Origin of the sequence: Sphingomonas sp. (assembly GCF_036402235.1) — a bacterium.
GTDB lineage: Bacteria > Pseudomonadota > Alphaproteobacteria > Sphingomonadales > Sphingomonadaceae > Sphingomonas.
Genome location: NZ_DASWTG010000076.1, coordinates 1 through 57671, shown reverse-complemented (window position 1 = coordinate 57671; position 57671 = coordinate 1). Strand labels below are relative to the sequence as shown.

The following is a 57671-nucleotide window of genomic DNA, read 5'->3' as shown; positions in this document are numbered from 1 at the left end:
AGCCCGTGCCGGCGACGATGAAGGTCGCCCTGACCGTGAACGGCACGAAGCGCCAGCTCGACCTCGATCCGCGCACCACCCTGCTCGATGCGCTGCGCGAGCACCTGCACCTCACCGGCACCAAGAAGGGCTGCGACCACGGCCAGTGCGGCGCTTGCACGGTGATCGTTGACGGGCGCCGCATCAATTCGTGCCTGAGCCTTGCGGTGATGCACGAGGGCGACGCGGTCACGACGATCGAGGGGCTGGGCCAGCCCGGCAAGCTGCATCCGATGCAGGCCGCCTTCGTCAAGCATGACGGCTATCAGTGCGGCTATTGCACGCCGGGCCAGATCTGCTCGGCGGTGGCGGTGCTCGAGGAGATCCGCGCGGGCATCCCCAGCCATGCGACCGCGGACCTCAACGCCCGCCCGCGCGCCACCAATGACGAGATGCGCGAGCGGATGAGCGGCAATATCTGCCGCTGCGGGGCCTATTCCAACATCCTCGACGCGATGACCGAAGTCGCCGGGAGGCGCGCATGAAGCCCTTCACCTATGAGCGCGTGACCAGCCCGGCCGAGGCCGCAGCCGCCGCGGCGCGGACGCAGGGCGCGCGGTTCATCGCGGGCGGGACCAATCTGCTCGATCTGATGAAGCTGCAGATCGAGACGCCGGCGCACCTGATCGACGTCAACGGCATCGGACTCGACCGGATCGAGCCGACGGCAGAGGGCGGGCTGCGCATCGGCGCGCTGGTCCGCAACACCGACCTCGCCGCCGACAAGCGGGTGCGCAAGGATTACGCGCTCCTCAGCCGCGCATTGCTGGCGGGCGCGTCGGGCCAGCTGCGCAACCGGGCGACGACCGCGGGCAATTTGCTCCAGCGGACGCGCTGCCCCTATTTCTACGACACGCATCAGCCGTGCAACAAGCGCAAGCCCGGCACCGGCTGCGCCGCGATCGGCGGGTTCAGCCGCCAGCTCGGCGTGATCGGGACGAGCGAGGCGTGCATCGCCACGCACCCGAGCGACATGGCAGTGGCGATGCGCGCGCTCGATGCGGTGGTGGAGACGGTCAAGCCCGGCGGCGAGGGGCGGTCGGTGCCGCTCGCCAACTTCCACGTGCTGCCCGGCGACACGCCGCATGTCGAGACGGTGCTCGAACCGGGCGAGCTGATCACCGCGGTGACCTTGCCCGCGCCGGTCGGCGGCACGCACATCTATCACAAGGTGCGCGACCGGGCGTCCTATGCCTTCGCGCTCGTGTCGGTCGGGGCGATCGTCCAGCGCGACGGCAGCGGGCGAGTCGCGGTGGGTGGCGTCGCGCCCAAGCCGTGGCGGGTCGAGGCCGCCGAGCGCGCGCTGGCGCAAGGCGCGAAGGCGGTGACCGAGATCATGATGGCCGGCGCGCGGCCCAGGCCGGACAATGCGTTCAAGGTCACGCTGGTCGAGCGCACGCTCGGCGCGGTGCTGGCGGAAGCGGGAGCAAGGTCATGAAGTTCGACACGCCCGCAGGCACCAATCCGATCGATCAGCTCAAGATCGTCGGCAAGTCCACCGACCGCATCGAGGGCCCGCTAAAGACCACGGGCACTGCGCCCTATGCCTATGAGCATCCCGCGCCGGGCGCCGCTTATGGCTTCGTCGTCGGATCGGCGATCGCCAAGGGGCGGATCGAGCGCATCGATCTGAGCGAGGCCAAGGCATCGCCGGGCGTGCTGGCGATCGTCACCGCCGACAATGCCGGCAAGCTCGAAAAGGGCAATTTCAACACCGCCAGGCTGCTCGGCGGGCCGGAGATCCAGCATTATCATCAGGCGGTCGCGCTGGTCGTCGCCGAGACGTTCGAGCAGGCACGCGCCGCCGCCGCGCTGGTGCGGGTCGATTATGCGCGGGCGAAGGGTGCGTTCGACCTGCATGACGAGAAGGCGCGCGCGCAGCCGAGCCGCGAGCAGGCGGACATCAAGCTGGGCGATTTCGACGCGGCCTTCGCCTCGGCGCCGGTGACGATCGACGCGACCTATCACACGCCCGACCAGGCGCATGCGATGATGGAGCCGCACGCGACGATCGCGGCGTGGGAGGGCGACCAGCTGACGCTATGGACGTCGAACCAGATGATCAACTGGGGCCGCGGCGATGTCGCGCGCACTCTCGGCATCCCACGCGAGAAGGTGCGGCTGGTCTCGCCCTATATCGGCGGGGGTTTCGGCGGGAAGCTGTTCGTCCGCGCCGACGCGATCCTTGCCGCGCTGGGCGCGAAGCAGGCGGGGCGGCCGGTCAAGGTCGCGCTGCAACGCCCGCTGATGTTCAACAACACGCCGCACCGCCCCGCGACGATCCAGCGCATCCGCATCGGCGCGACGCGCGAGGGCAAGATCACCGCGATCGGGCATGAAAGCTGGTCGGGCGACCTGCCTGGCGGCGGGATCGAGAATGGCGTGCAGCAGACGCGCTTCCTCTATGCCGGCGAGAACCGCATGCTGCAGTGCCGCCTTGCGGTGCTCGATCTGCCCGAGGGCAATGCGATGCGCGCGCCGGGCGAGGCGCCGGGGATGATGGCGCTGGAGGTCGCAATCGACGAGATCGCCGAGAAGCTGGGCATGGATCCGGTCGAGTTCCGCATCCTCAACGACACGCAGGTGGTGCCCGAGAACCCGCCCAAGCCCTTCTCGCAGCGCCGTCTGATCGAGTGCCTTCGGCTGGGCGCGGAGAAATTCGGCTGGGCCAACCGGCCGCTCAAGCCTGCGAGCCGGCGCGAGGGTCAATGGCTGGTCGGGATGGGCGTCGCGGCGGGCTTCCGCAACGCGCCGACGATGAAGTCGGGCGCGCGCGTGCGGCTAAGCGCGGACGGGCGCATCACGGTCGAGACCGACATGACCGACATCGGCACCGGCAGCTACACGATCATCGCGCAGACCGCTGCCGAGATGATGGGCGTGCCGCTCGATCGGGTCGAGGTGCGGCTGGGCGATTCGAGCTTCCCGGTCTCGGCCGGATCGGGCGGGCAATGGGGCGCGGCGAGCTCGACCTCCGGCGTCTATGCCGCGTGCAATAAATTGCGCGAGACGATTGCGCAGAAGCTGGGTCTCGATCCCGCGACGGCGACCTTCGCCGGCGGCAAGGTCCGCGCGGGCAAGCGCAGCATAGCGCTGGGCGAGGCGGCGCGCGAAGGCGAGCTGGTGGTCGAGGACGCGATCGAGTTCGGCGACCTTGGCCGCCGCTACCAGCAATCGACCTTTGCCGGGCATTTCGCCGAGGCGGCGGTGCACGCCTATACCGGCGAAATTCGCATCCGCCGCATGCTCGCGGTGTGCGCCGCGGGGCGCATCCTCAACCCCAAATCGGCGCGCAGCCAGGTGATCGGCGCGATGACCATGGCCGCGGGCGGCGCGCTGATGGAGGAGCTGGCGGTCGACAAGCGCTTCGGCTTCTTCGTCAACCACGACTTGGCCGGCTACGAGGTGCCGGTCCATGCCGACATCCCGCATCAGGAATGCATCTTCCTCGACGAGGTCGATCCGCTCGCCTCGCCGATGAAGGCGAAGGGGGTGGGCGAGCTGGGCATCTGCGGGGTCGCGGCGGCGGTGGCCAATGCGGTCTACAACGCGACCGGCGTGCGCGTGCGCGAATATCCGGTCACGCTCGACAAGTTCCTCGACCGGCTGCCGACGGTGGCCTGAGTCGGATCGGCCCCCGCCAAATCCTCCCCTGCCAGGGAGAGGTGGCGCGCACAGTGCGTCGGAGGGGGAGGAAGCGAACCGCTGCCGTTCTGGCATCCGCCCCCTCCGTCAGCTTCGCTGACACCTCCCCCTGGCGGGGGAGGATTGGAATGCCGGCCCGTTCTGGGCCTACGTCAGCGCCTCGAACTTGAAGTTGGTGAACCTCGCCTCGCCTTCTCCCGCCGAATAGAGGCCGGGGCGCAGCATCAGAAAGCCGCCGCGGACATTGTGGTGGTAGCCCGACACCTCCATGCCGCGGTCGAACCGCGTCCACGTCTTCCCGCCGTCACTCGACATATCGTAGGTGACGATGTGGCGGTCATTGGTGACGCGCATCCGCATTTTCCGGCCATGCGGATTTGCGGGGCGCCCGCGTTCGATGCCGTATTGGTGCGTGACGAAGCGCTTCTCGTCGAAGCCGAGGCCGCAATAGAGCTTCTCGTCATAGAACAGGATCAGCCCAGCGACCCCGCCCGGCGCGATCTCGATATCGCATTCGAAGCGATAGGCGATGTCGCCGGCGATCAGCAGCAGCGGGGAGGATGAGGAGGGCGCGACGCCGCGCGCCTTGAGCACCAGCGATCCGTTCTCGACCCGGGCGCGCGTGCGCTCGTCGGCGGCGGGCTTGAAGAAATTCCATTTGGTGCCGAGCGCAAGGCTGCTGAAATCGTCCGACAGCGCCATGCCGTGCGGCCCGGCCTTCTCGCCACCCTTGGGCTTGGCGATCGGCTGGGAGAGGTCGCCGCCCTTCATTCGGAACCAGCCGTCGGCGGTCCATTCGACCGGGTCGAGCAGCGCCTGCCGTCCCAGCGTCCAATAGCCGTTCTCGAAGCCGTGATAGACCGCCCACCAGCCGCCGTCCGGCCCCTCGACCAGCGTGGCATGGCCGCGCGACCACCATTTCTCTTGCGAAGATGTAGTGCGCACCAGCGGGTTGTGCGGGCAATTCTCCCACGGCCCGTTGATCGATTTCGAGCGCGCGGCGATGACCATATGGCCGGTCGGCGGGCCCGCGGTACCGCCGACCGCGGTGATCATGTAGAACCAGCCATTGTGGCGGGTGATCTTCGGCCCCTCGGGCGCGAACCCCTCGACGATCCAGTCGCTGGGATAGCGCCACGGATCATAGACATGCTCGGGCTCGCCGATGCGGCTGAGGCCGTCGTCCGACAGGCGCACCCGGTCGCCGCCCGACAGGAACAGCCAGCGCGATCCGTCCTCGCCCACGGCATGGCCGGGATCGATATGGGCGGGGAGCTTGAGGTCGATCGGATCGCTCCACGGTCCCTCGATCTTGTCGGCCCAGATCACCCAGCTGGTCGTCGGGTTCTTGGTCGGGATGTAGAGATAATAGCGGCCCTTGTGCTTGCATAACTCGGGCGCCCAGACCGATCCGATGAACTTGGTCAGCGCCGCGGTGATCGGGCGCCAGTTGATCAGGTCGCGCGAGTGCCAGATGACCAGCCCGGGATAGGAATCGAAGGTCGAGAAGGTCATGTAATAGTCCTTCCCGTCCTTGAGGATCGTCGGATCGGGATGGTCGCCCGCCATCAGCGGGTTGAGGAAGCGCCCGTCGCCGAGATCGGGGATGCGCTGATTGTCGAAGCCGCGCTTCCAGTCGGGCGCGGGCTCCTTCACCGTAACGGCGCGTGCGGCGGCGGCGGCCGGGGTCAGAAGCGTGCCGCCGCCGGCAAGCGCGGCGCTCATGATGTCGCGTCGGTTCAGATGCATCGCGTGATCCTGATGAGTGAGCGTTAGACGATGAGCCCCTTGGCCCAGCCGGCGAACAGCTCGGGCCAGATCGCGACCGGCTTGCCGGCGGTGTTGCGCAGGCCGAAGCCATGGCCGCCTTGCGCGAAGAGATGGGTCTCGACCGGAATGTTCTTCGCGCGCAGCGCGGCGCGGAGCAGCAGCGCATTCTCGACCGGGACCGAGGCGTCGTCCTCGGCATGGACGAGGAAGACGGGCGGCGCGTCGGCGGGGACGTTGAGATGCGGCGAATGCGCGCGCTCCAGCGCGGGGCTGGCGTCCTTGCCGATCAGCAGCTCGCGCGATCCGGCATGCGCCACGGGTGCGGTCATGCTGATCACCGGGTAGATCGGTGCCGCCGCCGCCGGGCGCGCGGCCAGGCTGTCGGCAGCGTCCACAGGATCATAGGTGCGCGTGGCGAAGCGGGTGAGCAGGTCGGCGCACAGATGCCCGCCCGCGGAAAAGCCCATTGCGGCGATGCGCTCGGGGTCGATGCCATAGTCGCGTGCGCGATGGCGGATCAGCCGCATGGCGCGCTGCGCATCGGACAGGGCGACGTTCGGCCCTGCGGCCCAGCCCTCGCCCGGCAGGCGATAGAAGAGGACGAAGACGGTGAAGCCGCGCGCCGACAGCCAGCGGCCGAGCTCATAGCCTTCCTTGTCGACCACCACCCAGCGATAGCCGCCGCCGGGGGTGATCATCACTGCGGCGCCATTGGGGTTGGCCGGACGGAACACCGCAAGCCGCGGGCGGGTGATGCCGAAGACCGAGCGGTCGTGGAACGACGCGTCCTTGCTGCGCTCGTTGACCGTCTCGACCGGGGGCGTGGCGGGCATGCCCGGCGCGCCCTTCGGCCACAGCTCGATCGTCTCGGCGGGATCGGGCATGCGCGCCGGCCCCGGCGTTCCGGTGGCCGGCGGCGCGGTCTGGCCGAAGGCGGCGGAGGCGAACACCGCCCCGCCGCCCGCAGCAGTCAGAAAAGCACGGCGGCCGGGCCGAAAAAGCGTCTCGTTCCGGTCCGCCATACTCCCCCTCTCGGTCACATCTTCACGCGCGCGCCGACCAGGATGGTGCGGCCGAAGTGATTGTTCTCGTAATTGCGGCGCACATCGACGTCGACCCAACGCTCGCGATAGGCGTCGGTCAGGTTGGTGCCTTCGACCGACAGCTCGAGATAGTCGGTCACCTTGTAGCGGATGGACGCATCGACATTGGTGATCGGCGCGTAGCCCTCGAAGATATTGCCCGTTGCCGAGCCCGCGTCGTTGAAGCCGTCGCGATAGCTGACCGACGCGCGTGCGCTGAACCTACTGTCCTCATAATAGAGTGTGGCGTTGAACTGTTTCTTGGACAGGCCGTACAGCGTGTCCTCGCGCGTCACGTTGGGCAGCGCGCCGCCGGGCGTGGTGGCCGGACCCTGCTGGGTATAGACCGCCGAGGAGTCGACGAAGGTCGCATTCACGATGCCGCCGAAGTTCGACAGGAAGCCCGGCAGGAACTTGAAGGGCGCCTGCAGCGCGATCTCGGCGCCCTTGAGCGACGCACCGGTGCCGTTGCCCGTGGTCGAGATCGTCCAGATCGGTTGCGACTGCTGCGCCGGGTTGAGCGCTGCGGGCGACGACGGGTTGAGCAGCGACGGCGACAAACCGGTTTCGGTGAAGGTGCCCGAGACCGACGTTGCAACCGGGAAGCTCTCGACATTCTTCTTGAACAGCGCGACCGAGAAGATCGACTGCGGCGCGAAATACCATTCCACCGCGACGTCGAAATTGGTCGCGCGGAACGGCAGCAGGTCGGGGTTGCCGCGCGTGATGCGATAGTTGAAGCCGTCCGCCGAACCACCGGGCGTGAGGTTGCCCAGCGAGGGGCGCGTCATCACCTTGGCGATCGCGCCGCGGACGATGACGTCCTTGTGCGGATAGAAGGCGACGTTGAGTGCCGGCAGCCAGTCCTCATAGTCGCGCTCGACCGGCGCGACGTTGGTGATCGCATAGGAAGTCTGGTCGGTACGCACATAGCGGATGCCCGCATTGAGCGCATATTCGAGCCCCAGCAGTTCGCCCTTCGCATCGAACTGGAGGTAACCGCCCGCCGTCTCCTCCCGCACGCCGCGATTGTTGCCAAGATCCGGCGTCGCGGTACGGCTATAGAGCCGGGTGTAGTCAGTCGCCGCGGCTAGGTTCGGGATCAGCCACTGGGTGGTCGTGCCGCTCGGCGCGTCGGCGCCACGCAGCGTGAACAGCTCCGACAGGGCAGACGTCACCGGGAAGCCATAGATGGCAGTCGGGCCGAAGGCGGAGCTGGGCGAGCAGGTGATCGTGCCCAGCACGCGATCGACGCCGCCATTGCCGCACACCGCGGTGTCGCGGGTAAAGGCGGTGACGTCGAAGTCATAGCGCCGCCAGACCGCGCCGGCCTTGACCGTGAATCCTTCCGTGACGTCCCATTCCGTGCGCAGCTGCGCGGTCTTGAACTTGTTGACCACGCTCGACGGACGGTCGCGGATCTCGGCGAGCTGGAAGTTGCCGGGGGTGGTGACGCTGGTGCCGAAGGTCAGCGTCGGGAAGTCCATGTTGCGATAGTCGTAGCTGTAGCCCTGCGCATCGCGGTCGTCGAACACGATCGTCGTCTCGACCGGCACCTGCGCATCCGACTTCGAGAAGCCGCCGAGCAGCGTGAAGCGGAAATTGTCGGTGACGTCCTGGTCCCAGCTCGCGCCGATCTGATAGAATTCGGTTTCGGTCTTCTTGAGGAAATGCTCGGTGCGGACCCATGCGTCGTTGAGCGTGGCGGCGATCATGTTGCCATTGTCGTCATAGACTGGATTGACAACGTCGATCGAGCGTTCGTTCGACCGCAGCAGCACCTCGCCCCATTTCTCGCGACGGTCCGCCTTGAATTTGGAATAGAGGCCGTCGATCGAGATTTTGGTGGCATCGGACGGCGACCACTGGATGCTGCCGGTGAGGCCGAGACGCTCGCGATAATGCGTCACCTCGCCATAGCGGGGAATACGCGGGTGAAAGGCCAATGCGGCCCGATCGCATGCCGCGACACGGCCGTTGGTGTAGACGCCGCCCGAATTGGGAACGCCGATGCCGCTGGTGGCGGTGGTCGTCCAGCAGGGTACGCCGTCCACCGAATCGAAGCGCGCTTGCGCCCAGCGCACGGTGTTGTTGCCGATCTCCTTGGTACGGGTCTTCTGGTACGCGGCCGAGATCGAGGCGCCGAGCGTGCCGTCGGGCGATTTCCAGGCGAGCAGGCCGGCGACGCGCGGCCCCCAGGTATCGGACAGGTCGTTATAGCTGCCCTGTGCCGAAGCCGCGAAGGTGAGGCCTTCCTTGCCCTTGAGCGGGTTGCCGGTGTTGAGGTCGACCACCGCGCCGAGCGAGCCTTCGTCGAGATCGGCCGACGCGGTCTTGTGGACGACGATCGAGCTGAACAGCTCCGAGGCGAAGACGTTGAAGTCGAACGCACGGTCGCGGTTCGATGCGGCGCCGTCATGGCTGGTGGTGATCGTTTCAAGCCCGTTCACGCGGACGCGCGTGAATTGCGAGCCGAGGCCGCGCACGGTGATCGCACGCCCTTCGCCGCCGTCGCGCTGGATCGCGATGCCCGGAATGCGCTGAAGCGATTCGGCGAGGTTCTGGTCGGGGAATTTGGCGATGTCCTCCGCGACGATCGCGTCGACGGCCGCGACCGAATCGCGCTTCACGTTGAGCGCGGCGTCGAGCGAGGCGCGGAAGCCGGAGACAACCACTTCCTCCGTTTCCTCGGCGGCCGGCTCGGCGGTCTGCGCGTCCTGCGCCTGGGCGGCGGTAGCGATAACAAGGGCCGAGGTGGCGGCGAGCAGCCGCGCGCCCCGGCGGCATAGAGTAACACGCATCGAACTTCCCCTCTCAATCGGTGTCAGATGACACCGGTGGCTATTCAACACCTGCTGCCACCGGGGCAGCGGGCAAAATGACTTTCGGGAGGGGGTGCCTGCCGCGATTCGCGGCGAAATCAGCGCGATCCTCCCGTTTTCGCCGCGTTGTCGCGGTCTCGCACCGGCAATTTTCCGCTTGAGAAACCGGTGTCATTGGCACATTGTTCGCTAACGGCGCCCGTGTCAAGAAGGTGCTTCAGAAGCGCGAGGACGGGGCATCGCCCCTGGTCATGAAGAGAGGGATGCCGGAATGCGTACGATCCTGCTGGTCCTGGGGGCCTTGCTGCTCGGCGCCGCCGCGCCGTCCCCGCCATCGCCCGCACCCCAGCCCGCCGTGCTGATCTTCAGCCACACCACCGGCTTTCGCCACGCCTCGATCGAGCCGGCGATCGCCGCGATCAGCGCGGCGGCGAAGGCGAAGGGCTATGCCGTCACCGCGAGCGAGGACCCGGCGCTGTTCGACGATGCGGCGACGCTCAAGCGTTTCAAGGCGATCGTGCTGCTGAACACGACGACGCGGCCGAAGGAGAGCGCGTCGGGCGAATGGCTGACCGGCGCGCGGCGCGATGCGCTGCAGGCCTTCGTGCGTGGCGGCGGCGGGATCGTCGGCATTCATGGCGCTGCCGATTCGCACTATAACTGGGACTGGTACGGCCGGATGATCGGCGGGCGCTTCGCGCGGCACCCGGGGGGCGCGCCCAAGGGCAAGATCACCCGGGCCGATCTCGATCACCCCGCGATCCGCGGCCTGCCTGCGACGTTCGAGCTGGTCGACGAATGGTATTGGTTCGACGATCTTGATCCGCGGTTGCGCCCGCTGCTGATGCTCGACCCGGCCTCGATCGGCGAGAAGGGGGCGAACCCGCGCCCGCTCGCCTGGGCGCACGGCTTCGAGGGCGGGCGGGTGTTCTACACCGCGCTCGGCCACACCGCAGAGGCATGGTCCGATCCCCGCATCGTCGGCCATGTCATGGGCGGGATCGACTGGGCGATCGGGCGCGGCGCTCGGCCGATGGTGGTGATCGACGAGGCCGCGAAGCAGCGCGACGAGCCGACCCCCCACGGCAAGATCGGCATGAGCACCGCTTGGCGCATCACCGACGGCGTGCCCGGGCGGATGATGGAGTACCGCAAGCGCTCGCTTCACCCCGGCTCGGCGATCGGCGTCCATCCGATCGAGCATGACGAGGTCTATGCGGTCGTCTCCGGCGAAGGCGAGGTCGTCTCGGACGGCGCCACCGCCAGGCTCAGGCCCGGCATGACCGCCTATCTCTACACCGGCGCGCAGGTCGGCATCCGCCAGACCGGCACGGCGCCGCTCGTCCTCATCATCAGCTATCCGCTCGAAAAGGTGCCCCAGAAATGATCTCACGCCGCTCCCTGCTCGCCGCGTCGGCGACGCTCGCGCTCACCCCCGGCACCGCGCTGTCGCAGACCGTGTCGAAGGCGCAGATCGCCGAGACGATGAAGCGGGCGACGCGCTTCATGGTCGAGAAGCTGGCCTATCGCGGCGGCTATCTCTGGTCGTACCTGCCGGACCGGTCGCGCGTGTGGGGCGAGCTCGAGGCATACAACACCATGGTGTGGGTACAGCCGCCGGGCACCGCGACGATGGGGCATCTCTATCTCGACGCGTACAGCGCCACCGGCGACGACTATTATTACGAAGCTGCAGCCAAGGCGGCGGAATCGCTGATCGCGGGGCAGCTGCCCAAAGGCGGCTGGGGCTATTTCATCGACTTTGGCGGGCCGGAATCGACCCGGCGCTGGTACGACACGATCGGCAAGAACGCCTGGCGCATGGAGGAATTCCAGCACAATTGGGGCAATGCCACCTTCGACGATCAGGGCACGGGCGAGGCGATCCGGCTGCTGATCCGCATCTATGCCGAAAAGCGCGAGAAGCGCTTCAAGGCCGGCCTCGACAAGGCGATCGACTTCATCTTCGCGAGCCAGCTCCCGAACGGCGGCTGGCCGCAGCGCTGGCCGCGCGTCCCCAATGGCGGGCTGCACGGCAAGCCTGACTATACCGGCCTGATCACCTTCAACGACGGGGTGATCCACGACAATATCGACGTGCTGCTGACCTATCACCAGGCGATCGGCGACAAGCGCATCCTGCCCGCGATCGAACGCGCGATGGACATTTATCTCAAGACCCAGCAGCCCGCGCCGCAGGCGGGCTGGGGCCTGCAGCACACGATGGATCTGAAGCCCGCGGGCGCCCGCACCTATGAACCCAAGGCCCTGGTCGCCCACACCACCGCGTCGAACATCGAGCAACTGCTCAACTTCTACAAGCTGACCGGCGACGCCAGATATCTCGCACCGGTCCCGGCCGCGCTCGACTGGCTGGAGAGCGTGCGGCTGCCCGCAGAGCTGCGCGAGGGCGGGCGGCAATTCCCGACCTTCGTCGAAATCGGCACCAACAGGCCGCTCTGGGTCCACCGCCGCGGATCGAACGTCGTGAACGGCGAATATTATGCCGATCACGACCCCGCGCACACGATCGGCCACTACAACGCCCGCCGCTCGATCGACACCGCCAAGCTGCGCCGCGCATATGACAAGCTCAAGGCGACGCCGGGCGGGGTGGCGTCGAAGGATTCGCCGCTGCTGAAAGGGCGCCAGCCGCTCGCCAAATACTGGCTGGCCGCGGTCGAGCCGGGGTCGGACAAGAATGTCGCCGGCGGCAAGGACGCCGGGACGCTGGTCGCCTCGCTCAATGCGGAGGGCTGGTGGCCGACCCAGCTCAAGGCGATGAGCCATCCCTATACCGGTCCCGGCTCGAAGGCCGTGGCGCCGGGCGACTTCCGTTCGACCGATGTCGGCGACATCACTGACACCTCGCCCTTCGAGGTCGAGAACGGGCCGGTCGGCATCTCGACTGGCACTTATATAGATCATATGATAACATTAATTCGTGCGCTACGAAGCGTCGGAAGCTGATATAGGAACAGGAGGTGGCATGCCCGGGCGGGTCGTTTGCGTATCGTTGCTGGCACTGGCCGGCGCCCTTCCAGCCCAGGCAGAAGCCGCCCGGTCCAGCGATCCCTGGTATGTCCGCGAGGACTTCAAGCCGGTCCGCCGCATCGCGATCCGCATCGCCAACGATCTCGACCAGCCGGTGCGCGCGACGCCGGTGGTCATCACGCCGGCGCAGATTCCCGAGCTGGCCGGGATGCACGAGCTGACGGTGACGCTGGTCGATCCCGGGGGCATCCCGCGCCCGGTGCCGACCAGGGAGCAGCTCGCCGTGATGGGGCCGCACGGGATTCGCGAGGAAAGAAACGGCCGCCAGCTCGACCTGCAGATGGACGATCTCGACAAGGACGGCGTGTGGGACGAGCTGTTCTTCCAGGCTGACCTCAAGCCGCGCGAGACGCGCACCTATTATCTCTATCTCGGCTTCCACCAGCGCGGCTGGAACCCGCACGGCGCGGCGGCGGCGATCGGCAACTATTCGCGGCACATGGTGCCCTTCTGGGAATCGGGCAATGTCGGGTGGAAGCTGTGGTTCCCTGACAGCGCCGACGTCTATGGCAAGCGGAAGAACATCCTGATCGCGCCGCAGATCCTGTCGAACAATTGGGACGGCTATGCGGTGTCGTACATTGATCCGGCTTATGGCTCGGACATCATGTCGGTCGACGACAGCTTCGGCGGTGGCGGGATCGGGCTGTTCGAGACGCCGGGCAGCGACCATGTCTCGCGCCCTCGCTTCTCGCCATATGCCGATGCGGCGGAGAGGTGGAACACCAGCCAGCTCAAGGACACGCGCTACGCGTTCGAGGTGATCGTCAACGGCCCGCTGCGTGCGATGGTGCGTGTGAAGACGATGAACTGGAGCACCGGCAAGGGCAGCTACGCGCTCGAGCAGGTCTACACCGCCTATGCGGGCCACAATTACGCGACGGCGAAGGTGCGGTTCAGCGAGTGGAGGCCAGGGGCGAAGGGCGTCGAGTTCGCCGCCGGCATCCGCAAGAAGGCGGGCGAGACTTTGGGCTATCGCCAGGGCAGCGTGGTGGTGACCACCGCGCCGGAGGCTATCCGCAACCCCGACGACACGGATTCGACGCAGAATGCGCTCACGGTCGCCTATGCAGGGTCCGCGCTGGTGGTGAAGGACAGCTATGGCGCCAAGCATGTGTCGGTCGCGCAGCAGCAGGGCAACGAGGTCTTCCGCTTCCCCGAGCGTGCGGACGGCAGGTACGAGTATATGATCGCCGCCGGATGGAGCGAGGGCGAGGTGCTCAAGACTGCCGCCGAGTTCCGCGATTATGTGATCGGCGTGGCGAAGGAGTATAATTCGCCCGCGCGGCTGGCGGGGTTTGAGGTGCAGGCGCGGGACTAGCGCGAAGGGCCGCGGCGCGCGAAGGGCGTGGGTGGGGTAGAAGCGAGCCCGCATCCGACAGGGTAGAGCAAGCGAAATCCAACATTGCCAGTGTTTGGAATCCACTCCTATCGTCGCCCCGGCCTCGAGCCGGGGCCCAGCTTCTTTCAGGCCAGGTGATCGAACAGACCGCGCCACTCCGGACTGGCGCGTTCGATCAAGGCGAACTTCCACTCGCGCCGCCAGCGCTTCACGCGCTTTTCATGCGCGATGCAAGCGGTGATGTCGTCGCCGAACTCCGCCCAGACGAGGCGGGTGAGGCCATGCTGCGCACAGAAATCTGATCCGATGCCTGCGCGATGCTGGTGAACGCGCTGCGCGAGATGCGCTGTCACCCCGACATACATCGTCCCGCGATAGCGGTTGGCCATGATGTAAACCCAGCCGCCTCGTCGCTCGCGCTCCATCTGCGGAGCGTGAGAAGAAGCGGGGCCCCGGGTCAAGCCCGGGGCGACGGGAAAGGGGGTTTCGTTACATCGTCATCCCGGCTTTGAGCCGGGATCCAACTGTCTTCCCTCAAGTCCCCGGCTGGATGTACGGTATCCGCGCGAACAGTTCGCGCTGCCATTTGCGGGGGTCGTTCACCACCCGGCTCTTCGCGTCTATCAGCATCGTCTGCCGCTGCGGCAGCGTGTGCTTCGGCCATGACGGCACACCCGCGCTATTGGGGTCGCCCTTCGCCGCGAGGTTGACGAAGGCGCGCATCATCGTCGCGGAGGCTGCCTGCGTCGCCGGGCCAGTGCCGGAGACCGTGCCTTCCGCGCCGATCGTGCCGAACACCAGCGGGATGTCGTGGGTGTGCGCCGCGCCGCGCTCGGGTTCGACCGGCGAGGTGAAGTCGAGCTGATAGACCCAGGCGGGGACGCCGGCCTTCGCGCGCTCCTCCGCCTCGATCACCTGTCCGCGCCAGCTGCGGCCGGCGGTGGTGGCGGCATAGAAGATTTCGGTCGGCGACCATGCCGGGAACTGCTTGCGATATTCGGCGACAACCCATTCGGGATGTGCGTCGATGCGCAAACGGGGTGCGATGCGCTCGGCCAGGTTGGCCCAGTCGAGCGTGCGCACGACCTCCGACTTGGGATCGTCGAAGGCGCGGGTCTCGTCGCGCGTATTGCCGAGGATCAGCGGAATGCCATTCCCCAGCGGGTTGGCGTCGGGCCAGAAGGGGTGGCGGGTCAGCCACTTCATGTCGAGCACCGGCCCCATATAGACCCCGCCGCCGAGGATCGGATCCTCGGCGCGCAGGCCCTCGATCAGCTTCTCGACGGGCATGTCGGTGAGGTCGCCGGGTTTCGCCTTGAGCCGCTCGAGCAGTGCCTGCGCACGGCGGGTGGCGTTGAGCGGTCCGCTCGCCGTCACCTGCTGGCCGGACATGGTTGCGGCGCGGTGGAACAGGCCCTTGGCCGCGGGCATGCCCATCAGCGTCGCGATCTTGGCGCCGCCGCCCGACTGGCCGAACAGCATCACGCGGTTCGGGTCGCCGCCGAACCCTGCGATATTGTCGCGCACCCATTGCAGCGCGAGGATCAGGTCGAGCTGGCCGTTATTGCCGCTGTCCGGGAAGCGCGGGTCGAGCCGGGCGAGATAAAGATAGCCGAGCGCATTGAGGCGGTGGTTGACAGTGACGACGACGACATCGCCTTTCTCCGCCAGCATGCTCCCGAACACCTGCGGCTCGATCACCGTGCCGTTCGAGTAAGCGCCGCCGTGGAAGTAGACCATCACCGGACGGCGCGCCTTCGCGTTCGCCTCGGGTGTCCAGACGTTGAGGAACAGGCAGTCCTCACGCTGGTTGGCGATGCGGCTCGATTGCGGGCAGCTCGCGGCGAACTCGGTAGCGGTCAGCGCGTCGCGGGATGCTTCGGGCGCGGTCGCTGGCCGGAAGCGCGCGCGGCTGGTGTCCCTGCCGTAGCGGATGCCGAGAAAGGCGTGGACGCTGCCGTCGCGCTTGCCCCGCCAGCGGCCGGACTTGCCGATCGCCACCGGATCGCTCTGGGCGAAGGCGCTGGAGGGCAGGGCGCTCAGCACGGCCCCGGCCCCCAGCAGCGTCCGCCGGTGCATCACCGGCGGACGTCCAGTCCGCCTTCGAGGAAGGCGTCGATATCGGCCTGGCGGAACAGGCTGGCATCGCCCGGCAGCGAATGCTTGAGGCAGGTGAGCGCTAGGCCCGAGGCGACGGTCGCCTCAAGCTCCTGACCCGACAGCACGCCGTGCAGGATACCCGCGGCATAGGCGTCGCCGCCGCCGATCCGGTCGATGATCCCTGCGACCACGACTTCCTCGGTCTGGTAGCCGCGCTCGGGCGTGTCGACGCGCGCGGCGATGCGGTGGCGGTCGGCATCGTCGACATGGCGCGCGGTCGAGGCGATGCGCTTCAAGTTGGGGAAGGCGGCGAAGGCGGCCTCGGCGGCCTCGCGGCGGCGGTCGGCGCCGTCGCCCGAGAAGCTCTTGCCGAGCAGCAGCGAGACGTCGCGATGGTTGCCGAACATCGTGTCGGCGAGGCTCACCAGCTCGGTGAGGACGGCGCGCGGATCGCTGTCCCATGCTTCCCACAACCGCGCGCGGTAATTGCCGTCGAAGCTGATCGCGACGCCGAGCTCCTTCGCGGCCCGCGCGGCCTGAAGCGCGGCCTGCGCGGTCGCAGGCCCGAGGGCAGGGGTGATGCCCGACAGGTGCAGCATCGCCGCGCCGTCGAGCAAAATCTTCCAGTCGAACGCATCGGCCGGGGCCTTGGCGAAGGCCGAATCCGCGCGATCATAGACGATGTCCGACGCGCGCAGGCCCGCGCCTTGGGTCAGGAAATAGAGGCCCATCCGACCGTCGCGATATTGCACGCCGCTCGTGTCGGCGCCCTGCGAGCGCACGAACTGCACCGCGGCTCGGCCCAGCGCATTGTCGGGGACCGCGCTGACCATCGACACCTGATGGCCGAGATTGGCCAGGCCGATGCCGACATTGGCCTCCGCGCCGCCCACGACCACGTCGAGCCGGGGCGTCTGCATCAGCAGCTCGCGCCCCGGAGCGGTCAGGCGGAGCAGCAATTCCCCGAAACAGACGATGCGGCCGTTGGTCATTCGTAACTTTCCCCGTTCGGGCTGAGCTTGTCGAAGCCCTGCTCTTTCCTTGGACGCTCTAGGAAGAAGAGCGGCCCTTCGACAAGCTCAGGGCGAACGGATTTTGGATCGGCGCTCAGCGCGCCAGCCAGCCGCCGTCTACCGCGAGGATATGGCCCTGCACATAGTCGGATGCGCGCGACGCGAGGAAAACCGCCGCGCCGCCCAGATCCGCAGGGTCGCCCCAGCGGCCCGCGGGGATGCGCTCCATGATCTGGCGATTGCGCGTCTCGTCCTTTTGCAACGCATCGGTGTTGTTGGTCGCGATATAGCCCGGCGCGATGGCGTTGACGGTGATGCCCTTGCTCGCCCATTCGTTCGCCAGCAGCTTGGTGAGGCCGCCGACGCCGCTCTTCGACGCGGTGTAGCTCGGCACGCGGATGCCGCCCTGGAAGGTCAGCATCGAGGCGATGTTGATGATCTTGCCGCCGCCATTCGGGATCATGTGGCGCGCCGCCGCCTGGCACAGGAAGAACACCGACTTCAAATTGGTGTCCATCACCGCGTCCCAGTCCTCCTCGGTGAAGTCGACCGAGTCGGCGCGACGGATGATGCCGGCATTGTTGACGAGGATGTGAAGCCCGCCGAGCCTTTCCACAGTCTCATCCACAACTCTCTGCACAGGCTCGATCGTTGAGAGATCGGCGCTGACGATCTCAGCCTTGCGGCCGAGCGCGCGGACCTTTTCGACCGTCTCGGTCGCAGCCGAGCGGCCGACCGCGGCGATGTCCGCGCCCGCCGCGGCAAGGGCCAGAGCGATGCCCTGGCCGATGCCGGTGTTGGCGCCCGTGACGACGGCAACCTTGCCGCTGAGATCGAAGGGGTTGGTCATATCGCTTACGCCAGCTGGCAGATGTCGAGGACGTTCATGTCGGTATAGTCCTGGTTCTCGCCGGCCATCGCCCAGATGAAGGCATAGGCCTTGGTGCCCGCGCCCATATGGATCGACCAGGGCGGGCTGATCACCGCTTCCTCATTCTGCATCACGATGTGGCGGGTCGCCTCGCCCTCGCCCATGAAGTGCATCACGCGATCGGTGTCGGTGTTGTCGAGCTCGAAGTAGAAATAGATCTCGCTGCGGCGCTCATGGATGTGCGGGGGCATGGTGTTCCACACGCTGCCGGGCTTGAGCACCGTCAGGCCCATCACCAGCTGCGCGCTGTCGCACACGCCGGGGATGACGAGCTGGAAGATGGTGCGCTCGTTCGATTCGGCGAGGCTGCCGCGCTCCAGAGCATTGGCGTCGGCGATGCCGAGCTTGCGCGTGGTGAAGCCCTTATGCGCCGGGCACGAGGCGATGTAGAAGCGCGCGCCCTGGCCGGAGAACTCGACGTCCTTCGCGCCCATGGTGACGTAGAGGCAGTCCTTGTTGCCGAGCGTGAAGCTCTCGCCGTCGACCGTGATCGTGCCCTCGACGCTGCCCACATTGACCACCGCCATCTCGCGGCGCTCGAGGAAGGGGTGGCCCTTGGCCGAGGCCGGCTCTTCCTGTGCGGGGAGCTTGACGGGGGCGCCGTCCACCGCCACGCCGCCGATCACGAAGCGGTCGGCATGGGTGTAGTTGAGCACGACCTCGCCCTCACGGAACAGGCCCTGGATCAGGTAGCGGTCCCGCAGCTCCTCGTTGGAGACGCACTCCATCATGTCGGGGTGGGTGGCGTAATAGGTGCGGTCGAACATCAATGTAGCTCCGGATGAAATAGGGTTCAGGCCGCTTCGGCCACGGGAAGGGTTTCGTCGAGCTTATAGGCCTTGCGGACGAGGCCGTTGGTCAGCTCATAGGCGAGTTCGGCGGCCTCCCAGTCCTGCATCCGCCCCTCGGCGACGAGGCGGGCGAGGAACGCGCAGTCGACGCGGCGCGCGACATCGTGGCGCGCCGGGATCGAGAAGAAGGCGCGCGTGTCGTCGTTGAAGCCGACGGTGTTGTAGAAGCCTGCCGTCTCGGTGGTCATCTCGCGGAAGCGGCGCATGCCCTCCGGCGAATCGTGGAACCACCAGCTCGGCCCGAGCCGCAGGCACGGATAATGCCCGGCCAAGGGGGCCAGTTCCCGCGCGTACGTGCTCTCGTCCAGGGTGAAGAGGATCACCGTCAGGTCCGGCTCGTTGCCGACCACGTCGAGCATCGGCTTCAACGCCTGGACATAATCGGTGCGAGTCGGGATGTCCGCGCCCTTGTCGCGGCCGTGGCTCGCGAACAGCCTGGCATTGTGGTTGCGGCACGCGCCTGGATGGATCTGCATCGTCATGCCATCCTCGACGCTCATTTTCGCCATCTCGGTGAGCATCTGCGCGCGGAAGAGCTCGGCGTCCGCCGCGTCCCACTTGCCGGAGATGATGCGCCCGAACAGCGCCTCGCTCTCTTGCGGAGAGAGGTTGGCGGTCTGCGCGGTCGCGAAGCCATGGTCGGTGGCGGTAGCGCCCGCCACGCGGAAATCGGCGCGGCGCTTGCGGTGCGCGGCGAGATAGCCCTGCCAGCTGTGCACGTCCTCGCCGGTCAGGTTGGCGAACGCCTCGAGCGCGCCCTTGAACGCCTCATGCTCGACGTCGATCACCGAATCCGGGCGATAGGTGGTGACGACCCGGCCGCCCCAGCCCGACTTGCGGATCGCGGCATGATGCTCGAGCGGATCGTCGGCGCCCTCGGTCGTGGCCAGGAAGTCGATGCGGAACCGCTCGAACAGCGCGCGCGGGCGATAGCCCGGAGTCGCCAGCGCGGCGTTGATCGTGTCGTAATAATGATCGGCGGTCGAGGCATCGAGCAGCCGGTCGATGCCGAACACCTCGGCAAAGACATGGTCGAGCCACATGCGCGAAGGCGTGCCGCGGAACAGGTGATAGTTGCTCGCGAACAGTAGCCACGCCGCGCGCGGATCGGTCGCCGGCACCCCGTCGAGCCGTGGCACGCGCAGCGCGTCGAGGTCGACGCCCTGGCTGTAGAGCATGCGGAAGACATAGTGGTCGGGCGCGAGGAACAGCTCGGTCGCGTTCTCCCACGCGTCATCGGTCGCGAACCATGCCGGATCGGTATGGCCGTGGGGCGACACGATCGGCAGGCCGGCGATCTCCTTGTAGAGGTCACGCGCAATGCCGCGGGTGGTGGGATCGGCGGGGAACAGCCGGTCGGGATCGAGTGCCAGGGGACGCACTTTCACATTTCCTCTCACATGACGGGTCCGAACCCGGTAACCGGTGTCAGATTACATTTCAACCAAAGTCTCGGCAGGCCGGCCCCGCATGGCGAATCCGGTGCACGCTCGCGTAGCCGCTAGCACATTCCCTGCCCCGAAAGGGAGGGGGATGAAGCGCGGCGATCGGCTTGCAAGCGATCGTGGATGTCGTTACATCACGGCCCCGTTCCAACGCGAGGAAAGGAGGGCGTACATGTCAGATACCATCGCACGCCCTTCCGGTGCGTTCCGCACCATCGGGCGCTTCCGCCACTAGGTCCTGAAGCCGCCCTGATCCGGGTTCCCGCCCGCATCGCCCCAAATTGACATCGCATTGGAGACGGCGCCCCGGCGCCGGTTCACGACATGACTCAAGAGACTGACCGCCCGGATTCGATCCGTCGCGTCCTGCGCTTCGCCTTCCGCCACTGGGCGCGGCAGCGCGGGCGCGCGGCCTGTATCGCCCTGTTCATCACCGCCGCGACGGTGACGGAGATCTTCTTGCCGCTGTTCGCCGGCCGGCTGATCGATGCACTCGCCGCCGACCTGCGCAGCCAGGCGCTGTCGCTGTTCGCGGCGATGGCGGCGCTCGGCCTCGCCATGGTGGCGTTGCGCCACTTCGCCTGGGCCGGCGTCGTCCCGTTCACGCTGCGCATGATGCGTGACGTGACGCAGGACGGCTTTCACCGCGTGCAGCGCTTCTCGACCGACTGGCACGCCAACAGCTTCGCCGGCTCGACAGTGCGCAAGATCACGCGTGGCATGTGGGCGTTCGATACGCTGAACGACGTGCTGCTGCTCCAGCTGCTGCCCTCGCTCGCGGTGCTGATCGGCACGATGGCGCTGCTCGGCTGGCACTGGCCGGTGCTGGGGATCGTGATGGCCGTGGGCGCCGCCGCCTATGTGGCGATGACGGTGGTGCTGGCGACGCGCTGGGCCTCGCCCGCCGCGACCTTGTCCAACGCCTGGGATACCAGGCTCGGCGGCCTGCTTTCCGACGCCATCGGCTCGAACGCGGTGGTCAAGGCGTTCGGCGCGGAGCTGCGCGAGGAAGCCCGCGTCGGCGCGTTGCTCGCCAAATGGGCCAGGCGCACGCGGCGCACCTGGATGCGCTACACCTGGTCGGGCAGCGCGCAGATCGCGGTGCTGTGGGCGATCCGCAGCGCGATCACCGGCACGGCCTTGTGGCTATGGTGGCGGGGCGCGGCGAGCCCGGGCGACGTCACCTTCGTGCTCGCGAGCTATTTCGTCGTGCACGGCTATCTGATCGATGTCGGCTTCCACATCCATCACATGCAGCGCGCGGTGAACGAGATGGAGGAGCTGGTCGACCTGCATGACCAGCCGCTGGGGATCGAGGACCGGGCGGGCGCGGAGCCGATCCGCATCGCCGCGGGCGAGGTGCGCTTCGACGACGTCACCTTCCGCTATGGCGGGCACGAGACGCCGCTCTACGAGCATCTCGACCTTGTCATCCGCGGCGGCGAGCGCGTCGGCCTGGTCGGTCATTCGGGTTCGGGCAAGACGACTTTCGTCAAGCTGATCCAGCGTCTCTACGATGTGAACCAGGGCCGGGTGACGATCGACGGGCAGGACGTGTCGCACGCGACCCAGCAGTCGCTGCGCGCGCAGATCGCGATCGTCCAGCAGGAGCCGATCCTGTTCCACCGCAGCCTCGCCGACAACATCGCCTATGCCCGTCCCGGGGTGAGCCGGGCGGAAGTCGAGGCGGCGGCGCGGCTGGCCAATGCGCACGACTTCATCGCGAGGCTGCCGCGCGGCTATGCGACGCTGGTGGGCGAGCGCGGGGTCAAGCTCTCGGGCGGCGAGCGCCAGCGCGTGGCGCTTGCCCGCGCTTTCCTGGCCGATGCGCCGATCCTGATCCTCGACGAGGCGACCTCGAGCCTCGATTCGGAGAGCGAGGCGCTGATCCAGCAGGCGATGGACCGGCTGATGAAGGGCCGCACCGCGATCGTCATCGCGCACCGGCTGTCGACCGTGCGCACGCTCGACCGCATCCTGGTGTTCGATCAGGGCCGGATCGTCGAGGACGGCGATCACGATACGCTGCTCGCCGATCCGGACGGCCGGTATCGCCGGCTGTTCGACCGGCAGTCGGGCAATATCGTGGACGACGAGCCGGCACTCACCGATTAGGCGAGTGCCGGTTTGGGCGCCTGACGTGTGGTGTTCGTCACTCCCCCGGCGGCGCCACCGAAGCCCGGCGGATCAGCGTCGAGACGAACAGCGATTCCCCGCTCTCCTCGTCCTCGCCGTCGCCGATCAGCTTCAGCGCCGCGGCGCGCGCCATCGTCGCGATCGGCCAGCGCACCGTGGTGAGTGGCGGCCACAGATAGGAGGCGATCGAGGTGTCGTCGAAGCCGACGATGGAGAGGTCGCGCGGCACGTCGAGCCCGCGCTGGCGCGCGGTGTGCAGCACGCCCGCGGCCATCGCGTCGTTCGAGCAGAACACCGCGGTCGGGCGCGGCGACAGGTCGAGCAGGCGCTCGGCGGCGCGCATCCCTGATTCGAACGTATAGTCGCCTTGCGCGATCAGGGTGCGCTGGATCGGGATGTCGGCATCGTCCAGCGCAGCCTCATAGCCCTGGCTGCGCTCGAATGCCGAGCGGAAGCCGTGCGGGCCGAGGACGAGGCCGATGCGCTTGTGCCCGTTCTCGATCAGATGCGCGACCGCGCCGCGCACCACCTCGCGGTCGTTCGACGCGACCATATGCTCGGCATCGTCGAACGAGGCGGAGCCCATGCGCACGTAGCGCGCGCCGATCTCCTGGCACAGCGCGGCGAGCGAATCATTCTCGCTGATCGGCGGCAGGATCATCACGCCATAGGGGCGCTGTCGCTCGAGGAAGCGGCGGATCTCGTCGAGCATCGTCGCCGACCCGCGGTCGACCGGATGGACGATCAGCTCGAACTCGGTGTCGCGCAGCACCTCCAGCAGGCCCTGCTGGACGTTGAGCACCATGTGCGGGTTGGGGTTGTCGTGGATCAGCCCGATCAGGAAGTTGCGGCGCAGCGCCAGCGCGCGCGCCTGTGGGTTGGGGACATAGCCGATCTCGGCGATCACCTTCTCCACCCGCTCGCGCGTCTCCTCGTTGAGAAGGGGGGAGCGGTTGATCACGCGGCTGACGGTCTTCTTGGATACCCCCGCCAGTCGCGCTACATCGTTGATCGTCGCCTGCGCGCTTTTCTTCATATGCGAGTGCATAGCGCGCATCCGGCCCCTAGCCAATCGGGGCGCAAGGGCGTAGTGACACCGGTAGTCGTATGATGAATCCTGCTGCTCTCCAGATCCATGGCGCCGATAGCGTCGCCACCGCGCTACGCGATCTCGCCGCGGGCGAGGTGGTGCTTGGCGTGACCCTCAACGCCGAAATCCCGCGCGCGCATAAATTCGCGCTGGTGGCGCATGCGCCGGGCGATCCGGTGCTCAAGTTCGGCTTCCCGATCGGCAAGGCGACCGCGGCGATCGCCCCAGGCGACCATGTCCATGTCCATAATGTCGCGACCGCGCTGGCGGGCGAGGCGGTCTATGGCGGCGGGGCGGGGGCCGAGCGCGCACAGACGGCGGCGTCGGCCATCACATGGCGCGGCTATCCGCGCGCCGACGGCCGGGCGGGGACTCGCAACGAGATCTGGGTGCTGCCCACGGTCGGCTGCGTCGGCCGCACCGCACAGAAGATCGCGGCGAAGGCCGAGGCGTCGCTGCCTCCCGGCGTCGACGGCGTCCACGCCTTCGCGCATCCCTTCGGCTGCTCGCAGCTCAGCGACGATCTCGACGGTACGCGCAACATCCTCTCGGCGCTGGCGCAGCACCCCAATGCGGGCGGCGTGCTGCTGGTCGGCCTCGGCTGCGAATCGAACCAGCTTTCGGCGCTGCTCGAAACGTTGCCCCAGGAAACGCGGTCGCGCGTCCGCACCGTCGGCGCGCAGGCCGCATCGGACGAGATCGCCGAGGGTGTCGAAAAGGTGCTCGAGCTGGCCGAGCTGGCTGCGACCGCACAGCGCGAGGAGATGGGCCTCGACCGGCTGGTGATCGGATTGAAGTGCGGCGGCTCGGACGGCCTGTCCGGCCTCACCGCCAATCCGCTGGTCGGCCGCATGGCCGATTGCGTGACCGATGCCGGCGGCACCGCGATCCTGACCGAGCTGCCCGAGATCTTCGGCGCCGAGCAGTTGCTGATGGCGCGCGCCGCCGACGCCGATACGTTCGACGCGATCGGCGCGCTGGTGAACCGCTTCAAGCGCTATTTCCTCGACCATGGCGAGCCGGTGTCGGAGAACCCGTCGCCCGGCAACATCGCCGGCGGCATCACCACGCTGGAGGAAAAGAGCCTCGGCGCGGTGCAGAAGGGCGGGCAGGCGATCGTCACCGATGTGATCGACTATGGCCGCCAGGTGAAGCGCAAGGGGCTTACTTTGCTCGAGGCGCCGGGCAATGATGCGGTCTCCTCGACCGCGCTGTCGGCGGCGGGGGCGACGGTGATCCTGTTCACCACCGGCCGCGGCACGCCGCTGGGCTTCCCGGCGCCGACGCTCAAGATCGCGTCCAACTCGGACCTCGCCGCGCGCAAGCCGGGCTGGATCGACTTCGACGCGGGGCAGGTGCTGACCGAGGGCATGGACGTCGCCGCCGATGCCCTGCTCGCCCGCATCGCCGCGATCGCATCGGGCGAGCAAGCCGCCGCCGAACGCAATGGCGAGCGCGAGATTGCCATCTGGAAACGGGGTGTGACGCTTTGAGCCGATTGTCGCTGGAGACGCTTGGGGGACTGCCCGGAGCGATCGCGAAGCCTGCCTATGATCCTGCGAGGGTCGCGACCGGCGTGGTCCATTTCGGCCCGGGCGCGTTCCACCGCGCGCATCAGGCGAGCTATTTCGACAGCGTGCTGGCGGAGGATCCGCGCTGGGGCATCGCCGCGGTCTCGTTGCGCTCGGGCGGCACGGTCGAGGCGCTCGCCGCGCAGGACGGGCTCTACACGCTCGCGGTGCTCGATCGCGAGCCGTCGATGCGCGTGATCGGCGCGCACCGGACATGGATCGGGCCGGGTGGCGGCGCGCAGGTCGCCGCGCTGCTGGCGAACCCGCAGGTGCGCATCGTCACCTCGACCGTGACCGAGAAGGGCTATTGCCTGGCCGGCGACGGCACGCTCGACATGAGCCATCCCGATATCGTCGCCGACTTGCAGGGCGGCGAGCCGCGCAGCTTCGTCGGCTGGCTGGTGCAGGGCCTCGCGGCGCGGCGCGCGGCGGGCGCCGCCCCGTTCATGGTGCTGTGTTGCGACAACCTCTCGGGCAATGGCGGCAAGCTGCGCGCGGCGACGATCGCGCTGGCCGCCCAGCGCGATCCCGATCTGGCGAAGTGGATCGCCGGCACCGCGGCCTTCCCTGACACGATGGTCGATTCGATCACGCCCGCCAGCGACGACGCGCTCTACGCCAAGGTCGCCGCCGAGCTCGGCGTCGAGGATCGCGCGACCGTGCAGCGCGAGGCCTTCACCCAATGGGTGATCGGGCCGTACACGCTGGCAGACGGGCCGGATCTAGCCGGGGCGGGCGCGACGCTGACCAGCGATGTCGGCGGCTATGAGCGCGCCAAGTTGCGCATCCTCAACGGCCTGCACTCCAGCCTCGCCTATCTCGGCCTTGCCATGGGGCTGGAAACGGTTGCCGACGCGATGGGCGAGCCGGCGCTCGCGGCCTTCGCCGAGCGGCTGGCGTTGCAGGACATCGTGCCCGTGCTCGATCCCGTCGCGGGCCTCGATCACGCCGCCTATACCCAGGCCGTGCTCACCCGCTTCCGCAACCCCGCGATCCGCCATCTGCTCTCGCAGATCGCCTGGGACGGCTCGCAGAAGCTTCCCTATCGCCTTTTGGACACGACCGCGGCGGCAATCCGGTCGGGGCGTCCGGTCGACCGCCTCGCGGTGCCGGTGGCCGCGTGGATGCACTTCGTCGCGCGCCGCGCCGCTGCTGGCGAGAAGATCACCGATCCGCTCGCCGGCCAGCTGGCCGACGCCGCGGCGGGTACGTCGCCCGATCAGCTCGCCGGGCGGCTGCTGGCGTTCGAATCGGTGTTCCGTCCCGAGATCGCCGGTCATGCCGGGTTCCGCGCCGCCGTGGCGGGTGCGGTTCGCGCGCTTGCGGAGGGGCGCGTGGGGGCGCTGCTCGCGCGCTGATTGCGCCTCTTGTCACTGACACCGGTTTCCACTACCCCGTCGCATCGAGAACGATGTGAGGGGTGGATGAGTAGTTTGGACGCGATCGCGCAGGCCTTCGTCACGGCGCGCCGCACGGCAACCGGGTTGCCCGATTATCCCGGCACGCCGCCCGCTTCGCTGGACGACGCCTATGCGATCCAGGATCGCGCGCGCGCGCTGACCGGCGGCCGGGTCGCGGGCTGGAAGGTCGGCCGGATCAATCCGCCGCTCGACGGCCAGCTCGGCACCAACCGCCTCGCCGGCCCGATCTTCGCGGACAGCGTGCGCGACGGCGTCGGCGAGAGTCCGGCGATGCCGGTGTTCGCCGACGGCTTCGCCGCGGGCGAGGCCGAATTCCTGCTGCGCATCGCCCGCGCGCCCGATCCGGCCAAGACCGGCTACACGATGGAAGAGGCCGCGGAGCTGATCGACGCGGTGCATGTCGGTATCGAGGTCGCCAGCTCGCCCTTTCCGGGGATCAACGCGCTCGGGCCGCTCGTCACCATCTCGGATTTCGGCAACAATTACGGGCTGGTGATCGGCGAGGCGATCGCGGACTGGCGGAACCTCGAGTTCGTCGACTGGCCGGTCACGCTGCTGATCGATGGCGCGCAGGCTGGCGCCGCCACGGCACGCACCATGCTCGACGGGCCGATCGGCGCAGCGCGCTTCCTGTTCGAGAGCATGGCCGCGCGCGGCGTCGCGCTCGAAGCGGGGCAATGGATTTCGTCAGGCGCGGTAACCGGTGTACACGAGGTGCCGGTCGGCGCCACGGTGACGGCGACCTTCAACGGCATGCAGGTGAGCTGCTCGATCGAGGCAGCCACGCCCCGCTGACCGGGGCGGTAAGAGGAGAGACTGAATGGACCCGAGCCAGGCTGAGGGCATCCGCACGGCGGCCGCCGCCAATGCGGGACGCTACCGCTGGATGATCGTGGCGCTGCTGTTCGCGGCGACGGTGATCAACTATATCGATCGCCAGATGATCGGCGTGCTCAAGCCCACGCTGATGGAGGACCTCAAATGGTCCGAGCGCGATTTCGCGGGCGTCATCATCTGGTTCCAGATCGCCTATGCGATCGGCTATATCGGCTTCGGCAAGTTCGTCGACATGGTCGGCGCGCGCGCCGGCTATGCGGTCGCCTTTGTCATCTGGCAGCTCGCGCACATCGCGCATGGCGGCGCCTATTCAATGACCCAGTTCGCGATGGCACGCTTTGGCCTCGGCATCGGCGAATCGGGCAACTTCCCGGCGGGCATCAAGGCGGTGACCGAATGGTTCCCCGCCAAGGAGCGCGCCTTCGCGATCGGCGTGTTCAACGCGGGGGCGAATATCGGCGCCGTCATCACGCCGCTGGTGGTGCCGCTGATGGTCGTCGCCTGGGGCTGGCGCGTGGCGTTCGTCGTCACCGGCCTGGTCAGCTTCGTGTGGCTGATCGCCTGGTGGGCGATGTACCGCTCGCCGCGTGCGCATCCCAAGGTGAGCGCGGGCGAGCTCGCCTGGATCGAGCAGGATCCCGCCGACCCGGTCAAGCCGATCGGCTACGCCACCGTGCTGACGCGCAAGGAGACCTGGGCCTATTCGCTGGGCAAGTTCTTCATCGACCCGATCTGGTGGTTCTTCCTGTTCTGGCTGCCGGGCTATCTGTTCAAGCAATATGATCTCAACCTGCTGACCTTCGGTCTGCCGCTCGCGGCGATCTACCTCATCTCCGATGTGGGCAGCGTGTTCGGCGGCTGGATGTCGTCGCGGCTGATGAAGGCGGGCAAGTCGGCCAACTACGCACGCAAGCTGACGATGTTCGTCTGCGCCTGCCTCGTCCTGCCCGTGGTGTTCGCCGAATCGATCACCAGCGTGTGGGTGGCGGTGCTGGTGATCGGCGTGGCGACCGCGGGGCATCAGGCCTTCTCCGCCAATCTCTATGCACTTCCCTCCGACCTCTTCCCGCGCGGCGCGGTCGGGTCGGTGGTCGGCATCGGCGGCACGCTCGGCGCGGTCGGCGGCATCCTGATGGCCTTCTATGCGGGCGAGATCCTCGACCGGCTGGGGGTCTATTGGCCGCTCTTCTGGGTCGCGGGCGGTGCCTATTTCCTCGCGCTATTGGTGGTCCACCTGCTCTCGCCGCGGCTGGAGCCGGTGAAGGTTGACGACGCCGCCTGATATTTTCTGTCTCAAGTCCCGCTTTGGGCGCAATGAAGCAATGCTCTCATTGCGCCCGGCGCAGGATCGGGGCATTCACTGTCCTATGACGGCAACACTCAAGCTCGACGCGTTCCTGCCCTATCGCCTCTCGGTGGCGTCCAACCGCGTGTCCGGCGCCATCGCCGGCGCCTATCAGGCGCTGTTCGGCCTGCGCATTCCCGAATGGCGGCTGGTGACCGTGCTTGCCGAGTTCGGCGCGATGAGCCAGCAGGCGCTGTGCGGCCGCACCCAGATGGACAAGGTGACGGTGAGCCGCGCGGCGATCTCGCTCTATGAGCGCGGGCTGGTCACGCGCACCCCCAATCCCGACGACCAGCGCTCGCACCTGCTCGAGCTCAGCATCGACGGCTGGGCGCTCTATCGCCAGGTCGCGCCCAAGGCGCTCGAGCTCGAGCGCCGCATCTTCGAGAACCTCTCCGACACCGAGCAGGCGCAACTGCGCACGATGCTGGAGCGGGTCGAGAGCGCGGCGGCGGCGATCGGCCCGGGGGGTTGATCGCGGCCCCGCACATCGCCTAATCGGGCACTCCCTCCCCGGGGCAGATAAGGGTCCAAACCCGCTCAGGACGTGGAGCATGATGGCGATCAGCGGGTTCGTGGCGAGGAGCGGGGGCGAAGGCGGGCCGGTTGGCCCGTCTAGCCGCCGCGACACAGCCACGGGCCTGCTGATCGCCACCCCGAAGGGGCAGGGCGAAAAAGCGCCCCGGACGTCGTTGGCCGCTCGTCAGGTAGCCCCGCTACCTGCCTTCGCGACCGCCTCGCCGGAGCGCTTTTTCGCCGCTGTCATGCCCACGTCCTGAGCGGGTTTGGACCCTCGAGATTACCCAGGAGGAATTCGCATGACCGCTTATGTGACGCGCGCCGGGCTTTCGGTGGCGGAACCGCTCGCCCGTTTCATCGAGGAGCAGGTGCTGCCCGCGCCGGGCATCGCGGCGGATGCGTTCTGGAGCGGTGCGGCCGCGATCTTTGCCCGCTTCGCGCCGGAGAACCGCGCATTGCTCGCCCGGCGCGATTCGCTTCAGGCGCAGATCGATGCGTGGTGTGCGGCGGATCCCGCGCGCGCGGCCGATCCGGCGGCGCAGGAGGCGTTTCTGCGCGGACTCGGCTATCTCGTGGACGAGCCGAGCGACTTCACCGTCGGCACGCAGAATGTCGATGCCGAGATCGCGGCGATGGCCGGGCCGCAGCTGGTGGTGCCCGCGCTCAACGCGCGCTTCGTGCTCAACGCGGCGAACGCGCGCTGGGGCAGCCTTTACGACGCCTTCTATGGCACCGACGCGCTCCCCGGCACGGCGAAGCCGGGCGGCTATGATGCGCAGCGCGGCGCGCAGGTGATCGCTGCGGCCAAGGCGTTTCTCGACGAAGCAGTGCCGCTGGCCGGCATGAAATGGGCGGACTTCGCGAGCGGCGATCTGCCGCTTGCCGACCCGGGCCAGCTTGTCGGAATGCGCGGCGAATCGCTGCTGTTCAGGCATAACGGCCTGCACATCGAAGTGGTGATCGACCGCAGCCATTCGATCGGTGCCACCGACCCGGCGGGGATCGCCGACGTGCTGCTCGAAGCGGCGCTGACCACGATCGTCGATCTTGAGGATTCGATCGCGGCGGTCGATGCGGAGGACAAGGTCGCCGCCTATGCCAACTGGCTCGGCCTGATGCGCGGCGACCTGACCGAGACGTTCGACAAGGGCGGCAAGGTGCTGACCCGCCGGCTGGCTGACGACCGCGTCTATCAGCGCCCGTTCGCGAGCGACCTCACGCTGCCGGGCCGCAGCCTGCTGTTCGTGCGCAATGTCGGCCATCTGATGACCACGCCCGCGGTGCGGATCGAGGGCGACGAGGCCCCTGAAGGCATTCTCGACGCGATCGTCACCTCCGCGATCGCGCTCCACGATCTCCTTGGTCTCGGTAAATACCGCAACAGCCGCACCGGCAGCATCTATATAGTCAAGCCCAAGATGCACGGCCCCGAGGAATGCGCCTTCACCGACGCCCTGTTTGACGCGGTCGAGGACTTGCTGGACCTTGATCGCCATACGATCAAGGTCGGGGTGATGGACGAGGAGCGGCGGACCTCCGCCAACCTCGCCGCGTGCATCCATGCGGTGAAGGACCGCATCGCCTTCATCAACACCGGCTTCCTCGACCGCACCGGCGACGAGATCCACACATCGATGCGTGCTGGGCCGATGATCCCCAAGGCGGAGATGAAGGCATCCGCCTGGATCAAGGCCTATGAGGACCGCAACGTCGGCATCGGCCTGCGTCATGGCCTGTCGGGCAAGGCGCAGATCGGCAAGGGCATGTGGGCCGCGCCCGACCGGATGGCCGAGATGCTCGAGGCGAAGATCGGCCACCCGCTGAGCGGCGCCAACACCGCCTGGGTGCCTTCGCCGACCGCGGCGACGCTGCACGCGATGCACTATCACCAGGTCGACGTGTTCGTGCGCCAGAAGGAGATCGCGGGCGAACCGGTGCCGGGCCTCGGGCCGCTACTGACCATCCCGGTCGCGCAGGGCCGCAACTGGACGCCGGAGGAGATCGCGCGCGAGCTCGACAACAACGCCCAGGGCATCCTCGGCTATGTCGTGCGCTGGATCGACCAGGGCGTGGGCTGCTCGAAGGTGCCCGACATCCACGATATCGGCCTGATGGAGGATCGCGCGACGCTGCGTATCAGTTCGCAGCACATGGCCAACTGGCTGCTCCACGGTGTCGCGACCGCTGCGGATATCGATGCGGCGTTCGAGCGGATGGCCGCCAAGGTCGACGCGCAGAATGCGGGCGATCCGCTCTACCGCCCGATGGCCGGGAACGAAGCGGCGAGCCTCGCCTTCCAGGCGGCACGCGCGCTCGTGTTTGAAGGGGTGGACCAGCCCAACGGCTATACCGAGCCGCTGCTGCACAAATTCCGCGCGCAGGCCAAGGCGCGGGGCTGAAAATAGCCCGGTCCGGCGCTTGAACCTTCCACAGGCTCGCTCGTTGGGTTAGCGAGTGGGTGAGGATCGAACGATCCCATTGGGAGGACAGGGCAATTTCGGGCGTCGGACTGGGGATCCTGCTATTGGCGAGCAGCGCCTTGGCGCCGGTGGCTGGCAGCGCCCAGATCGGCAGCACTGCGGGCAAGCCCGGGCAGAGCGCGCCGGCCGACGATCCCAAGCCCGCGCCCCGCTCGGTGCAGGAGCGCACCGCGCCTCCCGCCGATGACAAGCCGATCGTCTCCGACGAGGAGTTCGACAAGTCCCTCCCGCCGCTCAGCGACGATATGAATGCGCCGCTCGAGCCGATGGCGCCCGCCGATCCGGCGGCGCCCCCGGCCGATGCGCCCGCCGACGCGATGGACCCGCTCGACGTCGATGCCCCGCTCGGCGAGGGGCAGAACGAGACCGAGCTGGCCGCGCCGCTGCCGCCGCTCAGCGATTTCGATACCACCCCGATCGCCGAGGCGATGCCCGTGAATGACGAGGCGGGGGTCGAGATCCGCTACGTGACCCGCGTGACCGGGCTCGACGAGCTGAGCCTCGACGATCAGTTCGAGGAGCTCTCCGCGCTCGAGGACGGCGACGGCGTCGCCGCCAACGCCGCGATCATCGGCGCGCGCGCGCGCGAGGACGAGGCGCTGGCGGTGCGGCTGATGAAGTCGCTCGGCTATTATGACGCGACCGCGGTGGCGACGGTCGAGCAGACCCCCGGCGGCACGCGCCCGGTGACCGCGACGATCGCCGCGGTGCCCGGCCCGCTCTACACCTTCGGCACGATCAGGATCGAAGCCGATCCCACCGTTCCGCCCAGCCTGATCGCCGACAATTTCAAGCTCGAGACCGGCGAGCGGATCGACGCGGTGCGCGTGCAGGCCGCCGAGGCGGCGGTGAGCCTCGCGCTGCCGCAGAACGGCTATCCCTTCGCCGAGGTGGGCCAGCGCGACATCCTGCTCGACGAGGAGACCCATACCGGCGACTATCTGCTGCCCGTGAAGATCGGCCCGCGCGCGCGCTTCCGCGCGATCACCACCGAGGGCAAGGCGGTCTTCGACACCAGGCATATCGAGGTGCTGACGCGCTTCGACCGCGACGACCTCTATGACAGCCGCAAGGTCGACGACCTGCGCGACGCGCTGGTCGCGACCAGCCTGTTCTCGACCGTCTCGGTCGAGCCGGTGAAGACCGGCGCGCCTGCGGGCGAGGGCACCGAATATGTCGATCTGCTGGTCAAGCAGACCGCCGGCCCGCCGCGCACGCTGGCGGGCGAGCTCGGCTATTCGACCGGCCAGGGGCTGCGCGCGGAGGTGAGCTGGACGCACCGCAACCTCTTCCCGCCCGAAGGCGCGCTGATCCTGACCGGCGTCGCCGGCACGCAGGAGCAGGGCGCCTCGGCCACCTTCCGCCGCTCGAACGCAGGGCGGCGCGACCGCACCTTCCAGCTCTTCGCCTCGGCGCTGCGCTCGGACGTCGAGGCGTTCACCAGCCTCACCGGGACGCTCGGCGCGCGCGTCTCCTACGATTCGACCCCGATCTGGCAGAAGCCGCTGACCTACAGCTACGGCGTCGAGCTGATCGGCACGAGCGAGGACCGCTACGATTTCGCGCGCGGCGAGCGCCGCCGCGGCGCCTATTTCATCGCCGCGCTGCCGCTGTTCGCGGGCTGGGACCAGTCCGACGATCTGCTCAACCCGACCCGCGGCTATCGCGTGAAGGCCAATCTCAGCCCCGAGACCTCGGTGCGCGGCGCGGCACGGCCCTATGCCCGCATGATGGTCGAGGGCACCGGATACTTCCCCGTCACCGACAGCATCGTGCTCGCCGGCCGCGCGCGCTTCGGGACGATCCAGGGCATCGCGCGCAACGATCTCGCCCCGTCGCGGCGCTATTATGCCGGCGGCGGCGGATCGGTGCGCGGCTTCGGCTATCAGGAGCTCGGCCCGCGCGCGCCCGACGGCAAGCCGATCGGCGGCCGCAGCTTCAACGAGTTCGCGATCGAGGCGCGCTACCGCTTCGGCGATTTCGGCATCGTGCCGTTCGTCGATGCGGGCCAGGTCTATGAAGGGGGCCTGCCCAGGCTCACCGACATGCGCTTCGGCTTCGGCATCGGCGGGCGCATGTACACCAATTTCGGCCCGCTGCGGCTCGACGTCGCCACGCCGATCAACCGCAAGCCGGGCGAATCGAAGATCGCGCTCTACATCTCGATCGGGCAGGCGTTCTGATGGCGGAGCAGGGGGCGCCCGAAACGGTCGAGACCGCCGACACCACCGAAACGGTCGTCGTCCGCGCGCCGCTGTGGCAGCGGATCGCCAAATGGATGCTGATCGCGCTCGCGGGGCTGGCGCTGCTGCTGGCGCTCGCGATCTTCGGGCTCAACACCAGCCCCGGCAAGCGCTTCGTCGCCGACCAGATCGGCAAGTTCAGCACCGCGAGCGGCCTCAACGTCAAGGTCGGGCGGATCGAGGGATCGATCTACGGCGCGATGGTGCTGCGCGACGTGCGGGTGAGCGATCCCAAGGGCGTGTTCGCGACCTCCCCGGCGATCGCGGTCGACTGGCGGCCCTTCGCCTATCTGCGCAACCATATCGACATCCGCTCGGCGACCAGCCCGCTGGTCACGGTGCGGCGGCTGCCCGAGCTCAAGCCCGGCGACCCGAATGCGCCCTATCTCCCCGATCTTGACATCGATATCGGGCGGCTGTCGATCGACCGGCTGGTGCTGGAGCCGCCGGTCGCGGGCAGGCGCCATGTCGCGACCCTCACGGGCGAGGCGGCGATCGCCGACCGCCGCGCGCGCGTGATCGCCAATGGCCGCACGCTCGGGCGCGGGGGCGGCGACCGGCTGGCGCTGGTGCTCGACGCGGTGCCCGACGCCAACAAGCTCGACATGCGCGCCGATCTCAATGCGCCGGTTGGCGGGCTGGTCGCGGGGCTGGCGGGCCTCAAGGCGCCGCTCGCGGCCCGGCTCGATGGCCGCGGAAGCTGGGAGCGCTGGCAGGGCCGTGCCACCGGCACGCTCGGCGGCGCGGCGCTGGCCGATCTGCGCATCGCCGCGCGCAAGGGCAATTTCCAGGTTCGCGGCACTACCCGGCCGGGGCTGATCCTCAAGGGGCCGGTCGAGCGGCTGACCGCGCCCAACCTGCAGGTCGCGCTCGACGCGACGCTGGATCAGCGCCGCGCCGACACGCGGCTGCGGCTGCGATCCAGCGCGATGGCGCTGAACACGACCGGCACGATCGATCTCGGCCGGAACGCGTTCGACCAGTTCCGGATCGAGGCCGCACTGCTCACCCCCGGCGCGATCGCTCCCAACCTCAACGGCCGCTCGGTGGTCGGCGCGGTGGCGCTCAACGGCCCCTTCGCCACGCCGACGGTCGATTACAAGCTGCAGGCGGCGGCGCTGGGCTTCGGCGAGACGGTGGTCGAGGGCCTCTATGCCGAGGGGCTGGCGACGGTGAATGCCGATCGCATCCTCGTCCCCGTACGGGCGCGGGCAAGGCGCGTCTCGGGCCTCAATGCCGCGGCGGGCGGCCTGCTCACCAACGTGACGCTGGCGGGCGACCTCGCGATCACCGGGCCGCAGATCCTGTCGGAGAATCTGCGCATCCGCTCGGACCGGATCGACGCGACCGCGATCATCGCCGCGAACGTCAGCACCGGCCGCTATGCCGGCGCGCTCAAGGGGCGGGTCAACGACTATACGATCGACGGCATCGGCATCGTCAACCTCACCACCGATGCCGATCTCTATGCCGCGCCGGGCGGCGGCTGGGGGATCAAGGGGCGGATCGCCGGGCGCAGCACGCGGCTGTTCAACGCCGGGGTGCGCGATTTCCTCGGCGGCAATGCGGTGATGAGCGTCAATGTCGGGCTCGACCCCAGCGGGATCATCAACTTCTCCAATTTGCGGCTCGCCGCGCCCAAGCTCAAGGTCGTGCGCGGATCGGGCCGCTACGACCCGGCCGGGCCGCTGCTGCTCAATGCCGATGCCTTGTCGAACGATTATGGCCCGCTGTTCGCGCGGGTGACGGGCACGCTCTACGCGCCGGTGGTCAATCTGCGCGCGCCGCGGCCGGGGCTGGGCGTCGGGCTGGCGGATCTGCAGGCACGGATCCGCGGGCAGGGCGATGCCTGGGCCGTCACCGCCACCGGCGGAACCAGCTACGGCCCGTTCACCGCCGACGTGCTGGTGCGCACCGGCCGGGCGATGACGGTGGACGTGCGCAAGGCGCGCTTCGCGGGAACCGACATCACCGGCAAGCTGACCCAGACCGCGGCGGGGCCGTTCGCGGGCGCGCTCGCCTTTGCCGGATCGGGCATCAACGGCAATGTCGACCTGTCGGCGCAGGGCAGATATCAGCAGGCGGTGGTGCGCGCGACCGCGCTCAACGCGCAGATCCCCGGCGACCTCGAATTCACCATCGGCCGCGCCGTCGTCAACGCGACCGCCGTGCTCTATGACGATGCACCCGCGATCACCGGCGAGGCGCAGGTCGCCAACCTGCGGCGCGGCGAGTTCGTGCTGGCGCGCGCGCGGGCGAAGATTGACTATCGCGGCGGAAGCGGCACCGCGCAGGCGATGGCGCAGGGATCGTCGGGCGTGCCGTTCCGCGTCGGCATCAACGCCCGCTTCGCGCCGGATCTGTGGCGCGTCGCGGTGTCGGGGCGCGCGAACAATATCGGTTTCCGCACGCCGCAGGCCGCGCGGATCCTGGTGAGCGACGCCGGCTACCGGCTCGCGCCGACTCAGATCGACTTCGATCGCGGCAGCGCGCGGATCGCGGGCAATTGGGGCGAGGGGCTGGCGCTGCAGGCGCGGCTCGACAAGCTCGACCTGTCGATCGCCAATGCCTTCTCGCCCGGGCTCGGGATCGGCGGCAGCGCCACCGGCTCGATCGATTTCCGCCAGGCCGGCGACGGCAGCTTCCCCAACGCGATCACGCGGCTCAACATTGCCGGGTTCAACCGGTCGAGCCTGGCGGGCGTGTCCACGCCGGTGGACATCGCGTTCGTCGGGCGGTTGCTTCCCGAGGGCGGCGACGCGCGCGCGGTGATCAAGCGCGGCCAGACGACGATCGGCCGGATGGTCGCGACGCTCCAGCCGCTCGGGCCGGGCGGCAGCTGGAGCGAGCGGCTGTGGGCGGCGCCGCTGGCGGGCGGCATCCGCTATAACGGGCCGTCGGCGGTGCTGTTCTCGCTCGCCGGCTTCACCAACCAGTCGGTCGCCGGGCCGATCTCGATCGCGGCCGATTTCTCGGGCCAGTTGCGCGCGCCGCAGCTCGCCGGCCAGCTCCGCGCCGCCAACCTGACCTATGAGAACGAGACCTGGGGCACGCGGCTCACCCAGATGAAGATCGAGGGCCGCTTCGACAGCGATTCGCTCGACATCACGGAGATGAACGCCGTCGCCGGCAACGGGCGCGTGATCGCGACCGGGACGGTCGGGCTGTCGGCCGAGCAGGGCTTCCCGATCGACATCACCGCGCGCTTCCGCAATGCGCGGCTGGCGCGCAGCGACGCGCTCGGCGCGACCGCGACCGGGCAGCTGCACATCACCAACGGCCTCGACGGCGGGCTGATCGAGGGGCGGATCATCATCCCCGACGCGCGCTACCAGATCATCCGTCAGGGCGCCGCCGAGGTGCCCGAGCTGACCGGCGTCTATCGCAAGAGCGAGCTCGACGCCGAAGGCAAGCGCCCGGTGCGGCGCGCGCCGTCCGGCATCTTCCGCCTCAACGTCGCGGTGGTTGCGGACAACCGCCTGTTCGTGAACGGCATGGGCCTCGAATCCGAATGGAGCGCGCGGATGCAGGTCACCGGCACCTCCGCGGCGCCGGTGGTGACGGGCGAGGCGAAGGTGGTGCGCGGCACCTACAGCTTCGCCAGCCGCCGCTTCGAGCTGACCCGCGGCCAGATCAATTTCGAGGGCGGTCCGCTCACCGATCCCAGCATCAACATCTCGGCCAACACCACGGCCGAGGGGGTGACGGCGATCATCAACATCACCGGCACCGGGCAGCAGCCGCGCATCGCCTTCACCTCGACGCCGTCGCTGCCGCAGGATGAGGTGCTCTCGCGCCTGCTGTTCGGCAGCTCGGTGACCAACCTCTCCGCGACCGAGGCGATCCAGCTCGCCGCCGCGCTCAACTCGCTGCGCGCCTCGGGCGGCCTCAATCCGCTCGGCCAGCTGCGCTCGGCGGCGGGGATCGACCGGCTGCGCATCCTGGGCGAGGACGACACCACCGGCCGCGGCATGGCGCTCGCCGCGGGCCAGTATCTGACCGACGACATCTATGTCGAGATCATCACCGACGCTCGCGGCTACACCGCGGTGCAGCTCGAGATCGCGCTGACCCGCGCATTGAGCCTGCTCTCGCAGACCGGATCGTTCGGCGGCTCGCGCGCTGGCCTCAAATATTCGAAGGACTACTAAGTCCTCCCCTGCATCGCAGGGGAGGGGGACCGCCGAAAGCGGTGGAGGGGCGGCCGCGCAGACGGCCGATTTCAGCTCGGCAAAATTCCGCCGTCACCGCTTCGCGATGCCACCTCCCCTGAAGGGGAGGAGTGTCTAGCCGCCGGCACAGGGCCGGAATGACGGTTCGCGCAGGCACAGGATGGTGGAATTTTCCTACATCGTGACATTCCGCTATGCGGAGTCATGCGCCTGTTCACGCCGTTGCCGGTCAGCCTTCCGCGCATGATGCGTGTCAATCCCAGACGAAAACATGCGTCTCGAGTCAATTTTGTCAATTAAATGTACGATTGCGTTCAGTAATGCCGGCGGCACTCCCTGCCCACGGGTCGGAACGGCATTGCACTTAACTTACACAAATGTAAGTATCTGCTCCGGAGAGGCGAATGACTGAGCATTTCGACGTGGTGGTGGTGGGCGCCGGCATTTCCGGGATCGGCGCGGGCTATTTCCTGCAGCGCGACTGCCCGGACCGCAGCTATGTGATCCTCGAGGGGCGCGAGCGGATCGGCGGGACCTGGGACCTGTTCCGCTATCCGGGCATCCGCTCCGACAGCGACATGTACACGCTCGGCTACAGCTTTCGCCCCTGGACCGAGGCCAAGGCGATCGCCGACGGCCCCTCGATCCTGCGCTATCTCGACGAGACCGCGCGCGACTACGGCATCGACCGGCACATCCGGCACCAGCACCACGTGACCGCGGCGAGCTGGTCCACGGCCGACGCGCGCTGGACCGTCAGCGTCGAGCGCGGGCCGGGCAAGGAACCGCTCGAATTCACCTGCAACTTCCTCTTCATGTGCTCGGGCTATTACAACTACGCTGCGGGCTACCTTCCCGAGTTCGCCGGGCGCGAGCGGTTCAAGGGCGACATCGTCCATCCGCAGCACTGGCCGCAGGATCTCGACTATGCCGGCAAGCGCGTGGTGGTGATCGGATCGGGCGCGACCGCGGTGACGCTGGTGCCGGAGATGGCGAAGACCGCGGCGCATGTGACGATGCTCCAGCGCTCGCCCACCTACATCGTCGCGCGGCCCTCGGAGGACGGCATCGCCAACTGGCTGCGGCGCCGGCTGCCCGGACGGCTCGCCTACCGGCTGACCCGGCTCAAGAACATCTCGCTCGGCCAGTTCTTCTACCGCCTCGCGCGCAGGAAGCCCGAGAAGACCAAGGCGCGGCTGATCCAGATGGTCCGCGACGAGCTGGGTGAGGATTACGACGTCGCGACCCATTTCACGCCGCGCTACAATCCGTGGGACCAGCGCATCTGCCTGGTTCCCGACGCCGATCTGTTCGCCTCGATCCGTGAGGGCAGCGCGTCGGTCGTCACCGACCGGATCGAGGCATTCGAGGAAGACGGCATCCGCCTCAAGTCGGGCGATCTGCTCCCCGCCGACGTGATCGTCACCGCCACCGGGCTCGACATGCAGCTGATGAGCGGCATCCCCTTCACGGTGGATGGCGTGCGCGCCGATCCGGCGAAGTCATTGGGCTACAAGGCCATGATGTATTCGGACATCCCGAACCTCGCCTCCAGCTTCGGCTATACCAATGCCAGCTGGACGCTGAAATCCGATCTGACCGCCGCCTATGTCTGTCGCCTGCTCAACGCGATGAAGAAGCGCGGCATGCGGCAGGTGACGCCGCGCATCGCCGGCGAGGTGCAGCCCGAGCCGTTCCTCACCTTCACCTCGGGCTATGTGCAGCGGGGCATGGACAAGTTCCCGCGCCAGGGGAATCGCAAGCCGTGGCGCGTCCACCAGAACTATGCGCTCGACCTGCTCGCGCTGCGCTGGGGCGGGATCGACGAGGGCATGGAATTCTCCAACCCCGAGCCGAAGCAGGATTCCGTCACCCCAGCGAAAGCTGGGGTCTCGGGAGGCAGGCGAGCGGCTTGAGGTGCGATCAGGCCGTGAAGATCGTCCCGTCGCGCACCTCAAGCGGCCAGGGCGTGAGCGCCGCTCCGGCGCAAGGCCCGCCGACACAGCTGCCGTCGCCGATCCGGAACAACGCGCCATGCCAGCTACACTGGATCAGCGCGCCGTCGTTGGTGAGATACGCGTCAAGCTGCTGCGCCAGCGGCAGCCCCATATGCGGACAACGATCGACGAAGCCGGTGACCATATCACCCCGCCGTACCGCAAAGCCATGGAACCGCCCCGCCTTCATCTCGAGCACGAAGTTGCGCGCGGCGCCGTCGGCGATGAGATCGAGCGGACCAAGGCGAACGCCGGACGGCGTGGCGGTGAGCCGCTCGCTCAGGGCAGCTTCGCCTTCGGGAACCCGGCCCATGCCGCGTCGTAATCCGGCTGCGCGGTGTCGAGCGCGAACTGCGTCGGGCGATAGGGCCAGCAGGTCTCGACCATGAATGCCATCGTCCCGTCGATCTTGTGCGGCTTGAGCTGGGCGTTGCTCGCGCCTTCCCAGCTCGCGACGTCCGGCCCGTGCCCGGCCATGAGGTTGTGGAGCGACAGACCGCCCGGCGCGAAGCCGTCGGCCTTGGCGTCGTACGCGCCGTGGATCAGCCCCATCGCCTCGGACATCACGTTGCGGTGGAACCAGGGCGGGCGGAACGTGTCCTCGGCCACCATCCAGCGCGGCGGGAAGATCACGAAGTCGGCATTGGCGCGACCCGGCACGTCGCTGGGCGAGGTCAGCACGGTGAAGATCGACGGATCGGGATGGTCGAAGCTCACCGTGTTCATCGTGTTGAACCGGGCGAGATCGTAGCGCCATGGCGCGAGATTGCCGTGCCAGGCGACCACGTCGAGCGGCGAATGATCGAGCGTCGTCGTCCAGAGGTGACCGAGCGACTTCTGCACGATCTCGAACGGCCCGTCGCGATCCTCATACCACGCCGCCGGCGTCTCGAAGTCGCGCGGGTTGGCAAGGCCGTTGGCGCCGATCGGGCCAAGATCGGGCAGGCGGAACAGCGCGCCGTGATTCTCGGCGACATAGCCCCGCGCCTCGCCATCGGGCAGCAACGCGCGGAACTTCACGCCGCGCGGCACCAGCGCGATCTGCCCCGGGGCGATATCGATCCGCCCAAGCTCGGTGAGCAGCGTCAGCCGCCCGGCCTGAGGCACGAACAGCAGCTCGCCATCGGCATCGACGAACACGCGCGTGTCCATGTCCCGGTTCGCGACATAGACATGCACCGCGACGCCCTCGAGATCGGCGGGAGGGCGGTTGACCAGCACCGTGGTCAGGCCGTCGATCAGGTCGGTGCCCGCGGCGGGCGTCGCGATCGGGTCCCAGCGCAGCCGGTTGGGGGGCAGGGGCGCATCGGGCGCGGCCGCCACAAAGCGCAATGCCCCCTCATAGCGCACATAGGGCGGATGCTCGGCGCTCGGCCGCATGCGATAGAGCCAGGAGCGGCGGTTCTCGTGGCGCGGTGCGGTGAAGGCGGTGCCGGAGAGCTGCTCGGCATAGAGGCCGAAAGGGGGCCGCTGCGGCGAGTTGCGGCCGACCGGCAGTGCGCCCGCGACCGCCTCGGTCGAGACATGGTTGCCGAAGCCGGGGAAATAATCGGGCATGCCGTTTCCTAAACCTTCTTCGCGGTCCGGAGAAGTTGTCGGAAAAGTTGGATGCGGGAGCGGTGCTTGGTCCGCTCCCGCATCCATTCCTTCCCCCTTTGGAAGGAATTGGCGGCCGGGTTGTTCCCGGCTCTCCTCTCCAACCCAATCGTCATCCCAGCGAAAGCTGGGATCTCCATCCTCGCGCGCGGCGCTTGCCGCGTGAGGCCCCAGGTTTCGCTGGGGCGACGACTATGCGTCGACCTTGATCACGCCGCGGCGGATCTGGTCGAGCTCGATGCTCTCGAACAGTGCCTGGAAATTGCCGTTGCCGAAGCCTTCATTGCCCTTGCGCTGGATGATCTCGAAGAAGATCGGCCCGAACATGTTCTCGGTGAAGATCTGCAGCAGGATGCCCTCGTCGCCGATATTGCCGTCGATCAGGATGCGGTTCTTGCGCAGCCGTTCGAGGTCCTCGCCATGGCCGGGGACGCGCTTGTCGACCAGCTCGTAATAGGTCTCGATCGTGTCCTGCAGCTTGACGCCGCGCGCCCGCAGCCGCTCGACCGTATCGTAGATGTCGGGCGTGGTCAGCGCGAGATGCTGGATGCCCTCGCCCTTATATTCGCGGATGAACTCCTCGATCTGGCTCTTGTCGTCCTGGCTCTCGTTGAGCGGAATGCGGATCGCCTTGTCGGGCGCGATCATCGCCTGGCTGAACAGCCCGGTCGCCTGGCCCTTGATGTCGAAATACTTCTGCTCCTCGAACCCGAACAGCGTCTTGTAGAACTCGCTCCACACCCGCATCTGGCCGCGGCGGACATTGTGGGTGAGGTGGTCGAGCAGGTCGAGCCCGACATTGTTGGCGGCCTCGGCTTCCCGCCAGCCGGGGATCTCGGCCCAGTCGGCATAGAGATCGTGGCCGTCCTTGATGAAATAGAGGTAGGAGCCGCCGATGCCCAGGATGACCGTATCGTCCTCCGCAGTGCGCTCGGCGCCGTGCTCCAGCGCCCATTTCATCGCCGCTTCGGGATCGGCGACGCGGAATGCCATCGCGCTGGCCGAAGGGCCGTGCGCTGCGCGGAACTCGGCGACGCGGCCGCCCTCGTCGCGGTTGAGCATCAGGTTGATGCGTCCCTGCTTGTAGCGGGTGATGTTCTTGGTCGGGTGGCGGTGGCTCGCGACGAAGCCGAGCTGCTCGAACTGCGCTGCCATCGCCGCGGGATCGGGCGAGGTGAATTCGACGAACTCGAAGCCATTGAGGCCGAGAGGATTGGCAGGGTCGGTCATGAGTCCAGCGCTCCGAAAGGTTGTGCGAAATCTAGAGCTCGCCGAAATTGGTGTCAATTGATACCAAATCGCCTCGTCCGGCTTTCGGGCCATCCGGCCTTTGCAGGCGCACTGATCGCGCAGTGGTAACCTGTCTTGCAGCTTTCATTCAATAATATCATATCACTTATAGGACGCGCAGACGTCGATTATAGATTGGGAGAGTGCGAGATGCTGGATCGCCGGGCCTTCGTCGCGGGTGCCGCAGCCGGCGCGCTGACGGTTTCGTTCGGGCTGCCGTCCGGCGCAAAAGCGGTCAAGCCCGGGTCGATGGATGCCAGCTTCCGCGATCCGCCGCCCGACTCGCGCCCGCATACCTGGTGGCACTGGATGAACGGCAATGTCACCGCCGACGGCATCACCCGCGATCTCGAGGCGATGGCGCGCGTCGGCGTGGGCGGGGTGCAGATGTTCGATGTCGGCGTCGGCATCCCGCAAGGGCCGGCGGCGGTGCTCAGTCCGCTCTGGGTGAAGCTGGTGCGCCATGCCGTGTCCGAATGCGACCGGCTCGGCATTTCCTTCACGCTGCACAATTGCCCCGGCTGGTCGTCGAGCGGCGGACCGTGGATCACGCCGGAGCTCGGCATGCAGCAGCTGGTGTGGAGCGAGGCAGCGGTGGAGGGCGGCACCGCGGTGGACGTGCAGCTGCCGCAGCCGCTGGTGCGGCTGGGCCATTATCGCGACGCGCTGGCGGTGGCGATTCCCGCGGGCGCCACCGACGCAGCGCAAGGCCAGATCGTGCGTGCCTCCACCGGCGGCAAGACGGTCGAATCGCGGCTGATCACCGATGGCGATGCCGCGACCGGCGTCGATCTGACCGCGGGTGCGGATGGCGCGCTGACCTTCGCGTTCGAGGCTCCGGTCACCGCGCGTTCGGTCACCGTGCAGGCCGTTCCGGGCGACGACATCCCGAACTTCGAGCCGCGTACCTTCGCGGTGCTGGAAGTCTCCGACGATGGCAGGAACTTCCGCAAGCTCGCCGATCTGGCGGTGCCCTTCTGGCGGCTACGCACCATCCCGCCGCTCGGCGCGAGCTTCGGCGAGGTGCGCGCCCGCTACTTCCGGTTGACGCTCCCCGCGGCGCTGCGCGTGACCGAGATCCGTCTCTCCGCCACCGCGCGCACCGCCGATATCGGCGCCAAGGCCGGTTGGGGCCGCGTGGCCAATCGCGGCGAGGAGCCGGGCGTGGCCGCCGCGGGCGATGCGATCGATCCGGGGCGAGTGATCGACCTGAGCGGTTTCATCGATGCAGGCGGCCGGCTGCGCTGGACCCCGCCGCCAGGCGACTGGACGGTGCTGCGCTTCGGCCATACCGCGACCGGCGCAAAGAATGTGGCCGCATCCGACACCGGCATCGGCCTGGAGTGCGATAAGTTCAGCCGCACCGCGCTCGACTTCCATTTCGAGAAATACTTCGGCCAGGTGCGCGACGTGATGCGTAAGCTCGGCAAGCGCGGCCTCGCCGGTGCGCTGGTCGACAGTTACGAGACCGGGCAGCAGAACTGGACCGCGGGCTTCCCCGCCGAGTTCGAGAAGCGGCGCGGCTATCCCATCACCCGCTACATGCCCGCGCTCACGGGGCGCATCGTCGGCTCGCCCGAGATCACGGAGCGCTTCCTGTGGGATTTCCGCCGCGTCCTCGCGCTGCTGATGGAGGAGCATTATTTCGACCGCTTCCACGAGCTGTGCCAGCGCGACGGCCTCGTCTCCTACACCGAGCCCTATGGCAACGGCCCGTTCGACGACATGCAGGCCGGCGCCAAGATGGACCGGCTGATGGGCGAGTTCTGGGTGCGCGGCGGGGCGGCCGCCTATTCGGTCAAGCTCGCCGCCGCGGTCGCGCACGTCCACGGCAAGAACTTCATCGGCGCGGAGAGCTTCACCGGCCGCCCGGCGCAGTCGCGCTGGCTCGAGCATCCCTATGCGATGAAGGCGCTGGGGGACGAGATGTACGCGCTCGGCCTCAACCACTTCATCTTCCACCGCTACGCGCAGCAGCCGCATCCCGACGCGAAGCCCGGCATGACGATGGGGCCATGGGGCTTCCATTTCGATCGCACCAACACCTGGTTCGAGGCGGCCGGCCCGTGGCTCACCTATGCCGCGCGCTGCCAGCATATGCTGAAGTGCGGCAATTTCGTCGCAGACATCCTGTTCTTCACCGGCGAAAGCTCGCCCGTCCAGGTCGCCGTGCATGTCGAGGAGCCGGTCGCCGCGACGCTGTCCGGCGCGCGGCCGAGGCTGCCGCTCGATGTGCCGCAGGGGCATGACTATGATGTGTGCGACGCCGAAGTCCTGCTGAAGCGCGCGCGCATTGTCGATGGCCGCATCGTGCTGCCCGACGGGATCAGCTACCGCGTGCTCGTGCTGCCCGAGGATCAGCGCATCACGCGCGCGCTGATGGAACGGCTGCGCGCGATGGTGGCGCAGGGCATGTGGCTGGTCGGCGCGCCGCCCCGCCAGTCGCACGGGCTGGCGGGCTATCCGGAAAGCGATGCCGCGGTGCAAGCCATGGCGCAGGAGCTATGGGGCGATCTGGACGGCGAGACACGGCGCGAGCGCGATTTCGGCGAGGGGCGGGTGATACGCGGCCGTTCGCTGCGCGAGGTGCTGGATGCCGCGGGCGCGCAGCCTGATTTCGAGATTTCGGACGCGGCACCCGGTGCCGCGATTCGCTGGATCCACCGGCGCGATGGCGACGCGGACATCTATTTCGTTGCCAATGGCAGACGGCGCAGCGAGGAATTCACCTGCACCTTTCGCGTCGCGGGCAAGCGGCCCGAGATCTGGAACGCGGAGACCGGCGAGACCGTCGCGGCACCGGACTATGAACCGGGCGAGGGCTGGGCGCGGATGCCGTTGCGGCTCGATCCGGCGGGCTCGTGCTTCGTCGTGTTCCGCGCGCCTGCAAGAGCCGGGTTGCCTGCGATCGGCAGGCATGGCGAGCGGCCGTCGACCCCGCGTGTCGCCGCCAGCCCGGTAACGGGGAGCTTCACCCTGACCGGGTGGATCAAGCCCGAAACGGATCTGTGGCCGATCTCGCCCGAGATCGCTTCGGCGGACCGGAGTCCGGCCGTTGCCGCCGCCCGTGCCGCAGCGTTCGCGCGCGGGGGAAGCGCGGAGCGGCTCGGCATCTCGGGTGCCAGTTTCTTGCTCGATCCGCCGCCGGGCGACGCCCTGTTCGGCGCGGGGCACGCCATGGCTGCGCTGTCGGCGGGGCGCAACGGCCTGATCCTCTATGAGAATCGCGGCGACGCCTATCCGGCCGTGCTCGCGCTGCCAGTGGCCATCGCGGGCTGGACGCACCTGGCGCTGGTCTATGACCGGGGCACGCCCACGCTGTTCCTGAACGGCAGACCGATCGGAAGCGGCACGCGCTCGGATGCGACAGTCCACGCGGCCCTCGACCACAGCGTCGCGCGGCCGCGCTTCTTCGAAGGGGACAGTGCTGCACTGAGGCTCGAATCGCGCGCCCTGCCGGCCGGGGAGATCGCGCGGCTGGCCGCGCTGCCCCTGCCCGCCCCCCCGGCGCCGCCCGCCTTCACGCTTGCCTCCGGACCCGAGGCAGGGCTGCTCCTTTGGGAGAATGGCCGCTACGTGGTCGGGGATCGCACGATCGATGCATCCGGGATCGCACCGCCCGCCGCGCTGGCAAAACCCTGGCAGGTCAGCTTTCCCGAGGGTCTCGGCGCACCGGCTCGTGTGACGCTCGACCGGCTGCAATCGCTTCATCGCCATGCCGATGCGGGGGTGCGCCATTTCTCCGGCACCGCCAGCTACGCGACCAGCTTCACCGTCCCCCGCGGGGCACTGGGCGAGGGCCGGCGGCTCTGGCTCGATCTGGGGCGGGTCGAGGTGATTGCCGGCGTTCGCGTCAACGGCCGCCAGCTTGCTACGCTATGGAAACCACCCTTCCTGATCGACGTCACCGATGCCGTTCAGGCTGGGGCCAACCGGCTCGATGTCGCGGTCACCAACCTGTGGCCCAACCGGCTGATCGGCGACGAGCAGCTGCCGCAGGAGAATGCTTATTCGGTCACCGCGTTCAGCGCGACGGGCGGGATCGACAGGCTGCCGGACTGGTATCGCGCGGGGAATCCCAAGCCGCCGGGCGGGCGCGTCACCTTCAGCACCTGGAAGCATTATGACAGGGATTCGCCGCTGCTCGAATCCGGGCTGCTCGGCCCGGTCCTTCTGCGCAGCGCGCTGAAAATGCCCCTGCCGCAGTGACCCCGACCGGGATCGCTTGCGGGGCGGCGCTCAGTTGAGCAGCGCCGTAAGCACGCCCTTGCCCTGAATCTCGCTCGACATGCCGAGGAACAGGTCGAAATTGCCCTTGGTCAACGACCATGGGTCTGCTGTTCTGGAGCCGTCATTTCCGGTCGATGCCGGGTCAGGGCGATCTGCCCGTTACCGACTATGTCGCTGAGCTGCTGCGCCTCGGCTGTAGCGGGCCTCTGTCGCTCGAGATCTTCAATGACCTCTTCCGCGCGACCTCGGCCGAGATGGTTGCGACCCACGGCATGCGCTCGCTCGTCGCGCTGCACGATGCGGCTGCCGGTGCAGCCGCCAAACCCCAACCGCTTCCTGCTGCCACGCAGGGCCTGGGCATCGAATTCGTTGAGTTCGCGGCGAGTGCCGCTGACGGCGTACGGTTGGAACGGATGCTGCGCGACTATGGTTTCGCGCGCACCGCCCGGCATGTCAGTCGCAAGGTCGACCGCTGGAATCAGGGGGCAATCAACCTGGTCGTGAACCTGGAAGAGCGCGGCTTCGCCCACGCCTTCAATCTGCTGCACGGTCCGTCGATCTGCGCGCTCGGCCTGCGCACGGTCGATGTCGACGCCGCGCTGGCACGCGCCGACGCCCTGCGCATCCCGCGATTCAACGCCGCGGTTGGTGAAGAGGGGCTTGATGTACCGGCGCTGCGTGGCGTCGGCGGTACGCTGATCTATCTTCTTCCGCCCGACGTGGGTGACCTTTGGCAGCGGGACTTCGCGGATGATGAGCCGGCGTCACCGGGTATCGGCCTGACCGAAATCGATCATGTTGCGATGTCGGTCGAGCTCGACGAGTTCCATTGGAGCAAGCGGCAGGTCCTGCTGGACGGCAACGCACAGGGCGGGCGCTACCTTCAGCTCTACAGCCGAGCGCTGGACCGCCGCTTCTTCTTCGAGATTGTCGAGCGCTCGAACTATACTGGCTTCGGCGCACGCAACGCACCGGTCCGGTTGGCTGCCCAGGCGCGCTTCCGGGATGAAATGGAAGGCTATAGGCTTCGACCGCGCCGGCGAACCCGGACCATTTGAGGCTGCGATCAGGGCATGCAGGCTTCCAGGACACGAAGCTGGGCCCTATCAGGGCCGGGCAGCTCGCCGATTGCGTGATCCTCTTGCAGGACATCTTCGCCATCGATCCGCGGACGATCGCGATGGCGAAGGTGCTGCGGACGGTGGTTGGCGGCAAGGACGCCTATATGGCGGAGTAGAGAGGGCGATCGGCGTGAAGACCATCTATTCCGAAGCGCAAGTACTTCATGATCCGCAGGGCGAGATCAACCGCGGCGTGATCGGCCAGCCCTATGAGGCACCGGTCCGCGTGCTGAACGTGATCGAGGCGGTGCGGCAAGCCGGCCTTGGCCCGGTCGATGCCCCCGACGATTTCGGGCTTGCGCCGATCGCGCGCGTGCACGACCGCGCCTATCTTTCCTTCCTCGAAGGCGCCCATGCCGAATGGGTGGCGCTGGGCCGTCCCGGCGATGCCATCCCGCTCGCCTCGCCGATCCGCAGCTTCCGGTCCGATCGGGTTCCCGCCTCGCTCGACGGCCGCCTCTCCTATTATTCCTTCGACATCTCGACCCCGATCACGCCGGGAAGCTGGGTGAACGCACGCGCCTCGGCCAATGTCGCGCTCACCGGTGCCCGTGCCGTGCTCGAAGGGAAGGAGCGCGCCGCATTCAGCCTGTGCCGCCCGCCGGGGCATCACGCGGGGGCGGATTTCTACGGCGGCTACTGCTTCGTCAACAATGCGGCGATCGCCGCGCAGTATCTGCGCGACAATGGCGCGGCGCGGGTGGCAATCCTCGATGTCGATTATCACCACGGCAACGGCACCCAGGCGATCTTCTACGACCGTGCGGACGTGAGCTACGTCTCGATCCACGCCGATCCATCGAGCGATTTCCCCTATTTCCTGGGCTATGCCGACGAAACCGGAGCGGGCGCCGGCGAAGGGTGCAACTACAATTTGCCGCTGCCGCGCGGGATCGGGTGGGAGGTCTATGAGGAAACGCTGGAGGCCGCGCTCCGCGCGGTCGCCTCGTTGCGGCCGGATGCGCTGGTCGTATCGCTCGGCGTCGATACGTTCGACGGCGACCCGCTATCCGGTTTCCGCCTCGCCACGCCCGATTTCGCGCGTCTCGGCCGGCGCATCGCCGCGACCGGCCTGCCGGCGCTGCTCGTCTTCGAAGGCGGCTACGCGCTCGACGCGCTCGGCGCGAACATCGTGAGCTTCCTCACCGGCTATGAGGGCGGTTAGGCAAACGAGCGGCCGCAGGGCATCGCCGATACGCTATTGCAGGCTACGGGTAAAACCGCCGCCCGCGAAGTGCCAGAAACGGCGTACTTCTGCGGGTGGTGACCCCTACGGGAATCGAACCCGTGTTTCAGCCGTGAAAGGGCCGCGTCCTAACCGCTAGACGAAGGGGCCATGAAGGCGAGGGCGCGAACTAGGCAAAGCGGCGCGCCGGGTCAAGCGCTCAATCGGCCCAGGCGGCGTCCTCGATGTGGATTTCCGCTGCGGGCCTTGCACCCCAGTCGTCGATCTTCGCCCGCCCGGCGATCCACAGCCTGCGGTCGCGCGGTGCGCCGAGCAGCGCAAGGCCGAGCGGTGTGTCGGCGGAACGGAAGGCGACGCACTTGATGCTGCGCCCGTCCTCGCCCGCGACGATCGCTCTCACATGGCCGTTGCCGACCACGTCGCATTTGATGATGCGCACGGGGCCGGCGGCGACGCGGGGGGAGGGCCAGCCCATGCCATAGGGGCCGCCGGCCTCCATCGCGTTGACGAGATCCGGATTGACCCCGCCGGGCGCGAGCACCGCATCGAGCAACAGCGCGCGCTCCCCCGCGGCGCGCTGGACGGTTTCGGCGAGCCTCACTTCGAGGAAGGCGGCGAAGTCCGCGACCCGCGCCTCGGCGACGGTGACCCCCGCCGCCATCGCATGGCCGCCGCCCGCGATCAGCAGCCCGGCTTCCTTCGCCGCGAGGATCGCCGCGCCGAGATCGACTCCCGCGATCGAGCGCCCCGATCCCTTGCCGATCCCGTCCTCGCCGATCGCGATCACGATGGCCGGCCGGCCGAGCTTTTCCTTGAGCCGCCCCGCGACGATGCCGATCACGCCCGGGTGCCAGCCGCGCGCGGCGACCACCGCCACCGCGCCTTCGGCGTCCATCGCCTCGGCGGACTGCTGCACCTCGGCCTCGATCGCGCGGCGCTCTTCGTTGAGGCGGTTCAGCTCCTCGGCGATCCCGCGTGCCTCGTCGGCGTCCTCGGTGGTGAGCAGCCGTACGCCGAGGTCGGACTTGCCGACGCGCCCGCCCGCATTGATCCGCGGCCCCAGCGCAAAGCCGAGATCGGTCGCGGTCGGTGCCCGCGTCAGCCGGCTCGCCTCGATCAGCGCGTTCATGCCGATGTTGCGGCGCTGCGCCATCACCTTGAGGCCCTGCGCCACGAACGCACGGTTAAGTCCCTTGAGCGCGGCGACGTCTGCGACGGTGCCCAATGCCACGATGTCGAGCAGGTCGAGCAGCTTGGGCTCGGGCCGGTTGGCGAAGAAGCCGCGCATGCGCAGCACGCGCACCAGCGCCGCGCCGAGCAGCCAGGCGACCCCGACCGCGGCGAGATGCCCGTGGTTGCGCCCTTCCTCCTCATCCAGCCGGTTGGGATTGACCAGCGCCAGCGCGACCGGCAGCTCGGACGCGCATTTGTGATGATCGACCACGATCACCTCGGCACCGGCTTCCCGCGCTTCCGCCAGCGCATCGAATGCCATCGCGCCGCAATCGACGGTGACGATCAGGTCCGCCCCCTCGCGCTTCAACCGCACCAGCGCTTCGCCCGAGGGGCCATATCCCTCCATCAGCCGGTCGGGGATGTATGCGCGAGGGGCCAATCCCAGATCGCGCAGCAGTCGGATCAGCAGCGCCGCCGAGGTCGCGCCATCGACGTCATAGTCGCCGAAGATCGTCACCGCCTCGCCGCGCTGGACCGCATCGGCGAGCCGCTCCGCCGCCTTGTCCATGTCGCGGAAGATCGACGGATCGGGCATGAAGGCGCGGATGCTCGGCGCGCGATGCGCCTCCAGCTCCTCGCGCGCGCAGCCGCGGGTGAGCAGGAGTTGAGTCACCAGATCATCTGGGGCGAAGCCCGGATCGCGCGCATCCGCCGCCAGCCCGCGCCAGCGCCAGGGCTGGCCGAGGATCGAGCTGTGGACGTTGAGCACGGGAGTCATCCCGGGGGCTTAGCGCGGATCGCCGGTAAGGGGAATCGTTCGCCGCCGGCTGCGCGTCGATTCGCGTCTCGATTCAGCGATCATCGCAGCCACACATAGCGTTCCAGCGGCCGCGAAAATGCGTCCAGCTCGCGCGGCATGATCTGGAATCCTTCGGGATCGTCCCGGATATGGCCGAGCTGGGTGTGATGAAGCCGGATCAGTGATCGTTTTGCCGCAGAAGCGACCGGCAGGGTGGAGAGGTGGCCACGCCGAATCGGTTGCGGCGGCCAGACCCGGTAGCCGAGCAGACGCGCATGCCTGGCGGTCGTCTCAAGCGCGATCGCTACCGCCCGGTGATCGGGATGCGCATCGTCGCGCGTCGGGCCGACGATCAGATCGAGCCGGGGCAGGCGGCGGATCTCCCGGACGAGGGCGCGGCGGCAATCGTCAACGGTTGTCCGGCCATCGGGCAGGCCCAGGAAATGGATCGAACCGGGCATCACCCCCAGCCGATGCAGCGCCCGGCGCGTTTCCATCTGGCGCGCGGCGATCAGCCGTCGGCGTGGCCATTTGCGGCTGTTCGGGTGCGACGCCGCACCGTCCGTCGCCACGGCGACATGCACCGAGGTTCCCCGGCGCAGGAGGTGGGCGATCAGCCCCGCTGCGCCGATCAGCTCGTCGTCGGGATGCGGCGCGACGATGAGGGCTCCGCGGAGATGGCCGAGATGCGGCCTCACGCCATCAATCCTCCAGGATCTTGCTGTGCGTCCGCGTGTCGCGCATGCGCAGATAGACGACGAGCGATATGCCGATCATTCCCGTCACATACCAGTAGAAGCCGCGCTCCATCCCCTGATCCTTGAACCACAGGGCGACATATTCCGCCGTTCCGCCGAAGATCGCGTTGGCGAGCGCATACGGCAGGGCGACGCCCAGCGTGCGGATATGCGCCGGGAACAGCTCGGCCTTCACCACCGCGTTGATCGAGGTGTAGCCGGTGACGATCATCAGCGCGCCCAGCATCAGCGCGAACGCCGCCCATGCGCTCGTCACCTGCTCCAGCGCGGTGAAGATGGGATAGGTACACAGCACGCCCAGCACCCCGAAGCCGACCATCAGCGGCTTGCGCCCGATCCGGTCGGAGAGCGCGCCGGCGAGCGGCTGGATGCACATGAACACGAACAGCGCCGCGGCGTTGATCTCCGACGCGGTCTCGCGGTCGAAGCCCGATGTGTTGACCAGGAACTTCTGCAGGTAGATCGAATAGGCATAGAAGGCGAGCGTGCCCCCGGCGGTGAGCGCCATCACCAGCAGGAACTCGCCTGGATGCTCTTTCAATAGCGCCAGCGCGCCCGTCCTGCGTCCCTCCGCCTTGGCGTTGTGGAAGCTTTGCGTCTCGGAAAGCCCGCGCCGCAGCCAGAAGACGATCACCGCCAGCGCGCCGCCGATGAAAAAGGGGATTCGCCACCCCCAGCTCTCCAGCGCCGCCTCGCTCATCGACGCCTGGAGCAACAGCAGCACGCCCAATGCGATGAGCTGGCCCGAGATCAGCGTGACGTACTGGAAGCTCGAGAAGAAGCCGCGGTTCTTCTTCCCCGCCATCTCCGACAGATAGGTCGCGCTCGCGCCATATTCGCCGCCGATCGACAGCCCCTGGATCAGCCGCGCGAACACAAGGCAAGCCGGCGCCACCCAGCCGATCCTCTCATATCCCGGCGTCACCGCGATCAGCAGCGACCCGGCGCACATCAGCGAGACCGAGAGCGTCAGCCCCGCCTTGCGGCCATATCGGTCGGCATAGACCCCCATCAGCCACCCGCCGATCGGGCGCATCAGGAAGCCGACCGCGAACACTGCGGCGGTGTTCAGCAGCTGCGTGGTCTGATCGCCCTTAGGAAAGAAATGCGGTGCAAAATAGAGGGTGAAGGCGGCATAGGCGTACCAGTCATACCATTCGACCAGATTGCCCGCCGATCCGCCGAGGATCGATTTGAGCCGCTGGCGGGTGTGCAATGTGTCGCTTCCGGCTGTCATCCGTTTCCCCGTCACCCCGGCCTTGTGCCCGGGTCCCGGCTCCCGGTTGATCGACCTTGAGCCCTTGTGCTTCAGCTTGCCTCCGCCTGGACCCCGGCACAAGCCTGTCCTGAGCGCCTGCCTTGCAGGCTCGAAGGGGCCGGGGTGACGAAAAGAAGCTGGGCGAGGCGGCTAGAACAAGCCCGGCACCTCGCGCTGCGGGGTGGTCGGCCTGTCGGGCATGAGCAACTCCATCGGGCGCCCTTCGAGCCGCACGCGATCGGCCTGCGGGGCAAGCCCGGTGCTGCTCACCGGCGCCGCTGCTGTCGCTGTGATCGGCGTGCAGGCGCGCCCGGCAAGGAAGTCGAGCGCGGCGCGGGTCGAGGCTTCGGCGGGGTCGCCCAGCGGCCGGCTGATATCGTCGCTCGCGCGGCAGGTCGCGCCCATGAAGCCGGCAAGCCCGTCATAATAGGCGCCGTGATGGTTGGCATTCTCCAGCGCGAAGGCGATCACGCGCAGCCGGTCGTCGCACGCGGCCCGATCGATCGCGATCTGGCCCACCGGCTTGCCATAGGTATTGGTGCCGACCAGCGCCGAACGGTTGCCGAGATAGGGGATGAAGGTGTTCATCACCAGCTCGCTCGCCGAGGCGGATCCGCTGGTGCCGATGAACGCCACGCGGGTCGGCGTGATCGACTGCGGCTGCGGAGCGAAATAGGTGGTCTCGTTGTTCGACGCCTTGGACGGGCGGAAGGTCACGTAATTGGCGACGGTCGAGGCCGTCTTGTCCGCGCCGAGCAGGTTGTTGACGAGGTCGGCGATCGAGACCAGCCCGCCGCCATTGTAGCGCAGGTCGATGATCACCTCGGTGATCCCCTGCGCGCGGAAATTGGCGAAGGCGTTGCGCAGCGGCGTCTCGGCGGTGTTGATGAAGGTGCGCAGGTTGATGTAGCCGACCTTGCGCCCGCCATCGTCGATCACCTTGGCGCCGTAGCGCGACGAGACCGGCGTCAGGGCGAAATCGGCCATCGCGACGGAGACGTTGCGCGTCCCCGCCGCATCGCGGACCTGGAAGGTGCGGGTCGTGCCCACCGCGGAAACCCCAAGTGCGTTGTTGAGGCCGGCGACTCCCTCGCTCGCCAGGATCGAGGCGACGGTGCGCAGGTTCGACGTGCTGGTGCCGATCGCCAGGATCTCGGTGCCGCGATCGATTCCCGCGGTCAGCGCCGGGGCGCCCTCGAACGCCTCGGTGATCAGCAGCCGGTTCGATGCGTCGAGCGCGAGGCGGAAGCCATAGCCGGCGCTCGACCCCGAATTGTAATAGGCGTTCTCCTCGGCGATCGAGGTGATGTAGGTGAAATAGCGGTCCTTGCGCTGGGCCCGCGCGGTCGCGGTCAGCGCGTCGATATAATCCTGCACCGTCGCATAGGCTGCAGGGTTGAGTCCGGTCGGCAGCGTATCGGGGAACAGATACCATTCGGTCATCTGCGCGGCGACCCAATCCTGCCGGGAGCGCAGCGAACAGGTGCTCGACGGGCTGGGGGTGGGCGTGGGCGTGACCGCCGTGCCGCCGCCGCCGACCGATCCGGAGCCGCCCCCGCCTCCGCCACATCCGGAGAGCAGGGCCAGGATTGCCGTGGCTGCCGCGAAGCGGCGCATAGTGACGGTTTGACGCATGATAACAGCAGCTTATCGCAGTCGCTGCGGCTCGTCATGCGGAAAGATTCGCGCCGGGACAGCGGCTTACGCGGTCCCGGCGCACCGTGCCGGAGGAACCTAGATCGCCAGCCCGATCGTCGCGGTGGCGGCATAGCCCGCGCTCACGCTGCCGCTCATCGCCGGGGTCTGCTGCGCGATCTGGGCGGCGCTGTTGTCGCCGAACACATTGTCCGACGCGATCGAGACGCCGCTCAGATTGCACACGCTGGACGAATAGGTGCTCGATCCGTTGTAGACGGTGCTGCACACGGCGGATGGCATGGCGAGCTGGCCGATCAGCCGCGCGAACCGCCCGCCCGTGGCGTTGGCAAGGCTCGAGAACACCTCGAAATGGATATGCGGCCAGCGCCCCGCATAGCAGCCCGGGAAGATCGTGGTGAACGTCACCTGGCCGTTGGCGTCGGTGACGCCCAACCCGCGCAGCCAGCTCTCGGCAGGCACGTCGTAGAGCGAGTACTGGCCCGTCGCGTTGCAGTGCCAGATGTAGATGGCATAGCCCGCCAGCGGCGCGCATGAACTGTTCACGTTCACCAGCGTCAGCGTGATCGTCATCTGCACGCCGGTCACGGTGGTGGTCGATCCGACGAAGCTCGAGCGGATGTCGCTGCGCACCACGCCGCTCGACGTCAGCACGTTCGACGTGGGGCCGCTCGACGTGTTGGTCCCGTCCGCGGGATAAGGGCCGTTGGTCTCGGTCGGATCGGCGACGCACGTGCCGCTCGGCGTCGGGGTCGGCGTCGATGTGGGGCTGGGGGTCGGCGTCGCCGTGGCGGTAGGGGTGGGAGTCGGTGTGGCGACTGTCCCGCTCGTGCTGCCGCTGTCGCACCCGGTCACCATCGCCGCCGTGCCCGCGCCCGCGAACCAGCGCAGCGCGCGGCGGCGGGTCGCCAGCGCGGCCATCGCCTTCAGATCATGCGCCAGGCCCAGATCATGCTCCTGCGCTTCGTGATCGACCATCGGAAACCGTCCCTTCTTGTTACCCTCGATGGACAGGTTCCGATCGCCGCGTCACGGCGGGATTTCGCTATGTCGCGTGCATGTTGCAGCGTGTTTCAGGCGGCGGGCAACGTCACCCGGACGATGCGCCAGCCTTGTGGCAGGCGCCGCGCGGCGACAAAGTTCCCTCGAATCTCCCCGCGCAAGGGTTGCGCATGCTCGGCACATAGCCGGACTTCGCGCGGATCGGCGCGTAACGCCGCGGCGAGCGCGGCGCGACCGGCCGTGACCTCGCGGTCTTGCGGCGGCGGAACAGGTTCGTGCGGCTGCTCGCGCATTCGAGCGGGCGTCCGGTCTGCGGGAGCGGCTGCCCCTCCACGCCGCGCGCGATCACCGCCAGCGGCACCGGTGCGCCCTGCGGCGGCCGCCCGCGGAAGGTCACCGCGAACATCACCAGCACGGCGAGCGTCACGGAGAGGATGGCGAGCAGAAAGATCGGCACCGCGATCGACATCCGCCGGAGGGGCATGGTCAGCGCCCGCCCACTTCGGCGTTGAACAAATAGCCCTCGTTGCGGATCGTGCGAATCAGCTCATCGGCGCCAGGACGCGCCATCTTCTTGCGCAGCCGGCTCATCTGCACATCGATGGCGCGGTCGACATCCTCGCCGATCGCCGACAGCAGGATCACCGCCGGGCGATCCACGGGATCGAGTGTGCGCAGGATTGAGAGGCCGTCCTCGCCCGGCATCATCACGTCGAGCACGATCAGCGCATAGTCGCCCTCGGCGAGGGGCGCCGCATCGCCGTGCTGTCCGCCGCCGAATCGACCAGAAAGCCGTGCCCGGAAAGGAACGCCGCCATCAGCTCGCGAATGCCGGGGTCGTCGTCGACGATCAGGATGCGGGTCTGAAGATCCAATGCGGTTGCCGTCTGCATGGGGCGGGAATGGCGGCAAAGCGTATCTCCAGCGTTGCAGCGCTGCAATCTGGTGTAATGTGCGGGCGCTGTGACATTCGCGCCACGGTGCCGGGGGCTCGCTGGCAGCTTCGCCTTGTGTTTGCGGGTCCCGCCTGCTAGGGGCCGCGTCCTGACGCCCGGGGTTGCGTGCCTCGGCGAACCCATTTCTATTGAATATGATTCGGAGTTGAACGGCTTTATGCAAATCATCGTTCGCGACAATAACGTCGACCAGGCGCTGCGGGCGCTCAAGAAGAAGCTGCAGCGTGAGGGCGTCTATCGCGAGATGAAGCTCCGCCGTCATTACGAGAAGCCGTCGGAAAAGCGCGCCCGTGAGCGTGCCGCCGCGATCCGCCGCGCCCGCAAGCTGGAGCGCAAGCGGATGGAGCGTGAGGGCGCCCGCTAAGCGCCCCAGCGGCTCCTAATATTATCCCTAGCCAGTTACGCGAGGGTCGGCATGTCGGTTTCCCAAGTCCCGCTTCGTCCCGTCGCCAAGGGCACGCTGCCCAAATTGTGGCTGGCCATTGCCGCGCTGGTCGCGATCGCCTTCGCGGTCGCCTGGTTGGGCGCCGGTCAGTTCAAGACGGTCAGCGTCGAGACCGTCACTCCGGGCACCGGCGCGCTGATCACCGAGCTCGACGGGGTGATCATCGAATATACCGGCCGGACCGAGGACGGAACGGTGTTCGATTCGACCGACGGCCGCGGGCCTGCTCCCTTCCTGGTGATGCAGGTCGTCCCGGGCTTCCGCCAGGCGCTGGTCCAGATGCAGCAGGGCGG

Annotated in this window: 43 protein-coding genes, 1 tRNA gene and 1 pseudogene (1 of these 45 running past the window's edge); 23 read left to right on the top strand and 22 right to left on the bottom strand. The window is 68.0% G+C overall.

Features of this window, described 5'->3' with window-relative positions:
• The 3 genes in view from paoA to paoC are tightly spaced (each overlapping or abutting the next) and all read left to right on the top strand, a layout consistent with a single transcriptional unit that may run on beyond the window.
• A protein-coding gene (gene paoA, locus VGD28_RS15705; RefSeq protein ID WP_331029290.1) for an aldehyde dehydrogenase iron-sulfur subunit PaoA crosses the window boundary here: on the top strand, nucleotides 1–524 show its 3' portion. It extends 109 nt beyond the left edge of the window; the window shows 524 of its 633 coding nt (coding positions 110–633); its start codon lies off the left edge, out of view; the stop codon is at nucleotides 522–524.
• The gene (locus tag VGD28_RS15700) at nucleotides 521–1477 is read left to right on the top strand and encodes a xanthine dehydrogenase family protein subunit M (protein WP_331029289.1); all 957 of its coding nucleotides are present in this window, start codon (nucleotides 521–523) and stop codon (nucleotides 1475–1477) included. The genes paoA and VGD28_RS15700 overlap by 4 nt, the downstream gene beginning before the upstream one ends.
• The gene (paoC, locus tag VGD28_RS15695; protein WP_331029288.1) at nucleotides 1474–3663 is read left to right on the top strand and encodes an aldehyde oxidoreductase molybdenum-binding subunit PaoC; all 2190 of its coding nucleotides are present in this window, start codon (nucleotides 1474–1476) and stop codon (nucleotides 3661–3663) included. Before VGD28_RS15700 ends, paoC begins: the two co-directional genes overlap by 4 nt.
• A 168-nt stretch (nucleotides 3664–3831) precedes the next feature.
• Here the strand turns inward: paoC and VGD28_RS15690 are convergent, their stop codons facing one another.
• From VGD28_RS15690 to VGD28_RS15680, 3 genes are read right to left on the bottom strand one after another with little or no spacing between them, the layout of a single operon-like run.
• A complete protein-coding gene (locus tag VGD28_RS15690; RefSeq protein ID WP_331029287.1) occupies nucleotides 3832–5433 on the bottom strand; it encodes a family 43 glycosylhydrolase in 1602 nt (533 codons plus the stop codon).
• Between the two features lie 23 nt (nucleotides 5434–5456).
• Complete coding sequence (locus VGD28_RS15685) at nucleotides 5457–6476, bottom strand: alpha/beta hydrolase (RefSeq protein WP_331029286.1); 1020 nt, start codon at nucleotides 6474–6476, stop codon at nucleotides 5457–5459.
• 14 nt (nucleotides 6477–6490) lie between these two features.
• On the bottom strand, nucleotides 6491–9337 hold the full coding sequence (locus VGD28_RS15680) for a TonB-dependent receptor (protein ID WP_331029285.1): 2847 nt from the start codon (nucleotides 9335–9337) through the stop codon (nucleotides 6491–6493).
• A gap of 292 nt (nucleotides 9338–9629) precedes the next feature.
• On the opposite strand from VGD28_RS15680, the pseudogene VGD28_RS15675 reads away from it, so the two are divergent.
• From VGD28_RS15675 to VGD28_RS15660, 4 genes and pseudogenes are all read left to right on the top strand, one after another.
• A pseudogene (locus VGD28_RS15675) lies at nucleotides 9630–10358 on the top strand (ThuA domain-containing protein); the annotation flags it as partial.
• Nucleotides 10350–10745, top strand: a complete 396-nt coding sequence (locus VGD28_RS15670) for a cupin domain-containing protein (protein WP_331029322.1) — start codon at nucleotides 10350–10352, stop codon at nucleotides 10743–10745. The pseudogene VGD28_RS15675 and the gene VGD28_RS15670, both read left to right, overlap by 9 nt.
• Nucleotides 10742–12328 (top strand): pectate lyase, encoded by a 1587-nt coding sequence (locus VGD28_RS15665; RefSeq protein ID WP_331029284.1) that lies wholly within the window; start codon nucleotides 10742–10744, stop codon nucleotides 12326–12328. Before VGD28_RS15670 ends, VGD28_RS15665 begins: the two co-directional genes overlap by 4 nt.
• Before the next feature lie 19 nt (nucleotides 12329–12347).
• A complete protein-coding gene (locus VGD28_RS15660; protein WP_331029283.1) occupies nucleotides 12348–13733 on the top strand; it encodes a DUF4861 family protein in 1386 nt (461 codons plus the stop codon).
• A 146-nt stretch (nucleotides 13734–13879) separates the two neighbouring features.
• Here the strand turns inward: VGD28_RS15660 and VGD28_RS15655 are convergent, their stop codons facing one another.
• The 6 genes from VGD28_RS15655 to uxaC all read right to left on the bottom strand — a co-directional run bounded on the left by VGD28_RS15655 (nucleotide 13880) and on the right by uxaC (nucleotide 20031).
• A complete protein-coding gene (locus tag VGD28_RS15655) occupies nucleotides 13880–14179 on the bottom strand; it encodes a GIY-YIG nuclease family protein (RefSeq protein WP_331029282.1) in 300 nt (99 codons plus the stop codon).
• A 109-nt stretch (nucleotides 14180–14288) separates the two neighbouring features.
• On the bottom strand, nucleotides 14289–15833 hold the full coding sequence (locus VGD28_RS15650; protein ID WP_331029321.1) for a carboxylesterase/lipase family protein: 1545 nt from the start codon (nucleotides 15831–15833) through the stop codon (nucleotides 14289–14291).
• Entirely contained in the window at nucleotides 15833–16846 is a 1014-nt protein-coding gene (locus tag VGD28_RS15645) for a sugar kinase (protein ID WP_331029281.1), read from the bottom strand. The genes VGD28_RS15650 and VGD28_RS15645 overlap by 1 nt, the downstream gene beginning before the upstream one ends.
• Before the next feature lie 115 nt (nucleotides 16847–16961).
• Nucleotides 16962–17717, bottom strand: coding sequence for a 2-dehydro-3-deoxy-D-gluconate 5-dehydrogenase KduD (kduD, locus tag VGD28_RS15640; RefSeq protein WP_331029280.1), 756 nt, complete (start codon nucleotides 17715–17717; stop codon nucleotides 16962–16964).
• 5 nt (nucleotides 17718–17722) lie between these two features.
• The gene (gene kduI / locus VGD28_RS15635) at nucleotides 17723–18565 is read right to left on the bottom strand and encodes a 5-dehydro-4-deoxy-D-glucuronate isomerase (RefSeq protein WP_331029279.1); all 843 of its coding nucleotides are present in this window, start codon (nucleotides 18563–18565) and stop codon (nucleotides 17723–17725) included.
• A gap of 26 nt (nucleotides 18566–18591) precedes the next feature.
• Nucleotides 18592–20031: a glucuronate isomerase gene (gene uxaC, locus VGD28_RS15630; protein ID WP_331029278.1), complete on the bottom strand. Its 1440-nt coding sequence runs from the start codon at nucleotides 20029–20031 to the stop codon at nucleotides 18592–18594.
• A 387-nt stretch (nucleotides 20032–20418) separates the two neighbouring features.
• On the opposite strand from uxaC, the gene VGD28_RS15625 reads away from it, so the two are divergent.
• Nucleotides 20419–22209, top strand: a complete 1791-nt coding sequence (locus tag VGD28_RS15625; RefSeq protein WP_331029277.1) for an ABC transporter ATP-binding protein — start codon at nucleotides 20419–20421, stop codon at nucleotides 22207–22209.
• A gap of 37 nt (nucleotides 22210–22246) precedes the next feature.
• On the opposite strand, the gene VGD28_RS15620 is transcribed toward VGD28_RS15625, so the two are convergent.
• Nucleotides 22247–23266, bottom strand: a complete 1020-nt coding sequence (locus tag VGD28_RS15620) for a LacI family DNA-binding transcriptional regulator (RefSeq protein ID WP_331029276.1) — start codon at nucleotides 23264–23266, stop codon at nucleotides 22247–22249.
• A 74-nt stretch (nucleotides 23267–23340) separates the two neighbouring features.
• Here VGD28_RS15620 and VGD28_RS15615 point away from each other — a divergent pair, with 74 nt between their 5' ends.
• The 9 genes from VGD28_RS15615 (at nucleotide 23341) to VGD28_RS15575 (ending at nucleotide 39824) form a co-directional block, all read left to right on the top strand.
• Complete coding sequence (locus VGD28_RS15615) at nucleotides 23341–24813, top strand: altronate dehydratase family protein (RefSeq protein ID WP_331029320.1); 1473 nt, start codon at nucleotides 23341–23343, stop codon at nucleotides 24811–24813.
• A gap of 5 nt (nucleotides 24814–24818) precedes the next feature.
• Complete coding sequence (locus tag VGD28_RS15610) at nucleotides 24819–26249, top strand: mannitol dehydrogenase family protein (RefSeq protein WP_414714513.1); 1431 nt, start codon at nucleotides 24819–24821, stop codon at nucleotides 26247–26249.
• 66 nt (nucleotides 26250–26315) lie between these two features.
• Nucleotides 26316–27107, top strand: a complete 792-nt coding sequence (locus tag VGD28_RS15605) for a 2-keto-4-pentenoate hydratase (RefSeq protein ID WP_331029274.1) — start codon at nucleotides 26316–26318, stop codon at nucleotides 27105–27107.
• 25 nt (nucleotides 27108–27132) lie between these two features.
• Entirely contained in the window at nucleotides 27133–28431 is a 1299-nt protein-coding gene (locus VGD28_RS15600; protein ID WP_331029273.1) for an MFS transporter, read from the top strand.
• Nucleotides 28432–28516: 85 nt separating this feature from the next.
• Nucleotides 28517–28969: a MarR family winged helix-turn-helix transcriptional regulator gene (locus tag VGD28_RS15595; RefSeq protein ID WP_331029272.1), complete on the top strand. Its 453-nt coding sequence runs from the start codon at nucleotides 28517–28519 to the stop codon at nucleotides 28967–28969.
• A 343-nt stretch (nucleotides 28970–29312) separates the two neighbouring features.
• The gene (locus VGD28_RS15590) at nucleotides 29313–31412 is read left to right on the top strand and encodes a malate synthase G (RefSeq protein ID WP_331029271.1); all 2100 of its coding nucleotides are present in this window, start codon (nucleotides 29313–29315) and stop codon (nucleotides 31410–31412) included.
• 125 nt (nucleotides 31413–31537) lie between these two features.
• Nucleotides 31538–33676: an autotransporter assembly complex protein TamA gene (locus VGD28_RS15585; RefSeq protein WP_331029270.1), complete on the top strand. Its 2139-nt coding sequence runs from the start codon at nucleotides 31538–31540 to the stop codon at nucleotides 33674–33676.
• Entirely contained in the window at nucleotides 33676–37887 is a 4212-nt protein-coding gene (locus tag VGD28_RS15580; RefSeq protein WP_331029269.1) for a translocation/assembly module TamB domain-containing protein, read from the top strand. Before VGD28_RS15585 ends, VGD28_RS15580 begins: the two co-directional genes overlap by 1 nt.
• Nucleotides 37888–38312: 425 nt before the next feature.
• Nucleotides 38313–39824 (top strand): NAD(P)/FAD-dependent oxidoreductase, encoded by a 1512-nt coding sequence (locus VGD28_RS15575; RefSeq protein ID WP_331029268.1) that lies wholly within the window; start codon nucleotides 38313–38315, stop codon nucleotides 39822–39824.
• A gap of 7 nt (nucleotides 39825–39831) precedes the next feature.
• Here VGD28_RS15575 and VGD28_RS15570 read toward each other — a convergent pair whose 3' ends face one another.
• From VGD28_RS15570 to hppD, 3 genes are all read right to left on the bottom strand, one after another.
• Complete coding sequence (locus tag VGD28_RS15570; protein ID WP_414714512.1) at nucleotides 39832–40218, bottom strand: Rieske (2Fe-2S) protein; 387 nt, start codon at nucleotides 40216–40218, stop codon at nucleotides 39832–39834.
• A complete protein-coding gene (hmgA, locus tag VGD28_RS15565) occupies nucleotides 40185–41462 on the bottom strand; it encodes a homogentisate 1,2-dioxygenase (RefSeq protein ID WP_331029267.1) in 1278 nt (425 codons plus the stop codon). Before hmgA ends, VGD28_RS15570 begins: the two co-directional genes overlap by 34 nt.
• A gap of 231 nt (nucleotides 41463–41693) precedes the next feature.
• On the bottom strand, nucleotides 41694–42731 hold the full coding sequence (gene hppD / locus VGD28_RS15560; protein ID WP_331029266.1) for a 4-hydroxyphenylpyruvate dioxygenase: 1038 nt from the start codon (nucleotides 42729–42731) through the stop codon (nucleotides 41694–41696).
• A gap of 210 nt (nucleotides 42732–42941) precedes the next feature.
• On the opposite strand from hppD, the gene VGD28_RS15555 reads away from it, so the two are divergent.
• The 4 genes from VGD28_RS15555 (at nucleotide 42942) to VGD28_RS15540 (ending at nucleotide 49307) form a co-directional block, all read left to right on the top strand.
• Nucleotides 42942–47000: a glycosyl hydrolase gene (locus VGD28_RS15555; RefSeq protein WP_331029265.1), complete on the top strand. Its 4059-nt coding sequence runs from the start codon at nucleotides 42942–42944 to the stop codon at nucleotides 46998–47000.
• Between the two features lie 119 nt (nucleotides 47001–47119).
• Nucleotides 47120–48079: a hypothetical protein gene (locus VGD28_RS15550; protein WP_331029264.1), complete on the top strand. Its 960-nt coding sequence runs from the start codon at nucleotides 47120–47122 to the stop codon at nucleotides 48077–48079.
• A complete protein-coding gene (locus VGD28_RS18695; protein WP_414714511.1) occupies nucleotides 48076–48258 on the top strand; it encodes an amidohydrolase family protein in 183 nt (60 codons plus the stop codon). The genes VGD28_RS15550 and VGD28_RS18695 overlap by 4 nt, the downstream gene beginning before the upstream one ends.
• 14 nt (nucleotides 48259–48272) lie before the next feature.
• The gene (locus tag VGD28_RS15540) at nucleotides 48273–49307 is read left to right on the top strand and encodes a histone deacetylase family protein (protein ID WP_331029262.1); all 1035 of its coding nucleotides are present in this window, start codon (nucleotides 48273–48275) and stop codon (nucleotides 49305–49307) included.
• A gap of 96 nt (nucleotides 49308–49403) precedes the next feature.
• Here VGD28_RS15540 and VGD28_RS15535 read toward each other — a convergent pair.
• From VGD28_RS15535 to VGD28_RS15495, 9 genes are all read right to left on the bottom strand, one after another.
• A tRNA-Glu gene (locus VGD28_RS15535) sits at nucleotides 49404–49478 on the bottom strand.
• A 49-nt stretch (nucleotides 49479–49527) separates the two neighbouring features.
• Nucleotides 49528–51282: a single-stranded-DNA-specific exonuclease RecJ gene (gene recJ / locus VGD28_RS15530; protein WP_331029261.1), complete on the bottom strand. Its 1755-nt coding sequence runs from the start codon at nucleotides 51280–51282 to the stop codon at nucleotides 49528–49530.
• Between the two features lie 80 nt (nucleotides 51283–51362).
• A complete protein-coding gene (locus VGD28_RS15525) occupies nucleotides 51363–52001 on the bottom strand; it encodes a PIG-L family deacetylase (RefSeq protein ID WP_331029260.1) in 639 nt (212 codons plus the stop codon).
• 4 nt (nucleotides 52002–52005) lie between these two features.
• Nucleotides 52006–53298, bottom strand: a complete 1293-nt coding sequence (locus VGD28_RS15520) for an MFS transporter (RefSeq protein ID WP_331029259.1) — start codon at nucleotides 53296–53298, stop codon at nucleotides 52006–52008.
• Between the two features lie 171 nt (nucleotides 53299–53469).
• Complete coding sequence (locus VGD28_RS15515) at nucleotides 53470–54954, bottom strand: S41 family peptidase (RefSeq protein ID WP_331029258.1); 1485 nt, start codon at nucleotides 54952–54954, stop codon at nucleotides 53470–53472.
• 99 nt (nucleotides 54955–55053) lie between these two features.
• Nucleotides 55054–55953: an intradiol ring-cleavage dioxygenase gene (locus tag VGD28_RS15510; RefSeq protein WP_331029257.1), complete on the bottom strand. Its 900-nt coding sequence runs from the start codon at nucleotides 55951–55953 to the stop codon at nucleotides 55054–55056.
• A 112-nt stretch (nucleotides 55954–56065) separates the two neighbouring features.
• Complete coding sequence (locus VGD28_RS15505; RefSeq protein WP_331029256.1) at nucleotides 56066–56461, bottom strand: hypothetical protein; 396 nt, start codon at nucleotides 56459–56461, stop codon at nucleotides 56066–56068.
• Between the two features lie 2 nt (nucleotides 56462–56463).
• The gene (locus VGD28_RS15500; protein WP_331029255.1) at nucleotides 56464–56697 is read right to left on the bottom strand and encodes a winged helix-turn-helix domain-containing protein; all 234 of its coding nucleotides are present in this window, start codon (nucleotides 56695–56697) and stop codon (nucleotides 56464–56466) included.
• Nucleotides 56698–56699: 2 nt separating this feature from the next.
• Nucleotides 56700–56870 carry a hypothetical protein gene (locus VGD28_RS15495; RefSeq protein ID WP_331029254.1) on the bottom strand — a complete coding sequence of 57 codons (171 nt, stop codon included), beginning with the start codon at nucleotides 56868–56870 and terminating at the stop codon, nucleotides 56700–56702.
• A gap of 220 nt (nucleotides 56871–57090) precedes the next feature.
• On the opposite strand from VGD28_RS15495, the gene rpsU reads away from it, so the two are divergent.
• Entirely contained in the window at nucleotides 57091–57297 is a 207-nt protein-coding gene (gene rpsU, locus VGD28_RS15490) for a 30S ribosomal protein S21 (RefSeq protein WP_119533862.1), read from the top strand.
• Between the two features lie 51 nt (nucleotides 57298–57348).
• The coding region (locus VGD28_RS15485) for an FKBP-type peptidyl-prolyl cis-trans isomerase (RefSeq protein WP_331029253.1) at nucleotides 57349–57671 on the top strand (323 nt) is incomplete at its 3' end.

What these genes read in the sequence shown, in the direction of transcription:
- VGD28_RS15700 (WP_331029289.1), top strand. Translation starts at nt 521, where the DNA reads ATGAAGCCCTTCACCTATGAGCGCGTGACCAGCCCGGCCGAGGCCGCA.
- paoC (WP_331029288.1), top strand. Translation starts at nt 1,474, where the DNA reads ATGAAGTTCGACACGCCCGCAGGCACCAATCCGATCGATCAGCTCAAG.
- VGD28_RS15690 (WP_331029287.1), bottom strand. Translation starts at nt 5,433, where the DNA reads ATGCATCTGAACCGACGCGACATCATGAGCGCCGCGCTTGCCGGCGGC.
- VGD28_RS15685 (WP_331029286.1), bottom strand. Translation starts at nt 6,476, where the DNA reads ATGGCGGACCGGAACGAGACGCTTTTTCGGCCCGGCCGCCGTGCTTTT.
- VGD28_RS15680 (WP_331029285.1), bottom strand. Translation starts at nt 9,337, where the DNA reads ATGCGTGTTACTCTATGCCGCCGGGGCGCGCGGCTGCTCGCCGCCACC.
- VGD28_RS15670 (WP_331029322.1), top strand. Translation starts at nt 10,350, where the DNA reads ATGGGCGGGATCGACTGGGCGATCGGGCGCGGCGCTCGGCCGATGGTG.
- VGD28_RS15665 (WP_331029284.1), top strand. Translation starts at nt 10,742, where the DNA reads ATGATCTCACGCCGCTCCCTGCTCGCCGCGTCGGCGACGCTCGCGCTC.
- VGD28_RS15660 (WP_331029283.1), top strand. Translation starts at nt 12,348, where the DNA reads ATGCCCGGGCGGGTCGTTTGCGTATCGTTGCTGGCACTGGCCGGCGCC.
- VGD28_RS15655 (WP_331029282.1), bottom strand. Translation starts at nt 14,179, where the DNA reads ATGGAGCGCGAGCGACGAGGCGGCTGGGTTTACATCATGGCCAACCGC.
- VGD28_RS15650 (WP_331029321.1), bottom strand. Translation starts at nt 15,833, where the DNA reads ATGCACCGGCGGACGCTGCTGGGGGCCGGGGCCGTGCTGAGCGCCCTG.
- VGD28_RS15645 (WP_331029281.1), bottom strand. Translation starts at nt 16,846, where the DNA reads ATGACCAACGGCCGCATCGTCTGTTTCGGGGAATTGCTGCTCCGCCTG.
- kduD (WP_331029280.1), bottom strand. Translation starts at nt 17,717, where the DNA reads ATGACCAACCCCTTCGATCTCAGCGGCAAGGTTGCCGTCGTCACGGGC.
- kduI (WP_331029279.1), bottom strand. Translation starts at nt 18,565, where the DNA reads ATGTTCGACCGCACCTATTACGCCACCCACCCCGACATGATGGAGTGC.
- VGD28_RS15625 (WP_331029277.1), top strand. Translation starts at nt 20,419, where the DNA reads ATGACTCAAGAGACTGACCGCCCGGATTCGATCCGTCGCGTCCTGCGC.
- VGD28_RS15620 (WP_331029276.1), bottom strand. Translation starts at nt 23,266, where the DNA reads ATGAAGAAAAGCGCGCAGGCGACGATCAACGATGTAGCGCGACTGGCG.
- VGD28_RS15615 (WP_331029320.1), top strand. Translation starts at nt 23,341, where the DNA reads ATGAATCCTGCTGCTCTCCAGATCCATGGCGCCGATAGCGTCGCCACC.
- VGD28_RS15605 (WP_331029274.1), top strand. Translation starts at nt 26,316, where the DNA reads ATGAGTAGTTTGGACGCGATCGCGCAGGCCTTCGTCACGGCGCGCCGC.
- VGD28_RS15600 (WP_331029273.1), top strand. Translation starts at nt 27,133, where the DNA reads ATGGACCCGAGCCAGGCTGAGGGCATCCGCACGGCGGCCGCCGCCAAT.
- VGD28_RS15595 (WP_331029272.1), top strand. Translation starts at nt 28,517, where the DNA reads ATGACGGCAACACTCAAGCTCGACGCGTTCCTGCCCTATCGCCTCTCG.
- VGD28_RS15590 (WP_331029271.1), top strand. Translation starts at nt 29,313, where the DNA reads ATGACCGCTTATGTGACGCGCGCCGGGCTTTCGGTGGCGGAACCGCTC.
- VGD28_RS15580 (WP_331029269.1), top strand. Translation starts at nt 33,676, where the DNA reads ATGGCGGAGCAGGGGGCGCCCGAAACGGTCGAGACCGCCGACACCACC.
- VGD28_RS15575 (WP_331029268.1), top strand. Translation starts at nt 38,313, where the DNA reads ATGACTGAGCATTTCGACGTGGTGGTGGTGGGCGCCGGCATTTCCGGG.
- VGD28_RS15570 (WP_414714512.1), bottom strand. Translation starts at nt 40,218, where the DNA reads ATGGGCCGGGTTCCCGAAGGCGAAGCTGCCCTGAGCGAGCGGCTCACC.
- hmgA (WP_331029267.1), bottom strand. Translation starts at nt 41,462, where the DNA reads ATGCCCGATTATTTCCCCGGCTTCGGCAACCATGTCTCGACCGAGGCG.
- hppD (WP_331029266.1), bottom strand. Translation starts at nt 42,731, where the DNA reads ATGACCGACCCTGCCAATCCTCTCGGCCTCAATGGCTTCGAGTTCGTC.
- VGD28_RS15555 (WP_331029265.1), top strand. Translation starts at nt 42,942, where the DNA reads ATGCTGGATCGCCGGGCCTTCGTCGCGGGTGCCGCAGCCGGCGCGCTG.
- VGD28_RS15550 (WP_331029264.1), top strand. Translation starts at nt 47,120, where the DNA reads ATGGGTCTGCTGTTCTGGAGCCGTCATTTCCGGTCGATGCCGGGTCAG.
- recJ (WP_331029261.1), bottom strand. Translation starts at nt 51,282, where the DNA reads ATGACTCCCGTGCTCAACGTCCACAGCTCGATCCTCGGCCAGCCCTGG.
- VGD28_RS15520 (WP_331029259.1), bottom strand. Translation starts at nt 53,298, where the DNA reads ATGACAGCCGGAAGCGACACATTGCACACCCGCCAGCGGCTCAAATCG.
- VGD28_RS15515 (WP_331029258.1), bottom strand. Translation starts at nt 54,954, where the DNA reads ATGCGTCAAACCGTCACTATGCGCCGCTTCGCGGCAGCCACGGCAATC.
- VGD28_RS15510 (WP_331029257.1), bottom strand. Translation starts at nt 55,953, where the DNA reads ATGGTCGATCACGAAGCGCAGGAGCATGATCTGGGCCTGGCGCATGAT.
- VGD28_RS15505 (WP_331029256.1), bottom strand. Translation starts at nt 56,461, where the DNA reads ATGCCCCTCCGGCGGATGTCGATCGCGGTGCCGATCTTTCTGCTCGCC.
- VGD28_RS15495 (WP_331029254.1), bottom strand. Translation starts at nt 56,870, where the DNA reads ATGCAGACGGCAACCGCATTGGATCTTCAGACCCGCATCCTGATCGTC.
- rpsU (WP_119533862.1), top strand. Translation starts at nt 57,091, where the DNA reads ATGCAAATCATCGTTCGCGACAATAACGTCGACCAGGCGCTGCGGGCG.